Annotated in this window: 65 protein-coding genes and 2 tRNA genes (1 of these 67 running past the window's edge); 46 read left to right on the top strand and 21 right to left on the bottom strand. The window is 63.8% G+C overall.

From position 1 onward, the window contains the following. The 3 genes from IU452_RS28700 to IU452_RS28690 form a co-directional block, all read right to left on the bottom strand. Nucleotides 1–588: the 5' portion of a hypothetical protein gene (locus IU452_RS28700; protein WP_195112310.1), read on the bottom strand. 624 nt of this gene lie to the left of the window's left edge; 588 of the gene's 1,212 nt are visible here — the first part of the coding sequence; it begins with the start codon at nt 586–588; the stop codon falls past the left edge of the window. A 103-nt stretch (nt 589–691) separates the two neighbouring features. Continuing rightward, nucleotides 692–1,975, bottom strand: a complete 1,284-nt coding sequence (locus tag IU452_RS28695; RefSeq protein WP_195112309.1) for a diguanylate cyclase domain-containing protein — start codon at nt 1,973–1,975, stop codon at nt 692–694. A gap of 166 nt (nt 1,976–2,141) precedes the next feature. After that, nucleotides 2,142–2,513 (bottom strand): hypothetical protein, encoded by a 372-nt coding sequence (locus tag IU452_RS28690; protein ID WP_195112308.1) that lies wholly within the window; start codon nt 2,511–2,513, stop codon nt 2,142–2,144. A gap of 173 nt (nt 2,514–2,686) precedes the next feature. Between IU452_RS28690 and IU452_RS28685 the strand changes: the two genes are divergently transcribed. Then, on the top strand, nt 2,687–3,493 hold the full coding sequence (locus IU452_RS28685; RefSeq protein ID WP_324192871.1) for a helix-turn-helix domain-containing protein: 807 nt from the start codon (nt 2,687–2,689) through the stop codon (nt 3,491–3,493). On the opposite strand, the gene IU452_RS28680 is transcribed toward IU452_RS28685, so the two are convergent. Beyond that, nucleotides 3,466–4,851: a cytochrome P450 gene (locus IU452_RS28680; RefSeq protein WP_228818896.1), complete on the bottom strand. Its 1,386-nt coding sequence runs from the start codon at nt 4,849–4,851 to the stop codon at nt 3,466–3,468. The two genes, IU452_RS28685 and IU452_RS28680, sit on opposite strands and share 28 nt — an antisense overlap. A gap of 390 nt (nt 4,852–5,241) precedes the next feature. On the opposite strand from IU452_RS28680, the gene IU452_RS28675 reads away from it, so the two are divergent. Then, the gene (locus IU452_RS28675) at nt 5,242–5,454 is read left to right on the top strand and encodes a hypothetical protein (protein WP_195112305.1); all 213 of its coding nucleotides are present in this window, start codon (nt 5,242–5,244) and stop codon (nt 5,452–5,454) included. 84 nt (nt 5,455–5,538) lie between these two features. Here IU452_RS28675 and glpD read toward each other — a convergent pair whose 3' ends face one another. The 3 genes from glpD to IU452_RS28660 form a co-directional block, all read right to left on the bottom strand. Further along, a complete protein-coding gene (gene glpD / locus IU452_RS28670) occupies nt 5,539–7,260 on the bottom strand; it encodes a glycerol-3-phosphate dehydrogenase (protein ID WP_195112304.1) in 1,722 nt (573 codons plus the stop codon). 97 nt (nt 7,261–7,357) lie between these two features. Then, nucleotides 7,358–8,899 (bottom strand): glycerol kinase GlpK, encoded by a 1,542-nt coding sequence (gene glpK / locus IU452_RS28665; RefSeq protein WP_195112303.1) that lies wholly within the window; start codon nt 8,897–8,899, stop codon nt 7,358–7,360. A gap of 40 nt (nt 8,900–8,939) precedes the next feature. After that, nucleotides 8,940–9,752: an MIP/aquaporin family protein gene (locus IU452_RS28660; protein ID WP_195112302.1), complete on the bottom strand. Its 813-nt coding sequence runs from the start codon at nt 9,750–9,752 to the stop codon at nt 8,940–8,942. A 250-nt stretch (nt 9,753–10,002) separates the two neighbouring features. On the opposite strand from IU452_RS28660, the gene IU452_RS28655 reads away from it, so the two are divergent. Further along, a complete protein-coding gene (locus tag IU452_RS28655) occupies nt 10,003–10,806 on the top strand; it encodes an IclR family transcriptional regulator (protein ID WP_195112301.1) in 804 nt (267 codons plus the stop codon). Beyond that, nucleotides 10,803–12,317: a glycerol kinase GlpK gene (gene glpK / locus IU452_RS28650; RefSeq protein WP_195112300.1), complete on the top strand. Its 1,515-nt coding sequence runs from the start codon at nt 10,803–10,805 to the stop codon at nt 12,315–12,317. Before IU452_RS28655 ends, glpK (IU452_RS28650) begins: the two co-directional genes overlap by 4 nt. On the opposite strand, the gene IU452_RS28645 is transcribed toward glpK (IU452_RS28650), so the two are convergent. Continuing rightward, entirely contained in the window at nt 12,305–13,492 is a 1,188-nt protein-coding gene (locus IU452_RS28645; protein ID WP_195112299.1) for an MFS transporter, read from the bottom strand. The two genes, glpK (IU452_RS28650) and IU452_RS28645, sit on opposite strands and share 13 nt — an antisense overlap. Further along, nucleotides 13,492–14,133 (bottom strand): GntR family transcriptional regulator, encoded by a 642-nt coding sequence (locus IU452_RS28640; protein WP_324192870.1) that lies wholly within the window; start codon nt 14,131–14,133, stop codon nt 13,492–13,494. Before IU452_RS28640 ends, IU452_RS28645 begins: the two co-directional genes overlap by 1 nt. 183 nt (nt 14,134–14,316) lie before the next feature. Between IU452_RS28640 and IU452_RS28635 the strand changes: the two genes are divergently transcribed. The 6 genes from IU452_RS28635 to IU452_RS28610 all read left to right on the top strand — a co-directional run bounded on the left by IU452_RS28635 (nt 14,317) and on the right by IU452_RS28610 (nt 18,451). Further along, complete coding sequence (locus IU452_RS28635; protein ID WP_228818895.1) at nt 14,317–14,826, top strand: L,D-transpeptidase; 510 nt, start codon at nt 14,317–14,319, stop codon at nt 14,824–14,826. 206 nt (nt 14,827–15,032) lie between these two features. Further along, nucleotides 15,033–15,821, top strand: a complete 789-nt coding sequence (locus tag IU452_RS28630) for an acyl-[acyl-carrier-protein] thioesterase (RefSeq protein WP_195112297.1) — start codon at nt 15,033–15,035, stop codon at nt 15,819–15,821. Between the two features lie 89 nt (nt 15,822–15,910). Continuing rightward, nucleotides 15,911–15,987, top strand: a tRNA-Pro gene (locus IU452_RS28625). A 425-nt stretch (nt 15,988–16,412) separates the two neighbouring features. Next, nucleotides 16,413–16,637 carry a helix-turn-helix domain-containing protein gene (locus IU452_RS39310; RefSeq protein ID WP_324192869.1) on the top strand — a complete coding sequence of 75 codons (225 nt, stop codon included), beginning with the start codon at nt 16,413–16,415 and terminating at the stop codon, nt 16,635–16,637. Nucleotides 16,638–16,680: 43 nt separating this feature from the next. Beyond that, the gene (locus IU452_RS28615) at nt 16,681–18,000 is read left to right on the top strand and encodes a tyrosine-type recombinase/integrase (protein WP_195112296.1); all 1,320 of its coding nucleotides are present in this window, start codon (nt 16,681–16,683) and stop codon (nt 17,998–18,000) included. Nucleotides 18,001–18,118: 118 nt separating this feature from the next. Beyond that, nucleotides 18,119–18,451, top strand: a complete 333-nt coding sequence (locus tag IU452_RS28610) for a histone-like nucleoid-structuring protein Lsr2 (protein WP_195112295.1) — start codon at nt 18,119–18,121, stop codon at nt 18,449–18,451. 99 nt (nt 18,452–18,550) lie between these two features. Here IU452_RS28610 and IU452_RS28605 read toward each other — a convergent pair whose 3' ends face one another. Then, nucleotides 18,551–19,618 (bottom strand): GAF domain-containing protein, encoded by a 1,068-nt coding sequence (locus tag IU452_RS28605; RefSeq protein WP_195112294.1) that lies wholly within the window; start codon nt 19,616–19,618, stop codon nt 18,551–18,553. Nucleotides 19,619–19,778: 160 nt separating this feature from the next. Here IU452_RS28605 and IU452_RS28600 point away from each other — a divergent pair. After that, nucleotides 19,779–19,890: transfer RNA gene (locus IU452_RS28600), tRNA-Ala, on the top strand. A gap of 56 nt (nt 19,891–19,946) precedes the next feature. On the opposite strand, the gene IU452_RS28595 is transcribed toward IU452_RS28600, so the two are convergent. After that, the gene (locus IU452_RS28595; protein WP_195112293.1) at nt 19,947–21,191 is read right to left on the bottom strand and encodes a tyrosine-type recombinase/integrase; all 1,245 of its coding nucleotides are present in this window, start codon (nt 21,189–21,191) and stop codon (nt 19,947–19,949) included. A 272-nt stretch (nt 21,192–21,463) separates the two neighbouring features. Between IU452_RS28595 and IU452_RS28590 the strand changes: the two genes are divergently transcribed. The 23 genes from IU452_RS28590 to IU452_RS28480 all read left to right on the top strand — a co-directional run bounded on the left by IU452_RS28590 (nt 21,464) and on the right by IU452_RS28480 (nt 33,591). Then, nucleotides 21,464–21,649, top strand: coding sequence for a DNA-binding protein (locus tag IU452_RS28590; RefSeq protein WP_228818894.1), 186 nt, complete (start codon nt 21,464–21,466; stop codon nt 21,647–21,649). A 113-nt stretch (nt 21,650–21,762) separates the two neighbouring features. Next, nucleotides 21,763–21,975, top strand: coding sequence for a type II toxin-antitoxin system HicA family toxin (locus tag IU452_RS28585; protein ID WP_195112292.1), 213 nt, complete (start codon nt 21,763–21,765; stop codon nt 21,973–21,975). A gap of 85 nt (nt 21,976–22,060) precedes the next feature. Further along, nucleotides 22,061–22,516: a helix-turn-helix domain-containing protein gene (locus tag IU452_RS28580; protein WP_195112291.1), complete on the top strand. Its 456-nt coding sequence runs from the start codon at nt 22,061–22,063 to the stop codon at nt 22,514–22,516. 97 nt (nt 22,517–22,613) lie between these two features. Further along, complete coding sequence (locus tag IU452_RS28575; RefSeq protein WP_195112290.1) at nt 22,614–22,832, top strand: hypothetical protein; 219 nt, start codon at nt 22,614–22,616, stop codon at nt 22,830–22,832. A gap of 91 nt (nt 22,833–22,923) precedes the next feature. Then, on the top strand, nt 22,924–23,295 hold the full coding sequence (locus IU452_RS28570; protein ID WP_195112289.1) for a hypothetical protein: 372 nt from the start codon (nt 22,924–22,926) through the stop codon (nt 23,293–23,295). Between the two features lie 103 nt (nt 23,296–23,398). Beyond that, nucleotides 23,399–23,617 carry a transcriptional regulator gene (locus IU452_RS28565; protein ID WP_195112288.1) on the top strand — a complete coding sequence of 73 codons (219 nt, stop codon included), beginning with the start codon at nt 23,399–23,401 and terminating at the stop codon, nt 23,615–23,617. A 129-nt stretch (nt 23,618–23,746) separates the two neighbouring features. Beyond that, complete coding sequence (locus IU452_RS28560; RefSeq protein WP_195112287.1) at nt 23,747–24,139, top strand: hypothetical protein; 393 nt, start codon at nt 23,747–23,749, stop codon at nt 24,137–24,139. 61 nt (nt 24,140–24,200) lie between these two features. After that, nucleotides 24,201–24,512, top strand: a complete 312-nt coding sequence (locus IU452_RS28555) for a hypothetical protein (RefSeq protein WP_195112286.1) — start codon at nt 24,201–24,203, stop codon at nt 24,510–24,512. A gap of 114 nt (nt 24,513–24,626) precedes the next feature. Further along, nucleotides 24,627–24,893, top strand: a complete 267-nt coding sequence (locus IU452_RS28550; RefSeq protein ID WP_195112285.1) for a hypothetical protein — start codon at nt 24,627–24,629, stop codon at nt 24,891–24,893. A gap of 168 nt (nt 24,894–25,061) precedes the next feature. Continuing rightward, the gene (locus tag IU452_RS28545) at nt 25,062–25,367 is read left to right on the top strand and encodes a hypothetical protein (RefSeq protein ID WP_195112284.1); all 306 of its coding nucleotides are present in this window, start codon (nt 25,062–25,064) and stop codon (nt 25,365–25,367) included. Continuing rightward, the gene (locus IU452_RS28540) at nt 25,355–25,609 is read left to right on the top strand and encodes a hypothetical protein (RefSeq protein WP_195112283.1); all 255 of its coding nucleotides are present in this window, start codon (nt 25,355–25,357) and stop codon (nt 25,607–25,609) included. Before IU452_RS28545 ends, IU452_RS28540 begins: the two co-directional genes overlap by 13 nt. Then, nucleotides 25,606–26,745 carry a metallophosphoesterase family protein gene (locus IU452_RS28535; protein WP_195112282.1) on the top strand — a complete coding sequence of 380 codons (1,140 nt, stop codon included), beginning with the start codon at nt 25,606–25,608 and terminating at the stop codon, nt 26,743–26,745. The genes IU452_RS28540 and IU452_RS28535 overlap by 4 nt, the downstream gene beginning before the upstream one ends. Nucleotides 26,746–26,904: 159 nt before the next feature. Further along, nucleotides 26,905–27,324 carry a hypothetical protein gene (locus tag IU452_RS28530; RefSeq protein ID WP_195112281.1) on the top strand — a complete coding sequence of 140 codons (420 nt, stop codon included), beginning with the start codon at nt 26,905–26,907 and terminating at the stop codon, nt 27,322–27,324. Between the two features lie 41 nt (nt 27,325–27,365). After that, on the top strand, nt 27,366–27,638 hold the full coding sequence (locus IU452_RS28525) for a hypothetical protein (RefSeq protein WP_195112280.1): 273 nt from the start codon (nt 27,366–27,368) through the stop codon (nt 27,636–27,638). 82 nt (nt 27,639–27,720) lie between these two features. Beyond that, a complete protein-coding gene (locus IU452_RS28520) occupies nt 27,721–27,891 on the top strand; it encodes a hypothetical protein (RefSeq protein ID WP_195112279.1) in 171 nt (56 codons plus the stop codon). Between the two features lie 341 nt (nt 27,892–28,232). Then, the gene (locus IU452_RS28515; RefSeq protein ID WP_195112278.1) at nt 28,233–29,822 is read left to right on the top strand and encodes a TROVE domain-containing protein; all 1,590 of its coding nucleotides are present in this window, start codon (nt 28,233–28,235) and stop codon (nt 29,820–29,822) included. Nucleotides 29,823–29,903: 81 nt separating this feature from the next. After that, entirely contained in the window at nt 29,904–31,532 is a 1,629-nt protein-coding gene (locus IU452_RS28510) for a UvrD-helicase domain-containing protein (RefSeq protein WP_195112277.1), read from the top strand. Continuing rightward, nucleotides 31,529–31,807 (top strand): hypothetical protein, encoded by a 279-nt coding sequence (locus IU452_RS28505; RefSeq protein WP_195112276.1) that lies wholly within the window; start codon nt 31,529–31,531, stop codon nt 31,805–31,807. Before IU452_RS28510 ends, IU452_RS28505 begins: the two co-directional genes overlap by 4 nt. Before the next feature lie 29 nt (nt 31,808–31,836). Beyond that, the gene (locus IU452_RS28500) at nt 31,837–31,992 is read left to right on the top strand and encodes a hypothetical protein (RefSeq protein ID WP_195112275.1); all 156 of its coding nucleotides are present in this window, start codon (nt 31,837–31,839) and stop codon (nt 31,990–31,992) included. Continuing rightward, a complete protein-coding gene (locus IU452_RS28495) occupies nt 31,989–32,333 on the top strand; it encodes a hypothetical protein (protein ID WP_195112274.1) in 345 nt (114 codons plus the stop codon). The genes IU452_RS28500 and IU452_RS28495 overlap by 4 nt, the downstream gene beginning before the upstream one ends. After that, complete coding sequence (locus IU452_RS28490) at nt 32,330–32,659, top strand: hypothetical protein (protein ID WP_195112273.1); 330 nt, start codon at nt 32,330–32,332, stop codon at nt 32,657–32,659. The genes IU452_RS28495 and IU452_RS28490 overlap by 4 nt, the downstream gene beginning before the upstream one ends. 210 nt (nt 32,660–32,869) lie before the next feature. Then, nucleotides 32,870–33,265 carry a DUF6197 family protein gene (locus tag IU452_RS28485; RefSeq protein WP_195112272.1) on the top strand — a complete coding sequence of 132 codons (396 nt, stop codon included), beginning with the start codon at nt 32,870–32,872 and terminating at the stop codon, nt 33,263–33,265. Nucleotides 33,266–33,444: 179 nt separating this feature from the next. Beyond that, nucleotides 33,445–33,591 carry a hypothetical protein gene (locus IU452_RS28480; RefSeq protein ID WP_195112271.1) on the top strand — a complete coding sequence of 49 codons (147 nt, stop codon included), beginning with the start codon at nt 33,445–33,447 and terminating at the stop codon, nt 33,589–33,591. A gap of 369 nt (nt 33,592–33,960) precedes the next feature. Here IU452_RS28480 and IU452_RS28475 read toward each other — a convergent pair whose 3' ends face one another. The 4 genes from IU452_RS28475 to IU452_RS28460 form a co-directional block, all read right to left on the bottom strand. Next, a complete protein-coding gene (locus IU452_RS28475; protein ID WP_195112270.1) occupies nt 33,961–34,320 on the bottom strand; it encodes a hypothetical protein in 360 nt (119 codons plus the stop codon). Further along, on the bottom strand, nt 34,313–35,911 hold the full coding sequence (locus IU452_RS28470; protein WP_195112269.1) for an ATP-binding protein: 1,599 nt from the start codon (nt 35,909–35,911) through the stop codon (nt 34,313–34,315). Before IU452_RS28470 ends, IU452_RS28475 begins: the two co-directional genes overlap by 8 nt. Before the next feature lie 343 nt (nt 35,912–36,254). After that, on the bottom strand, nt 36,255–36,632 hold the full coding sequence (locus IU452_RS28465; RefSeq protein ID WP_195112268.1) for a hypothetical protein: 378 nt from the start codon (nt 36,630–36,632) through the stop codon (nt 36,255–36,257). Continuing rightward, complete coding sequence (locus tag IU452_RS28460; protein ID WP_195112267.1) at nt 36,632–37,012, bottom strand: hypothetical protein; 381 nt, start codon at nt 37,010–37,012, stop codon at nt 36,632–36,634. The genes IU452_RS28465 and IU452_RS28460 overlap by 1 nt, the downstream gene beginning before the upstream one ends. 298 nt (nt 37,013–37,310) lie before the next feature. Here IU452_RS28460 and IU452_RS28455 point away from each other — a divergent pair, with 298 nt between their 5' ends. After that, a complete protein-coding gene (locus tag IU452_RS28455) occupies nt 37,311–37,454 on the top strand; it encodes a hypothetical protein (protein ID WP_195112266.1) in 144 nt (47 codons plus the stop codon). 146 nt (nt 37,455–37,600) lie between these two features. Here the strand turns inward: IU452_RS28455 and IU452_RS28450 are convergent, their stop codons facing one another. Next, nucleotides 37,601–38,038, bottom strand: a complete 438-nt coding sequence (locus tag IU452_RS28450; protein WP_195112265.1) for a hypothetical protein — start codon at nt 38,036–38,038, stop codon at nt 37,601–37,603. A 32-nt stretch (nt 38,039–38,070) separates the two neighbouring features. On the opposite strand from IU452_RS28450, the gene IU452_RS39025 reads away from it, so the two are divergent. The 3 genes from IU452_RS39025 (at nt 38,071) to IU452_RS28440 (ending at nt 40,923) form a co-directional block, all read left to right on the top strand. After that, nucleotides 38,071–38,193, top strand: coding sequence for a hypothetical protein (locus IU452_RS39025; protein WP_267467664.1), 123 nt, complete (start codon nt 38,071–38,073; stop codon nt 38,191–38,193). Nucleotides 38,194–38,470: 277 nt separating this feature from the next. Next, nucleotides 38,471–39,865, top strand: a complete 1,395-nt coding sequence (locus tag IU452_RS28445; protein ID WP_195112264.1) for a cytochrome P450 — start codon at nt 38,471–38,473, stop codon at nt 39,863–39,865. Nucleotides 39,866–39,888: 23 nt separating this feature from the next. Next, nucleotides 39,889–40,923, top strand: coding sequence for a GAF domain-containing protein (locus IU452_RS28440; RefSeq protein ID WP_195112263.1), 1,035 nt, complete (start codon nt 39,889–39,891; stop codon nt 40,921–40,923). 16 nt (nt 40,924–40,939) lie between these two features. Here IU452_RS28440 and IU452_RS28435 read toward each other — a convergent pair whose 3' ends face one another. From IU452_RS28435 to IU452_RS28415, 5 genes are all read right to left on the bottom strand, one after another. After that, nucleotides 40,940–42,160, bottom strand: coding sequence for an FAD-dependent oxidoreductase (locus IU452_RS28435; RefSeq protein ID WP_195112262.1), 1,221 nt, complete (start codon nt 42,158–42,160; stop codon nt 40,940–40,942). A gap of 177 nt (nt 42,161–42,337) precedes the next feature. Then, nucleotides 42,338–42,805 carry a helix-turn-helix domain-containing protein gene (locus tag IU452_RS28430; RefSeq protein WP_195112261.1) on the bottom strand — a complete coding sequence of 156 codons (468 nt, stop codon included), beginning with the start codon at nt 42,803–42,805 and terminating at the stop codon, nt 42,338–42,340. A gap of 373 nt (nt 42,806–43,178) precedes the next feature. Then, a complete protein-coding gene (locus tag IU452_RS28425; RefSeq protein WP_195112260.1) occupies nt 43,179–44,336 on the bottom strand; it encodes an MAB_1171c family putative transporter in 1,158 nt (385 codons plus the stop codon). Beyond that, nucleotides 44,333–44,854, bottom strand: coding sequence for a hypothetical protein (locus IU452_RS28420; RefSeq protein WP_195112259.1), 522 nt, complete (start codon nt 44,852–44,854; stop codon nt 44,333–44,335). Before IU452_RS28420 ends, IU452_RS28425 begins: the two co-directional genes overlap by 4 nt. An 84-nt stretch (nt 44,855–44,938) precedes the next feature. Beyond that, nucleotides 44,939–45,388: a helix-turn-helix domain-containing protein gene (locus IU452_RS28415; RefSeq protein ID WP_195112258.1), complete on the bottom strand. Its 450-nt coding sequence runs from the start codon at nt 45,386–45,388 to the stop codon at nt 44,939–44,941. Nucleotides 45,389–46,132: 744 nt separating this feature from the next. Here IU452_RS28415 and IU452_RS28410 point away from each other — a divergent pair. From IU452_RS28410 to IU452_RS28375, 8 genes are all read left to right on the top strand, one after another. Next, nucleotides 46,133–47,179 carry a ParB/RepB/Spo0J family partition protein gene (locus IU452_RS28410; protein WP_228818892.1) on the top strand — a complete coding sequence of 349 codons (1,047 nt, stop codon included), beginning with the start codon at nt 46,133–46,135 and terminating at the stop codon, nt 47,177–47,179. 136 nt (nt 47,180–47,315) lie between these two features. Beyond that, entirely contained in the window at nt 47,316–47,771 is a 456-nt protein-coding gene (locus tag IU452_RS39020; RefSeq protein WP_195112256.1) for a GNAT family N-acetyltransferase, read from the top strand. A 72-nt stretch (nt 47,772–47,843) separates the two neighbouring features. Beyond that, nucleotides 47,844–49,316: an MFS transporter gene (locus IU452_RS28400; RefSeq protein WP_324192868.1), complete on the top strand. Its 1,473-nt coding sequence runs from the start codon at nt 47,844–47,846 to the stop codon at nt 49,314–49,316. 200 nt (nt 49,317–49,516) lie between these two features. Further along, a complete protein-coding gene (locus IU452_RS28395; RefSeq protein ID WP_195112254.1) occupies nt 49,517–50,878 on the top strand; it encodes a hypothetical protein in 1,362 nt (453 codons plus the stop codon). Nucleotides 50,879–51,810: 932 nt separating this feature from the next. Further along, a complete protein-coding gene (locus tag IU452_RS28390; RefSeq protein ID WP_195112253.1) occupies nt 51,811–52,830 on the top strand; it encodes a pyridoxal phosphate-dependent aminotransferase in 1,020 nt (339 codons plus the stop codon). Nucleotides 52,831–53,076: 246 nt separating this feature from the next. Continuing rightward, nucleotides 53,077–53,742 (top strand): SRPBCC family protein, encoded by a 666-nt coding sequence (locus tag IU452_RS28385; RefSeq protein ID WP_416382376.1) that lies wholly within the window; start codon nt 53,077–53,079, stop codon nt 53,740–53,742. After that, nucleotides 53,739–54,764 carry a 3-oxoacyl-ACP synthase III family protein gene (locus IU452_RS28380; protein ID WP_195112252.1) on the top strand — a complete coding sequence of 342 codons (1,026 nt, stop codon included), beginning with the start codon at nt 53,739–53,741 and terminating at the stop codon, nt 54,762–54,764. The genes IU452_RS28385 and IU452_RS28380 overlap by 4 nt, the downstream gene beginning before the upstream one ends. Before the next feature lie 251 nt (nt 54,765–55,015). Next, nucleotides 55,016–56,032, top strand: a complete 1,017-nt coding sequence (locus IU452_RS28375; protein ID WP_195112251.1) for a D-isomer specific 2-hydroxyacid dehydrogenase family protein — start codon at nt 55,016–55,018, stop codon at nt 56,030–56,032. The last annotated feature ends 133 nt before the right edge of the window (nt 56,033–56,165 follow it).

Below are 56,165 nucleotides of genomic sequence, written 5' to 3'. Positions count from 1 at the left end.
GGCCGCGCGGCGGGCCAGCACCCGCAGCACCGCACCGCCCGGGATCAGCATGCCGCCGTATTTCGTGGCATCCAGCAGATCCGCGCCCAGGCTCGGCGGGGTGAGATCGGGTACCGCGGCCGACGTATCGCCGCGCGCGGCGAGGTCGATCGCGGCGAACATGCCCTGTCCGTCGGTGATGGCGTGCGAAACCACCAGCGACGCCACCGATTCCCCGTTGTCGAGTTCGGTGGCCGCCAACGCCCAGCCACGCCCGGCACGCAGGTCCAGATCGGTGGTGGCCTGACGCTCCACCCACCGCAAGGCTTCGGCGGCGGCGATCGTGCCGGACTCGACGACCAGGGGATAGTCGTGATCACTGCGCGACCAGTACGGGCGAGCACCCGGCACCCGCGCCGACACCAACCGCCGCGACAGCGGCCCCTCGATCAGCCCACGCCGCAACCGGTCCAACCGCTCGGCATCCACCGGATGCCGCAACCACCACGCCACCTGAATCGGCGCCGACGTCATGAAGGGCATCGCGAACGCTTCCTCGGCCGCCAAGCGCCCCACCGCCACCGGAGCCTGCGCAACGGTCGTCGTCATCGAACCTTCAACCCTCCACATTTCCGACCATGAAGCCACACATCGCCGCCGGACCGTTCGGTTCGGCGGCCATGACAGTCTGGCACGGAGAAGCCGCCTCCGCTTACTTCGCGCTGCTACTCAGCGACCAACGCCCTCTGCCATTGGTTTTGGCGTCATAGAGCCCGGTATCGGCGGCGTCGAGCAGCGATTCGGCCTGCGCGCCCGCAACCGGGGTGAGCACCACCCCGATACTGGCCGACACCTGCAGCCGATGCTCCCCGACGGTGATCGGATCGGCCAGCGCCGACAGCAGCCGATTCGCGACGGTCACCACGCGCCGATCATCGGTCGGCGGCGGAATCAACGCGACGAACTCGTCCCCACCGATCCGCGCGACCAGGCAGTCGTGGTCGCTCACGCTGGCGTGAAAGCGGTCGGCGACCGCAGTCAGCACCTGATCCCCGGTGCCATGACCGTACCGATCGTTGACGTGCTTGAAGCGGTCGAGATCGGCAAAGCACAACCCGATCCGGTCGGCACCGGAGGCGGAGATGATGGCCGATTCGAGTCGCTCCAGTAGGTGGCGCCGGTTGGGCAGCCCGGTCAGCGGGTCGTGCCGGGCTTGACGTCGCAGTTCCTCCTGCAGTCGGTGCCGCTCGGTCACATCCTCGCCGACCGCGAGCAGATAATCGGCCTGGCCACCAACCCCTTTGACGAAGGTGATGGCGAACGCGGCCCATCCGAAGCTGCCGTCGGCACGCATCAGTCGTCGTTCCAGTTTCACCGTGCCCTCGCCGGCCGGGACCAATTTCTCGTAGACGAGAGTGCGGATCTCGTCCCGGTCGTCGGGGTGTGCGAAGTCGTAGACCGATGCTCCCCGCAAGGTTTCGGCCGGGACCCCGATCATCTCGGCCAGGCCTCGGTTGGCCTCGATCAGTGTGCCGTCGGTGTCGCCGATGGCGATGGCGACCGCCGCGTTGTCGAAGAGAATCCGGAATCTCTCGTCTGCCATGCGTCGCACCGCCTCCGGGCCGTTCTCGTCGCATTCCCGTGGGGGTCGGCACAATTCGTTCAACCCTGCCTGAAAACCCCGGCCCAGCTCGGTCAACAGCGCCGCTAGTCGTCCGGCCGCGTCCGGCCGGGTGCTGTGGGTGGCCAAGCGGCACAGCACCTGTGCGGAAATGCTCGGCACGGCCGAACCCGTCGGGTGCGCGGCCGCCAACGCCCATCCCACCCGAGCTCCCGCGGTCGCATCGAACGGGTCCGCATCCAGCGCGGTGGCGAGCTCGTCGAGCAGGCCCGAGAGCAGCTGTGGCGTCAAGCATTCCGATAGGGGGGAGTCGTCGCCGGATGTCAGTGCCTGCCGCCACGCCGACACCAGGATCGTACGTTCGATCTCGTTCACCGCTTACCCCCTGATCGTTGCGCTGTCGACAACCCCCCGTCGACAGCGCTGTGCCGGCTTGCATGTGATCATGAAAACCTACCGCACGGAATCACTTTCGGGGAATGGGGGTGGTGGCGTCGAGGCGGTTTTCCGCGAGGATCGACATCCCTCGCCTCGGGACGACTCAGTCGTCGGGCGGCCGGTGCGGTAGTTCGATCAGTCCGACACCGGGCTCGAGTGCGAAGAACTGGGTGCCGGGCGGGGCGAGGTGGGCGCTGGATCCCGAACCCGTCGATGCGGAGGAGCCGGGTGGGTTGAAGACGTCATCTCCGAAAATGGCAACGATGGCTTCCATTTTCATCCTTGCCGCCTGCTGCTCGGCGTCTATGAACGCAATCTCCAACTGTTGCTTCTGCTCGGGCGTCACCTCGATGTACGAGCCATCCCGGTGGGTCAAGCGCGCCGCGGGCCGCCCGTTGTCCGTGCCGGTCACCAGCCACAGCGGCGGGTGATTGTCGGCTCGGATCAACGTGGTCATCGTAGCTTCGAATGCCATGGCGCCCCCTGGACTTGGTCAGCTGATCAGTACCGTACAACGTTATGGTGCATGTTGCTCACATCGCGGCGGGTTTGTCGAGTTTAGTTGTCGTTCACCGGTGTTCACGGCCAGGGTCGCCCTAGTGGCACCGACATCTCGGTGGTGGGTGGAACTCGGTCAGGGAGGGACGGATGGGAAGATGTAGAAGTAGGGGACAAACCTTCTCCGGTGACTACATGCCCCCTGGTGCGATCTTGCGGCGCTACCGGAAGGACGCGGAGATGGAAGTGGAGGACCTCGCCTTGGCATCGGGCATATCCGCGTCGCTGTTGCAGAAGGCCGAAGCGGGGCATCGGAAAGTCACGAAACGAACCGTCGACGCGATCGCACCGATCGTCAACATGTCGCCGAGTGATCGACAGCAACTGCTGCGAATCGTCGAGCTCTGCGAGATGGATCCTGGGCGGGGCGGTGAGCCGGAGCCGACGCCGCACGACCTCCGGGTGCTGGATGCCAATCCCTTTCCTGCCTGCTACATGCGGCCTCCGTCGGGGCTGGAGGGTGCGCTCCACGTGATCGTCGCGACGAACGCCGCCTTCGACCGGTTCTTTCCCGGCCTGGTGCCCGGCGTCAGTACGGTCGATTATGAACTCTTGGATCCGGCGGCCAAGGATGTTTTCGTGCACTGGGGTGAAGACGCTCATCATCTCGTGAGAGCCTGCCGGTCGCAGTTGACCTTCGTTACGGAACACAGAATCGAAGAAATAAAGGCGAAGTTGCGTCAGAACCCCGATTTCGATGGCATGTGGGAGACTCCGTATCCCGCGCACCTGGAGTCGAGAGACACCGTGTGGGTTCGCGATATCGACGACGGCGCCGCTTTCGAGATGCATTTTCGCACTTCGTGGGACAAGAGTCCCTGGCTGCATTACGGCCTGACGCCGATGCAACTGGCCGACTACGTCAAACGCTACCCGATCGAGTTGCCTCGACAGTGAGTCCGGGCTCGGCTGTGGGCGGTCATCGGCAGTGCTGGTGGCCGCAGGCTGGCTGCCAATCGTGGTCGCGGCCGAGCGGTCGAGAGGCTCGATGACGGGCGTAGCTGCCATCGCGCCGCGATCGACGCCAGCGCGAGAGTGAGTTCGGTCTCGGCGAAATGTTCCCCGATGCATCGTCGAGAGCCGAGTCCGAACGGGAGATATGCGCCCGGTGGCACAGCACCGTTGTGCCATCGTTCAGGAGCGAACTGGCCCGGCGCCGGATAGACGTCGGCGCGGTGGTGGAGGATATACGGGCTGACGATCACCGTCGAACCGGCTGGGATGAGGACGGATTGCGTGATTCTCACATCGCTCATCGCGGTTCGGGTGACGATCCATACCGGTGGGAAGAGTCGCAACGTCTCCGCAACGATGTGCCTGGTATAGGTGAGTGCTCCCAAGTGCCGATGTGAGGCAACCGGCTCACCACCGAGTACGGAGTCGACCTCGGTGTGAAGTCGACGCTCGACGGCTGGGTGGGTGGATACCAGGTACAACGCCCATGCCAACGCCGTTGCGGTCGTGTCGATGCCGGCGATGAGTATCAGCGTCATCTGGTCGACGACCTCGCTATGGGACAACCCCTCGCCCTCGTCGTCGCTCTTCAGCAGCATCGACACCAGGTCGTCGTAGTCGCTGCCGCCGTCCGCGGCCGCGGCGACCCGCCCCATAAGACCCCGCAGTCGGCGCCTCGACGCTCGATAGCGGTGATTGTCACCCGTGGGAATTTTCGAGAACCAGTCGGGAAGGATCATCCGCTTGGCCGCAACTTCCACCAGGGTATCGATATCGCTCACCACTTGCGCGACCTCCGCGGTGGACAACGTCCCAGCGAAAAGCGTTCGAGCCAAGATGGTGGCCACCACGTCGTTGGTTTCGGCGGCGATATCCACCGGCTGCCCCTCGTGCCAACTTCGGGACATAGCGCCGATTTCCGCGCTCATTATGCTGGCGTAGGCGTGCATGCGGGATCTGTGAAAGGCGGGCTGGACAAGCCGTCGTTGCCGACGATGTTCCTCGCGATTGCAGGTTGTCAGGCTATTTCCCACCACCTCCTTCGCCCGCTCGAACAGCGGCCCTCCCTTATCGATATCCGTATGGCGCAGAACCTCGTTCGCCAGCTCCGGCGTGGACGCCATGAAGGTATTGTTCGCACCGAAACCGATCTGCAGGATATCGCGATCGGACAGCGAGGTGAGGAAGTCGAGGTGGTGCCGCGTTCGGAGTAGTCGACCGAATATCGAGAGAGCGTCCAACCGTCTCGGTGACAACCCCTGTGAGCCCGGTGTGGATTGGCCTGATTCTTGCGATTCCATCCCAGTGTCCATCATTCATCGAGGACTGCGGCCGCATCCTCGTCCACGTGGTTTGTACATCGAACCGTGTCGAAAGGCAAGCGGTGAATCGATTGCACAACGTGTGCAATTTGATCTGTTGTGCCAGGTAGGCCGGTGCGTTTCTCATTTGCACAACATGTGCATTGACACCGTCGAGTCGTCACGCGAGACTTACTGATCGAGATATGCATCGGCTCCTCGCCTCAATCGTCGTCGGCGAGACAGCATATCGATGGGGATGTACCGATCTCGTTATGGAGGGGAGAGATCGGTACATCCCCCAACCCACGTGTCGATCGCGGTTTGTTTTGCTAATTTGGACGACGTTATGCTTTGTCGTTCGTCAACTTGATCAGTAGGGGGAAGGATATGGGCGCCATTGCAGTTTCGGATTGCCTGAACGTGCAGATTCGAAAGCGCGCCGGATTGGCCGAAATTATTTCGACCCATGGCATCGATGCGGTCTTTGCGCGCATTGCCGAACTGCGTGCCAAAGGAAACAACATCGCCGCGCAAGCTATCGAAAGTGAGTACAACGAGCTTCGGGACTACCTGCGATTCCGGCTGCGCGGCCAGGCATAGATGGCGAGCGACAGGGGGATCGCGCAAAAGGCAGCGCCCGCGACCTGATCGGTCGCGGGCGCTGGGGACGTCGGCCTGGGGCCGTCAGGCGACGGCGACCAGGCGCGCGGCGTTGGCGGCCTCGTCGGTGGCGGCCTGGTTGGCGGCCAGTTCGGCGTGGACGCGGTCGCGGTAGCGGGTGATCTCGCGGTCGGTGGTGTCGGCGTCCCAGCCCAGCGGGGCGGCGATCAGGCGGGCGATGTGCTCGGCCGCCTCCAGGCCGCGGTCGGCCAGTTCGATGGAGATGCGGGTGCGGCGGGTCAGCACGTCGTCCAGGTGCAGGGCGCCCTCGTGGCTGGCGGCGTAGACGGCCTCGACGGCCAGGTACTCCTCGGCACCCGGAATCGGCTGGGCCAGTCGCGGATCGGCGGCGATCAGCTCGAACAGGTCGTGCACGCCCGAACCGTAGCGGCCGAGCAGATGCTCGACGGTGGTCGCGGACAGACCGGCGCGCTGGGCGACGCTGTGCAGGTCGGCGGTCAGCTCCTGGTATCCGACCGCGCCGATGATCGGCAGGTGCTCGGTCACCGACGGTGCCACCGCCTGACCGAATTCGGCGACCGCGGCGTCCACCACGTCCGCGGCCATCACCCGGTAGGTGGTGTACTTGCCACCGGCGATCACGAACAGGCCCGGAACCGGTTCGGCCACCGCGTGTTCGCGCGACAGCTTGGTGGTGTCGCTGGCGGTCGCGTCGGCCAGCAGCGGACGCAGGCCCGCGTAGGTGCCGACGATGTCGTCCTCGGTCAGCGGCTCGCGCAGCAGGGCGTTCACGTGATCGAGGATGTAGCGGATATCGGCGTGGCTGGCCGTCGGGTGGTCCTTGTCCAGATCCCAATCGGTGTCGGTGGTGCCGATGATCCAGTGCCGGTGCCACGGAATGACGAACAGGATGCTCTTCTCGGTGCGCACGGCGATGCCGGTGTTCAGGTTCAGCCGCTCGCGCGGAACCATAATGTGCACACCCTTGGACATGCGCACGTGGAACGGGAAGTCCACGCCGGTCATGCGGTTCATCTCATCGGTCCACACGCCGGTCGCGCTGATCACGCTGCGGGCGCGCACGGTGTATTCGCGGCCGGTCTCGAGATCGGTGACGTGCGCGCCGACGACGCGGTTGCCGTCGCGCAGGAGCCCGGTCACCTTGGTGCGGGTCAGCACGGTGGCGCCGTGCTGGGCGGCGGTGCGGGCGATCATCATGGTGTGGCGCGCATCGTCGACCTGCGCGTCGAAGTAGCGGATGGCGCCGATCATGGCGTCCTCACGCAGCGCGGGTCCCAATTCCAGTGCGCGCGTGCGGGAGACGTGCTTGTGCATGGGCAGTGCCCGGGCCCCGCCCATGGTGTCGTACAGGGCGACACCGGCGCCGATGTAGGCGCGCTCCCACACCCGGTGCTGCAGCGGCAGCAGGAACGACACCGGGCGCACCAGATGCGGCGCCAGCTTGTGCAGCAGCAGCTTGCGTTCCTTCAACGCCTCGCGCACCAGCCAGAAGTCGAGCTGCTCGAGGTAGCGCAGCCCGCCGTGGATGAGCTTGCTGGAACGGCTCGAGGTGCCGGCGGCGAAATCGCGCGCCTCCACCATGGTGACCGACAGGCCGCGCGCGGCGGCATCGAGCGCGGCGCCGGCGCCGACGACGCCACCGCCGATGACCAGAACGTCGATCTCCTGCTCGCCCAACGAATTCAGGGCATCGGCCCGGTAGGCGGGGTCCAAACGTACGGACACGGTCGATTCTCCTTTGTGATCCCCGTCGGGCCCCTCCATTGGTTCCCGGCGGCTTGGTTCTTTAGTTCCCAGCAGCCTGGGGTTTTAAGTTCCCGGCGGCTTCGTCCCTTGTTTCCCGGCGTGTTTTTCGCCGGAATCAGTCGTCCTCATCGATCCAATCGAGGGTGCGCGCGACGGCCTTCTGCCAGCGGGCGTAGCCGCGTTCGCGCTGCGGCTCGGCCAGGGTGGGGTGCCAGCGCTTGTCCTCGCGCCAGTTCTCCTCCAGCTCATCGGTGTTCTGCCAGAACCCGACGGCCAAACCCGCGGCGTAGGCGGCGCCGAGCGCGGTCGTCTCGGCGACCACCGGCCGCGACACCGGCACACCCAGGAAGTCGGCCTGCAGCTGCATGCACAGCTCGTTGGCGGTGACGCCGCCGTCGACCCGCAGCACGTCGAGCTTGACGCCGGAGTCGGCCTGCATGGCCTCCACCACATCGCGGGTCTGATAGCAGATCGACTCCAGCGTGGCCCGCGCCAGATGGGCGTTGGTGCTGAAGCGCGACAGCCCGACGATCACGCCGCGGGCATCCGAGCGCCAGTAGGGCGCGAACAGTCCGGAGAAGGCGGGCACGAAATACACCCCGCCGTTGTCGGCGGCCTGGCGGGCCAGCGATTCGCTTTGCGCCGCACCGGAAATGATGCCCAGCTGATCGCGCAGCCACTGCACCGCCGACCCGGTCACCGCGATCGAGCCCTCCAGGGCATAGACCGGTTTCTCCTCGCCGAACCGGTATGCCACCGTGGTGAGCAGCCCGTGCTGCGAGCGCACGATGTCGTTACCGGTGTTGAGCAGCAGGAAGTTTCCGGTGCCATAGGTGTTCTTGGCCTCGCCGGGCCGGAAGCACACCTGGCCGACGGTGGCGGCCTGCTGATCGCCGAGCACACCGGCCAGTGCCACCTCGCCGGCGAACGGGCCGTCGGCGCGGGTGGTGCCGAACAGTCCCGGATTCGACGACGGCGCGATGGTGGGCAGCATCCGGCGCGGAATCCCGAACAGCGACAACAGTTCGTCGTCCCAGTCGCAGGTCTCCAGATTCATCAGCATGGTGCGGCTGGCGTTGGTCGGATCGGTGACGTGCACGCCGCCGTCGATGCCGCCGGTGAGGTGCCACAGCAGCCAGGTGTCGGTGGTGCCGAAGATCGCCTCGCCGCGTTCGGCATCGGCGGCCACGCCGGGCACGTTGTCGAGGATCCAGCGCAGCTTGCCGCCGGAAAAGTAAGTGGCGGGCGGCAATCCGGCCTTGCGGCGGATGGTCTCACCGTGCCCGGCCCGCTCGAGGTCGGCGGCGATACGGTCGGTGCGGGTGTCCTGCCAGACGATGGCGTTGCAGTACGGCCGCCCGGTGCGGCGATTCCACACCACCGTGGTCTCGCGCTGATTGGTGACGCCGACCGCGGCCAGATCGTGGGCGTTGAGATTCGCCTTGGTGAGGGTGGTTTCGATGACGGCGCGAGTGCGCTCCCAGATCTCGGTCGGGTTGTGTTCGACCCAGCCGGCGCGCGGCAGAATCTGCTCGTGCTCGAGCTGATGGCGGGCAATTTCGTTGCCGCCGTGGTCGAACACCATGAATCGGGTGCTGGTGGTGCCCTGGTCGATCGCTCCGACGTATCGAGCGGTGGTAGTGCGTCGCTCGCTCACTGCTGTCCTTTCGAGAAAACGCTTGTGACAGAAGGGAAGTTCAGAACAGGAGCTGGGCGACCAGACCGGCCAGTGCGCCGCCCAGCAGGGGGCCGGCGACCGGGATCCAGGCGTAGGACCAGTCGGAGTTCTTACGCTGCGGTGCCGAACCGGCGGGCGGATCGGACGGACCGGGGGAGGTCGGCGCGCCCGTGGACACCGTAACCCGCGCGGGCGCCTGCCTGGTCACGGGCAGCACGGCGTGCGCGAGCCGGGGCGCGAGGTCGCGGGCGGGGTTGATGGCGTAGCCGGTGGGCCCGCCCAGGGAGGCGCCGATGCCGACGACCAGCAGACCCGCCGCCAGGGGGCCGAGCCCGCTGGGGGTGTGCCCGAAGCCCAGAATCACCAGTACCAGGACGAAGGTGGCGATCACCTCGGTCGCGAAATTCCAGGGGTAGGAACGGATCTCGGGGCCGGTGGCGAACACGGCCAGCTTCTTGGTCGGGTCGGTCTCGGCGTCGAAATGCCGCTTATAAGCCACATAGGCGACGACCGCGCCGAGGAAGCCGCCCACCATCTGCCCGGCGAAATAGGCGACCGCGTTGGCCGCGGTGATGTCGATCCCCGGGGCGAATTCGTCCGCGCCGCTGGTGAGCAGGCCGAGGGTGACGGCCGGGTTGAGGTGCCCGCCGGTCTTGTAGGCGACGTACACGCCCGCCATGACGCCCAGACCCCAGCCGAAATTGATCAGCAGCCACCCGCCATCGAATCCCTTGGACTTGGTCAGCAACACATTCGCAACCACGCCGACGCCGAGCAGCACCAGCACACCCGTGCCGAATGCCTCGCTCACGAAGATCGAGCCGAAGTTCACCGTTGAGCCTCCGTCTGCCGTGCGACCGCGGGCGCGGCCGTGTCAATCGTGACGTTACGAGCCCGGGGGCGACGCGGACACCGATTCCATTCGACATTGTCGAACGTTTGCGGTGGCTGGGCCGGATCGATGCGGCTACTGTCGGGTGAGCGGGCGAAATTGTGATGTGGCTCACATTTCCTATCGGAAGATGTTGCTTGTCGATCGCCAGGTGTTCGACATTGTCGAATCGGCGGGTAGGTTTACCGGCGTGCCCGGGCCTATCCAATCCATCGAGCGCGCCGCCGCCGTGTTGCGGCTGCTCGCCCGCGGTTCCGGCCCCCTGGGCGTCGGCGAGATCGCGGCCGCACTGGGTTTGGCCAAACCCACCGCGCACGGCATCCTGCGCACCCTGGCGGGAGTCGGGTTCGTGGATCAGGATCCCGCCAGCGGCAAGTACCGGCTGGGTGCCGCGCTGCTCGGGCTGGGCTCGGGCTATCTGGACACCAACGAGCTGCGGTCGCGGGCGATCAACTGGGCCGACGCGCTCGCCGCCCGCACCGGGGAGTCGGTGCGCATCGCCGCCCGGGTCGACGACGACGTCGTGGTGATCCACCACGTCTTCCGCCCCGACAACACCGAACAGGCCCTCGAGGTCGGTGAGCTGCTGCCGCCGCATGCGACGGCGCTGGGCAAGGTGCTGCTGGCCTACGACGCGGAGCTGGCGGCCGCGGTGCGTGCGCGGGCACCGGCCGCGCTGACCCGCCGCACCCTCGTCGATCCCGCCGAGCTCGGTCGCGACCTGGCGAAGGTGCGCCGCAGCGGGTGGGCGGGGGAGGCCGCGGAGTTCCGGCCGGGGGTGGCCGGTATCGCCGCGCCGATCCGGGCGCGCGGGGGTCTGGTGGTCGGCGCCATCGGCATCACCGGTCCGCTGGATCGGCTCTGTGACCCGCAACTGCGGCATCGCTCGGCTATGGTCGGGCAGGTGCGTGAAGCCGCCTCGGCCGTGTCCCGCGATCTCGGTGCCGGACAACGGCTTTCGACCGAACCGCAGACAGGAGGCGAACGCCGATGACGCAACGGTACGTGCTGGCCGTCGACCAGGGCACCACCTCCACCCGGTGCATCCTGTTCGATCAGCGGGCCCGCCTGGTGGGGGTCACCCAGCGCGAACACCGCCAGTACTACCCGCGCCCCGGCTGGGTGGAACAGGACGCCACCGAGATCTGGCGCAGCGTGGAGCGGATGTTGCCGCGGGTGTTGCGGGAGGCCGCCGTCACCGCGGATCAGGTTGCGGCCGTGGGGATTGCGAATCAGCGTGAATCCACCGTGGTGTGGGATCGCCACACCGGTGTCCCGGTGAGCCGGGCGGTGATCTGGCAGGACGTGCGCACCGAGGAGTTGGTGCGCGAGTTGGAGACCCGGCCCGGCGCCGAACGGATCCGGACCCTGTGCGGGCTGCCGCTGGCCACCTATTTCGCCGCACCCCGGTTGCGCTGGCTGCTGGACACCACCCCGGGCCTGCGGGAGCGGGCCGAACGCGGTGACGTGCTGTTCGGCACCATGGAGACCTGGCTGATCTGGAATCTGACCGGCGGCCCCGAGGGCGGCTCGCACGTCACCGATGTCACCAATGCCAGCCGGACGCTGCTGATGAATCTGGCCACCCTGACCTGGGATCCGGAACTGCTGGAGTTCTTCGGCATCCCGGCGGCGATGCTGCCGCGCATCCAGCCGTCGACGGCCCCCTTCGGCACCACCCGTGCCGTGGTGCCCGGCCTGCGGATCGCGGCCGCGCTCGGCGACCAGCATGCCGCGCTGTTCGGCCAAACCTGTTTTGCGCGTGGGGAAACCAAATGCACCTACGGCACCGGGGGGTTCCTGATGATGAACACCGGACGGGAGCTGGTGCAATCCACCCGCGGGCTGCTCACCACCATCGGCTATCAGATCGATGAGGACCCGGTCTACGCCCTGGAAGGGCCGATCGCGGTGACCGGCTCGCTGGTGCAATGGATTCGCGACAACATCGGCCTGGTGGCCAGCGCCCCGGAGATCGAAACCCTGGCCCGCACAGTCGAAGACAACGGCGGTTGCTATCTGGTGCCCGCCTTCTCCGGACTGTATGCGCCGCATTGGCGCGGCGATGCGCGGGGGCTGATCATCGGCCTGACCTCCTACATCACCAAGGGGCACCTGGCGCGAGCGGTGCTCGAGGCCACGGCCTGGCAGACCCGCGACGTCGTGGAGGCGATGAACGCCGACTCCGGATTGCAGGCCCGCGCCCTGCGCGTGGACGGCGGTATGACCTCCAACAACCTGCTCATGCAGATCGTCGCCGATGTGCTCGACATCCCCGTCATGCGGCCGTTCGTCGCCGAAACCGTCTCGCTGGGCGCGGCCTATGCGGCGGGCCTGTCGGTCGGTTACTGGCCGGATCTGGAAGGGCTGCGCCGCAATTGGCGCATCGCGGCGCAGTGGACGCCGCGCATGGATCCGCAGCTGCGCGAGGACGAGTACGACAACTGGCGCCGCGCTGTGGAACTCACCTTCGGCTGGCTGCGGCCGCGCAGTCACGCGCGGTAATTGCGCGCCACGACGGCCAGGCATCCCAGAGCCGCGACCGCCCCGGTGGCGAACATCGCCGGATAGCCGAAACCCGGGTACTCGTGCAGGAATGCCAGCACGACCGGTACACCGAAGCCGAGGTAGCTCACCGAGTAGAAGACCGCCGTGAGCCCGGCCAGATCGTCGGGCCGGGCGATACGCTCGATCTCCTGCAATCCGGCGACCAGGCCGATGCCGTACCCGGCGCCCAGCACGATGGCGGTGACGATCGCGGCGGGAACCAGGAGGGTGGCGGAGGTGTAAGCGGCGGTGGCCATTCCGCAGGCGGCCAGGATCAGTGCGACGGCGGCGGCGCGGGCGGTGCCGGGCTTATCGATTCGGCGTGCGACCGACTGGATGGCGAAACCGCAGCCCAGCGTGATCACGGTGACCAGCGCCGAGAAGGCGATCGGTGCACCGCGAACGCGGGTGGCCAGCAGGGTGGGCAGTACCGCGTAAGCCGTTGCGGCCGAGGTGAACAGCCACAGTGCCGCCGGGAGCGCGATCGTGCGGAAGCGATGGTGCCCGGCGGCAGGAACCTTCAGGTCGTCGCGCAGCCGACCCGGATTGCGTTGGGGGACGACCGTTTCAGGGCAGTTCCAGACGCAGCTCGCGGCGGCCAGGCAGAGGGCGACATTGATCAGATAGGGCAGGCTGTCCGGCCACGGCGCCCACTGGGCCAGCGTTCCGGCCAGGCCCGCTCCGAGCGCGAATCCGGCGGTGAGGCTCATCGCCGAACGCCGTGCACCCGTGCCCTGCGACAGTTCCTTCAGCCAGCTGCTGCCCACCGCCATCGCCAGGCCCAGGGCGGCCCCGCACAGCACCCGGCCCGCCGACAGCAGCGGCACCGAGCCGGACCCGAACGCCAGCAGCAACGATCCGGCCGCACCGATCAGCGGGGCGGGCCGCATGAGCCGGCGGCGGCCGTGGCGATCCGACAGCGGCCCGCCGATCAGCAGCGCGGGCACGATGCCGAGCACGTAGTCGAACAGCAGCAGATCGACGGTCGTGACCCCCAGTCCGTGCTGCTTGTACATCACCAGCAGCGGCGTGAATTCGTTACCGCCCCAGGCGATCGCGAACATGGCCGCCGCCACGCCCCACCAGGCCCGAGTGCCCGGACGGGTGCGGATCGGTGCGGTGATCGTCGCCATCACAGCCCCCGCAGTTCCAGCTGGTGCACGCCCGACAGGTGCTCGATCAGGGCGGCGGCGAAGCCGTCGGGGTCGCCCGCCTCGATCAGCTCGGCCAAGCGGGTGTGCTGCTGCAGGATTCGCGCGAAGTCTGTCGAACCACGGTGCAGCGCAACGCTGTTCATGCGGCGCTGGCGCTCGCGCAGCGAGTCGTAGAAGCCGGTGAGCAGCGGGTTCGCGGCGGCGGCGACGTAGGTGCGATGGAAGTCGGTGTCCACCACCGCCATCGTCTCGATATCGCCGGTCTCGGCCAGTTCGTGCTGGCGGGCCAGCGACGAGCGCAGCGCGGCGGTCAGCGCCGATCTGTCGCCCGCCGACACCGTGCGCACCGCGGCCGTTTCGACGACGTAGCGGGCGTGGGCGACATGTTCGGCCTCGTGCGGGGAGATGGGCGTCACCAGCGCCCCGCGCTTGGGGTAGAGCTTCATCCACCCTTCGGTTTCCAGCCGCAGAAACGCCTCCCGGACCGGAGTGCGGGAGGTGCCGAGTTCGGCGGCGATCTCACCCTCGCTGATCAGCTCGCCGCCGGAGAGTGCGCCGGTCAGGATGCGTTCCTTGACTTCCTGATAGGCGCGGTCGGCCGATGAATACGTCTTAGACACAAGTCGCATTCTAAGCAAATCATGGGATGAGTGGTTTACCGGGGCCGAAAAGGTCAATAGGCGAGGTGGTGGCGGTTCACAATGATCATGGATTCATCTCGAGTTTTGGCTTTCGATTCGTGCCGAAGAAGCGGACCTCGCGCCGGCTGGATCCGGGGCCGAGTCCGGGATTGAGAGGTTTGGATGAGCAGCATGCGATTACTCGGCCGCACGGCCCGTAGTGCGGTGTTGATCGGTATGGCAGCGGCCGGAGTGGCGGTGGCCGCACCCGCGCAGGCCGCACCGCTGTGGCCCGGCGGACCGGATATCCCCGGAGTTCCTCCCTTGATCGCACCCGCGGAGGTGGTGGCGCCGTGCTCGGCGGCGGCACGCGTCTGCATGCAGTTGTCGACCAACGAGGCGTGGTTGATGGACCGCGGCCGCGTCGTCTACGGCCCCACGCCGATCTCACACGGGCGGCCCGGCTTCGAAACCCCGCCGGGCGTCTTCCAGGCGGCGTTCAAGAAGCCGTATCACTGGAGCACCATGCACAATGCGGAAATGCGGTGGGCGGTCTTCTTCAACGGCGATATCGCCACCCATATCGGGCCCATCGAAGAACAGTCGCACGGGTGCATCCGGATGACTCCCGAAGGGGCGAAGGCGCTCTACGACCACGTCGAGACCGGCGACCGGTTCGAAGTCGTGCCCTGATCCGCCCCCACCGCACGGCGCTCGCGATGTCCGGGTCGTCGCGGGCGGCGAATCGTGCGGCGAGGGTTGGCGATTCAATCCTGCACTCCGCCGGAGCCTGCATTAGTCTCTGCACCGATCACCGCGGCCCGCTATCGCCGCGGTGCGATGACGACGTGCCCTGCCCGTCGATCCGTCCTATCGCAGATCCCCGGAGGTTATGTCTGATGACGCCCCTTGCCGGCCCGCCGATTCCGGCCGTCGCCGACCCGATCGTCCGACCCCTGGCTCCCGTCCCGGCGACGGGTCACATCTTCGACGTCGAACGGCGACTCGGCACCGCCGACATGGACGAACATCAGTATCTGCGCATCGACGGCATCGCCCGGCACCTGCAGGAGGCCGGGGTCGACCACCTCGTGCACGCCGGCGCCATGGACAGCCATCCGCATTGGATCGTGCGGCGCACCGTCATCGACGTGCTGCGCCCGGTCGAATGGCCCGCTCAGCTGCGCGTGCGCCGCTGGTGTTCGGGACTGTCCTCGCGCTGGCTGGCCATGCGGGTGCGGATCGACGCCGACAACGGCGGCCTCATCGAGACCGAGGGCTTCTGGATCCACATGAACAAGGACACCATGAGCCCTTCCCGCCTGGCCGACCAGTTCTTCGCACTGATGGCCACCACGGCCACCGACCAGCGCCTGCGCTGGAAACAGTGGCTCACCGACCCGTTGCCGACAACCCCCGCCACCCCGTTCCCATTGCGCCGCACCGACATCGACCACTTCCAACACGTCACCAACACCGCCTACTGGCACGCCGTCCACGAGCACGCGGCCACCGCCCCCGACCTCACCGCGGGCCCCCACCGCTACGTCCTCGAATACAACAAGCCCATCCGCTTCGGCGAACCCCTCACCCTCCACACCACCCGCACCCCCGACACCCTCACCCTCTGGTTCACCGTAGACACCGACATCCGAGCCCTGGCCCACCTCCGCCCCCTGACCCCCTAACCCGACACGAAACCCCTCCACCCTGCCGATTTGGCCCCAACCGGGGGTCCTGAGGTAATCTCTTCGAGCACCCGCGAAAGCGGGCGCAACGGGCTGTGGCGCAGCTTGGTAGCGCACCTGACTGGGGGTCAGGTGGTCGCAGGTTCAAATCCTGTCAGCCCGACCAGGTCAGAGGGGGTTTTCCCCCTCTGCTGGTCACGTTTTGTGAAATGTGGACCACGGACGAGAGCCCGGGTCTGACGGGTCCTTCAGGTAGGACGGTCCCAATCGGGTATGCCGGGCGATCGGCTCGACGAACTCTGCCTTCTTCTCTCCGTGCACTGGCGGTGCTGGCGCGCCTGTGCGGCGCGGGTCGATTCCCTCAGGGCATACCGGGCGGTTGCGGGCACGCTGGAATCGCGGTTACCGTGGGGGAGCGCCCGCTCGGTCGGGCATTCCCAGTAACCGCGACGGCGGAGCCGGATGACGCCGCAGTCGGCGAACAACAATCAAGTTCAGCCGCAGCGGATTTCGCACACATCCTCCCGTCCACATGGGCAGGCTCCTGTCGGCTCCCTTGGTGCGGTGGGTGTTCCGGACGGGAGGTCCGTCGTGCAACAGCCGGACAGCGCACGCCAGTTACTCGATCAACGCATGTACACCACCGGCGAGGTAGCGAAAATCCTCGGCGTCGACCCGTCGACGGTTCGGCGGTGGCGACGATCCACGCCGACGCGGGGACCGGGCTTCATTCGCTTGTCCGACCGTGTCGCGCTGTACCCGGAAAGCGACCTCGAGGCGTACCTGCAGGCGCGACGCGTGGTCCCCGTGGCCTGATCGCCACCACCATCTCGGTGCTTGCGGTTGTCCGGGAGGCGCGATGACCACGGCGCTCGAAATCCCGGTCGGGCTCAAGGTGAGCTTCGACATCGAGGAGATCCCACGGTGCCGATCGGGGAGACCTTTTCGTGCCCGCGCACGGTGGACCAACCCGCAGACGAAGAACCGGGACTCGAAGTCGGTCACGTTCGAGACGCGGGAACTGGCCAATGATTGGGTCGAGCGGCTGCGCAGACTTGCCGAGCGCGGAATCGACCCGGGCCGGGCAAATCTGAACCTGCTCGAATACGCGGAACTCATCCCGCTGGGTTCGGAGAAGTCCAACCTCGACCTCGCTCTACGCGGGCTCGAGGACAAGACCCGCGACCCGTATATGTGTGGCTGGCGCAAGCGGGTCGTCCCCACGCTGGGACACGTCCCGATCACGTCGATCACCTACGGAATGATCGACCGAGCCGTCGTGGAGTGGATCGAAGAGCCGGGCGGCCGCAGCAAATCGACGATCAAGAACACGATCGCCGTCCTGGTTCGGGTGATGGAGCAAGCCAAGCGGGACGGAGTGCGCGATGACAATCCGGCCCGTATCCGTGGTTGGCAGGAGCTGTATAAAGAGATCGAGGACGAGCTGAAAGACCCACGGGCGCTGGCTATCCCGGATTGGGCCTCGCTGGTCATCCTGTGCGACGCGTTGGTGGCGGCATCAGCGGACAACTATCGCACCTGGGGCGATGTCGTCATGTTCGCCGCGTGCACCGCCGCACGAATCGGGGAGGTATCGGGCTGCAGGCTCCGAGATATCGACACCGACGAGTGGATCTGGACTGTCCGTCGTCAGACCACCAGCGCACCGGGTGGCTACATCGATAAGGGCACGAAAGGAAACCGAGCACGTCGAATCCCGATCATCGAGGAGATCCGTCCGATGATTTCGGCGCGCATCGCGGCTTGTCGCGGAAACTCGGACGCCCGTCTGTTCATCGGTCCTCGCGGTGGACGGATCGCAACGGGCGTCCTTCGTCGCGCCACCGATTGGGACAAGGTCGTCCGAAATCTCGGCTACACCCACTTGGTGCGTCACACGTTGCGCCACACTGGCCTGACCTGGTTCGCCGATTCCGGTGTGCCGCTGCATCGGCTGCAGCAGATCGCGGGCCACGCCGATTCCCGGGTGACAGAGCTGTACATCCGGGTGGATACAACTCAACTCAGGAAGGATGGGGACCGCATTTCGAAGTACCTCAGGGCTTCTCCTCCCCGTGAGGCTATCGAAGTGGCGGCCGATCCCGCTCGCGAGGCGACCCCGGCCACGTCGGTCTCGTCGCGTCTGCTACTGACATCGGCAGACGGATTGGGATTTTGAGCGGTTGTGGGGTGTGTCGACGTCCTGGTGTCGACACACCCCACAGCGTGAAGTCCCGGGCAACAGTTGTTGGCTAGTATGCCTATTCGGCCTGCCGTACCGACCGAAGGGGATTCCCATGGCGCGCAAAGTCGTTGTCGAACTCGTCGACGACTTCGACGGCGTATCACCGGCCGAGGAGACGGTGTCGTTTGCGCTCGACGGTATCGAATACGAGATCGACCTCTCGGTGCTCAACGCGGGCAAACTTCGCGAAACCTTCGACCCATGGACCAAGCACGGTCGCAAGGTAAGCCGCGGCCCACGGCCCAGGACCTCGACCCGTCAGGCGCCCAAGTCGGATAAGACGGCCGTGATTCGGGCCTGGGCTCGCAAGAACGGCTTCCGTGTCTCGGCTCGTGGACGAGTCCAGGCCACTGTCGTTGCGGCGTACGAGAAGGCCATCGCTTAACTCTTTGCGCGATCCGTGCGGTCGGCACCCGGGTGCCGCAGTGGAGGCATCGGTGCTGGAGCATCGTGGACTCGTAACTGAACACGCCCCGGATACGCTCTACCCGTGCCGCAACGCGATGTCGATCAGGGCTTGGGGCCGCTGGCCGTGGCAGATCAGTGTCCACTGTGCCCGGACGGTGAGCCACTCTTCGTGAGCGAATCTGATCCGGAGTAGGCTCGTGGTTCTGGGATTTCGGTCCAAGAGTTGTCGACGAGACATTGCTATAGCCGACCCGTCATCCGGGTGTATTCGGGGTGGTTGGTGACGCTGCGAGGCGACGTTGTGACTGGGGGCGATCCACTCATGGATGAGTGAAGACTTCAGATCCACGATCCCGAACGCATGGCCGGGCAGGAGGGGGAGGGTTCGAAGAGCTGCAGAGATGTAGTCGGGCGCGGGAGCCGAGTCGACTTCGGGCAGGTTCGAGACGATGGCTCGTACGGTGGATTTGTCCGGAGCCGGCTTCGCGGCTATGTACAGATGCTGACGGGTGCTCGAGGGGAATTGTGTTGTGGCCGTGCCGACCCAGCTATCGGTCGGGTCGTCGGGATCGAACAGCGAGAGGAAGCCTTCCCGATCATCCCAGCGATCGAAGCAAGACATCAGCCTGGGAAGTGGGGTGGAGCGAGGATCCTCGGCCGGCCCCAGTTCGAGCTGTCGGCTCAGTTCGGAGGATAGGGCCGCTGTGCCGGTTCGACGGTTCCACTCGGCAGCTGCGACCGTCGGTAGCGGGAGCCTGTGCGTGTTCGGCGGGCCGGCCCAGAGGCCGACTCCGAAAACAGCGCCCGTGGGCCCGAATGCCGGTATTGCGCGGATCTCGACCGTTGCTCCGGAAGGAAGTCCGATCTCCTCGGACTGCGCGCTCGCGGAAGACGTGCAGCGCTCAATGAGCGGTCGCAGGCGTCGAGCGACCGCGGCGCTGGTGGCGATCGTGACACGGTTGAGGTTGGCAAAGTTTCGGCGATAGCTGCCATCGACAATCACCGCAGGGGGCTCGGTGCCTCGAAGTGTCTCCACTATTACCCAGCGACGGGATGCATGTCTGATCGGCGGCCGGAGTTTGCTATCGATGTGCCGTGGCATCGTGCTCGGCGTCGGCAGCGGCGGTGTGTCCGGCACGGTCATGGGTCGTCTTGGAATCTGGAACCGAAAGACGTTCCGGGCGTGGTGAGTCGTGGGAGGACCGAGTGAGCCACGTCGCCGGGTAGCACTCGGTCGAGCGTTGCGGTTTGATGTGCCGTCATGTTTTCGATGTTCGTCAGCGGATGCCGCGATCTCCACCGAGGGCGCTGTTGGAAAAGTCGAAGGAAACAAATCCAACACCCACTCAACCCGAGTTGGGGTGCTCCTCCACACGGGCAGTGTGGGGGTCAGGGGTTCGAGTCCCCTTAGCTCCACAGAAAAAGCAGGTGGGGCCCGGTAGCTACCGGGCCCCACCTGCTTTCATTTGATCCTACAGCACGCTTTCGGCACGCTTTCGACGACCGAGCTTATTGAGCGCCGCCGTGGAATCCGGCGCGAGTGCTGGGCGATCGACGTAATGGCGTTCGGTGGTTGTGGTGTGGGCGTGACCGGCCTGCAGGCTGGCGTTCACGGGTCCATGTTTTTCGAACACCGTCGTCACATTTTCCTTACGCAGCGTCCGCAGGGTCACCCACTTGAATTTCTCCCCACGCGCGGCCCGCCATGTGCGCCCGAAATTATGGGGATCACGCCAGCCGCCGCGCTGCGATGGAAACAACGGAGTCTCATCGTCGTCGTCCCAGTCGTCGGCACCCATCGCCTTCAGCGTCTGGACGGCAAACTCCGGCAGCAGCACCTCCCGGTAGCCGCTGGCGGACTTGGGCCACTCCTGCCGATACAGCGGCTCGCCGGTGACGCGGACGAGGGTTCCGCAGATCCGGATCCGCCACGGGCCGTCGGTGGATTTGATGACGTCGCAGCGCCGCAACGCCAGCGCTTCGTGTGGGCGGGTACCGGTCGCGAGAATGATGTCACTGATCTGCAGGATCGCCCGGTCGCGCCGGGGGCCGTAGGTGTAGGCCGGTGTACCGGGGATCTCCTCGCCAGCGACCCACTTCTCGAGCTGTGCCTGCAGGGCCTCACGGATCTCGTCGCCGAGTGCCTTCGGCTTGACGCGGCGGCGGCGCACCGTTTTGACCTCGCGCATCGGATTGTGCTCGATCGCTCCGTGACGGACGGCCAGGCCCATCATGTCGGTCAGGATCTGGGCGTGCAGTTCGGCCTTGCGGCGGTGCCCGTTGGCGCGGATTGTCTTGATGTGCATGTCCAGCCGGGGAGCATCGGCTTCCCAGATCCGCAGATTCCCCAGCGCTGTCTTGATCTTGATCGCCTTCGGGTCCGCCCGCTTGTCGTCGGAACGGTTGATCTCTTTGCGGTAGTTGTCGATCGTCTGCGGCAGCATCTTCTCCTCGGCCTCGAGTTCGGCGAGGTACATGTCGGCGAGCACGCACATCTTGGTGTCGCGGGTGATGACGGTGCCGCGGCTTGCGATGCGCTTCTGCAGGGCACGGCGCAGTTTGTCCTTCGCCTTTGCCGCGGTCGTGTCGTAGCGCTGGACGATGCGGGTGACACCATCGAAGTCGCGGTACCGGGTCCAGGCCCGCACACTGCCGTTGGGCTGCTTCTTGGTGTTCAGTGCTCCATAAGTGCCGAGTGAGAGCGGTTGGCGTGGCAACGCATTTCCTTTCGAACCTTTTCCTACTCGGCGGTGATTGTTTCCGGGTGTCGACTTGAACCACTGAATCCGGCGTGTAATTAGCGTGACTCGTGTCGCGCTGCGTAATTCTCGTAATTCTATTTCTCCGCGATGTGCGTAATTCTCGTGATTCTTTTCGTGTGATGGGGATTTCGAACACTGCTGTCGGCGCCGCCTCCTAGCCTGCGATTCGACGGCAGTTTCGAATCGAAGAGGAGGGCCGACTGGTGCCAGAACATGACGATGCTTTCTTGACCCGTGAGGAGCTGGCGGCGCGATGGAAGATCGAGAAGAAGACCCTCGACAACTGGGCCTCGGAGAGGCCGCCGTACGGTCCCCGTTTCCTCAAGCTACGCAAGCACTGCCGATACCCGATCGAGGAGGTGCTGGCGTGGGAACGCCGCCAGCTCGACGGCGATGAGTCCAAGGCCGCCTGACCGGCGGGTCCGTGTGCTTCTGGCTGCCGACATCGGACATGGCCGCGCCGATGTCGGCATCCTTGCCAGTTAACAAGCGTGAAGGCTAGTTTCCCTTGTCAATCAGTAAGGGGGTGATTACAACGAACAAGGACCTACGCAAGATCGTCAGGGAGCTCGCCCGGCAGGGCTTCGACGTGGCCGCCACCAAGCGCGGTCACCTACAGGTGACCAAGAACGGGCAGGTCATCGCCACTATGCCGGGGACTCCCAGCGATCCGAGGGCGTGGCGCAACGCGCTCGCGCCCGTCAAGCGCGCGGGCTTCGCGTGGCCGCCGCGCCGGTGAGCGGCAAGGGTTGGGGGCGTTCCTACCGCCCCCAACCCTTGCCAATCAACAATCATAAGTGTCATCGACTTGGAAGGAGTCAGCGTTGACTGCGCCTGCGGCCGAGTACAACGTCGTCGCCGAACTGGGGTTGCCCGAGCATGATCACGCCGACCTCGTCGCCGAGTTCGCCGACTTCCATCCCGTTGTCGGCCGCTCACTGCTCGGGCGCACGGAGCTCATCTTCACCGTCCACGCCGCCTCGGTCTGGGCGGCAACGCAAGTCGGGCATGCCCTGCTGGCGCGTCGTCACGCCGACGCCATCGTGTCCCTGCAGGTGCTGGCGACTGCCGACTTCGATCGACTCGTCGAGCTGGAGGTCCTGCCACCGCTGATGTCGGTCACCGAAGCCGCCGACCAACTCGGGGTGACGCGTACGCGAGTCCAGCAACTGCTCGACAGCGGCGCACTGGCAGGACGCAAGGCCGGCGCGACATGGGTCATCCTCGCCAGCAGCGTGCGCGCAGCGCGCGACACCGATGACGACGGTTCGGACGGTTGAGGGTGAAGCTCGGATGTGACTGCGCCCCTGTGTGATTGACGGCCCACTGCCGTCGGAGCCGTCGCCAAAGTACATACTCAATATGTACTTTGGTCTGGTGGAAAACAACACGGCACACAATCGCAAGCCCGTCGATGTCATCACGCATGTCGAGTACGAACACAAGCGCACGCACGGCTACGCCGGGCCGGTCTCCGCGATGGCCGACCCCCACAAGATGCGGACGTTGTGGTCGGCGGCTTGGCCCGACTGGGACGGCACGTACTGGCACATGAGCTACGGCCCGGCGCTCGGGCCGGTCAACGTGCGGGCCTGACGAGACGTCAGTGCCGAGCGAAATGTGCATACCCAGTATGTAACAAGCGTCAGTTCGAGGGGCTGCCACCCCACAACACCGAAGGAAACCCATGAAGAAACCCCCTGTCCCCACCATCACCGGTGACGACATCGTCGGCTCCGCCGAGCAGGTGAACACGGTCGTCGTCCTGACCGTGCGCTATGGCGTCAAGCTGCGCCTGAACCTGCGCGTCGACAGCCACATCGGGCAGTCGCAGTTCGCAGTAGACGTCTTCGATCACGTCGGACGTGTCTGGGCCCAGCTGTGGTCCATACCGCCGCACACCTACCGCATCGCACAGGATCAAGGCCCGGTCGCAGCAGTCGACCCCGCGACGAACCTGATCGCCACCCCGTACACCGAAGACGCCGACCTCAAGGCGGTGAGCTGGCAAAAGATCATCACCGCTCTCGTCGACAAGGCGGACGAAATCCTCGGCTGACCCGATGTGCCCGGCGCTGTACCCCTGTGCAGCGCCGGGCGCAGGGTTTCTGCATACTGAGTATGCAGGCCGGGTGTCGGTGTGCTGTCCGGGAGGTGGTGCTGTGACCAAGGGTGAGGCCGAAGAGTGGTCGGCTCAGGAGTGCGCGGACTACCTCGAGGTGAAACTTCGCACCTGGCACTCCTACGTCTATCGGCCAGCGAGGGATAACCCCGCGCCGCAACCGAAGCGGTGGGTCGGGCGTACCCCGGTCTGGGATGCCCATGAGGTGCGGGAGTGGAAGAAGGCGCGGCCCGGGCAAGGCAACCGGCAGCCGCGCTGATCGGCTCGGTCTGCACTCGGCGTTCGAAATCCGTTGCGCCTCAACGATCGACACTTTACATACTGAGTATGTACAGTGGTCACTGTAAGCAAACAGGGGCTGCCACCCCGAAACCCGAAGGAGCACACCGTGAATCAGGATCCGATCGTCGTTCCGATGATGACCGCACCCAAGGCGCAGGCCTGCGACAACTACGGCCACCAGTTCGAAAGCATCGTCGAACTGCGCGGGACCTTCCGTCACCAGGGTCGCCCCTGCCACTTCATGGTCGTCTACCTCGACGAAACCACCGTGTCGCGCAGGGAATTCCGCGGTCCGGTCGTTGCGGGGGAGCACGCCTACCTCGTTCCGCAGCCAGTTGTCATCGCAGCGTGGCCGCAGAATCGCCCGCTTGTCATCGATGTCGCGGACGGTGACGTGATCAGCATCCTGGGCCGGTGCTTCCGCATCCAGGACGACCGCGCGCTGTACGACCCGCGCCTGGTGCGCGTCGAGGACTGGCCGTCGCCATGTACATACTGAGTATGTAAAATGGCGTGTAAGAACAACGGGGCTGCCACCCCGAAAACCGAAGGAGCCCACTATGTCTCGCATTACAATCGCCGAAGACCAGATCGATGCAGCGGTCGACGTGGTACTCGACGTCGCGTCCGACTGCCGTATCCGGCCCTACCTCAACTACTCCGGCCGTGGCATGTTCGGTGCCACCTGCGTCGGGGTGGTCGTCGAACGCTCCGGGCACGCTGGACTGTTCGTGATGGCCTTGGCGGAGGCGCTCGCTGACGCCAACGACACCAGCGCGTTCGAAGAGGCCGCCGAGCTGTTTGCGAACCAGCGAGAAGACGCGATGGGCCTCGACACCATCGTCTACTGGCCCAACCTCACCACCGACTGACCGTGATCGGGGCTGCCGCACACCCGCGGCAGCCCCGCCCCGAACTGCGAGGTTCACCGGGTGCACGCCCGCCTCGTGTCGTCCGGCCCACCACGTCCGAACAGGAGAATCTCCATGACCACCACCGTCAACACCTACGCCACATTCATCGCAGTTGCCCGCACTCAGCCCACGGAGCAGTTGGTGGACATTATCCGTGCTCTCACCGCTCAGCCGGCGACGAGCAGGGGAGCGCGCATGTGCCGTGCCGCCTCCATCACAGCCTTGCGTGAGCGGCACTCCAGCGTCGAGGACGCCTTCACCGCATGTGTCCGCGCGGAGGCCGAGCCCGAAGTGGTGTGGGCGGCAGTGATCGCCGCAGCACCCACAGTCTCGTCCTAGTCAGTAGCGCGACTGTTCGCAGCAGCTTCTCCCCTGCTGCACGGTCTGCCCGGGAACCGTTGCTGCACAGCCGCGGTGGCGCACCTGCGCTCGGTCCGGCGCCGGAACAGCCGCGGGTGTTGGTCACAATCACCGGCGATGCCGCGTGCTGCCTTTACGTTCGCGATCGTGAAGCTGATCTCGATCGAAGGCGCCGGTGATGACACCGTCGTTGTCGTCATTGACGGTGAGCCTGCTGAATACCCCGCCTACGACGGTGCCCGATTCCACCTCATCTCCCGGCGCGGCCGCACTCACGTCGCAGTCACAGTCGATGACGACTCCGGATGCTGGACAATCACTGTCGGCCAGATCAGCGAGGTCCACCCGATTCCGGGCTGGCCGGTCAGGATCGAACAGTCCGCCGACCACGAGTACAGCGCCCGCCTGACGGTCGACGCGCCCGACGACACCGAGGTCGTATGTCTGGCCTGAGCATCGCGGACCACCTCGCCGCCGCCCGCACCACCAGCGCGACACCGTGCGCGGTGGGCCGCTGGATCAGCGAACAACCCGCCCGCGACCGCGACGCCATCAACGCTTGGCTGTCGAGCGGGGGAGTGCGCCGCCGCCTGTACCAAGTCCTCACCGAGGCCGGATTCCCGTACTCGGTCAGCGCGCTCAACGTCCACGCCCGGGAAGATTGCGGCTGCGCACGATCGGCGAGCACAGTATGAGCATCGCCGACCAGCTCGCGGCCGTACCGATCGTCACCGAGCCCGAGCATCGGCCCCGGGTCGTGTTCGATGGCGTCAGCGGCTATGTCCAGACCCCGGCACGCCCCGACGGCCAACCACCTCACGACTGGACCGAAATGCTGCGCGAGGCCGGCCTGGACCCGAACGCCGTTCGCGCCGTGGGGCATCCGCGAGTATCGCGGTGGCAGCGGTACGACGGGCAATGGCTGACCGCCTACCGGTTCCAGCTCGCACCCGCCACCGGCGCCGATCCCGACATCGACAGCCTGCTCGCCGAGATCCGCGACTACACCCCAGGCACACCCGCCGCCACCACCGGCGACGGCGTGTTCGTGTTTCAAGTGTCGGACCTGCAAGTCGGCAAGATCGACGGTGACGGACTCGACGGCACCCTTGGCCGCTTCTTCGCATCGGTCGACCGCGCCACCGCGGAGTTCGACGCCACCCGTGACCGTCACGGTATCGGGGCCGTCCATTTGATCTTCGCCGGGGACTGCCTCGAAAACGGGGCAGTAGTGCAGGACGGGCGGTTGGCTGCCCGCCAATCCCACACTGTCACAGAGCAATTCCGCATCTGGCGACGCACACTGCTGTCGACGATCAAAGTGTTCGCCCCACGCGCCGCCCGCGTGCACGTCAGCGTGGTCGGCGGCAATCACGACGACGCCACCCGCCATCCCGTGCACACACGCGCGGACGACAACTGGGCCACCGAAGGCGCGCACGCCGTACGCGACGCGCTGGCGGAGAACCCGGAGGCGTTCGGGCACATCACGATCCACACCCCGCCACCGGACCGTGGATACATGACAGTGAAGGTCGCCGACAGCATCTTCACCATCGCACACGGCCACCAGTGGCGACGCGGCAAAGCTGCCGAATGGTGGGCCAGCCAGGCGTTCTACGGTCAAAACCCCGCCGCGGCCCACTTCCTGTGCCACGGCCACTGGCACTCGACATCGATCACGCAGGACGGGCCGCGCACCATCGTGTGCTCGCCGACCTACGACGGTGGCTCAGCGTGGTACCACGAGCGGACCGGCGCGGTGTGCAGGCAGGGCGGGCTGGTCTACATCACCCACGCAGCCGAGTTCACCAACCTCACCCTCGTGTAACGAGACCAGGGTTACGCATCGATGCGGCCTGTTGCGTGTGTTCGAGAACCGGCTTGAACTCGGATTTCATCTTGAGAGCGAGATTCTCATGTCTCAATGGTTGCGCGTATCTGCGCGCAACCGAGAGACTGTTGGTAACACCGTGGAAGGAGGTTGGTGGTGCCTACGCCGTGTCAGGCGCACCCCCAGGCGTGGCTGCAACCAGGCGAGGATCCGTTCTGGCACCTGTCGAGCGTGACCCGCTGGGCCGCCGCCCAATGCCGCAATGCTTGCCCCGACCAAATCCCCTGCGCGAAGGCGGCGCTCACCGCGGGCAACCTCGACGGCGACGACACCCCTTACGTCGCTTCCGGAGTCGTCATGGGCGGGGTGATCTGCGACGGCGGCGCCAACACTCGCCGCCAACTCCTCGAGATCGCCGACCCCGCCAGTCTCACCCGGCCTGCGCGCCCACCCAACTGCGTTATCTGCCGCCGCCCCATGACCACCCGCCGCAAACCCTCACTCGGCGAAGTCCGCCACGAATCCAAAGGCCGCTGCGCCAGATGCGTCCGCACCCAGAAACGAGCCTCGGCATGAACTCCACCTTCATGCCACCCCGACCGAATCGGAACCTGCGCATGACACCAGCTTTCCCGCCGCCCGACGACGACGCAGCCCGCGCCGCCGCGCACGCCGCTCACCCTGCTGGCACCCGCCGCGCCCGCCGACTTGAGCATCGCGGACCCCGTCGCCACGAATGCCTCGCCTACCGTAACGCCATCGCACCGCTGACCACCGGCCCCTCGGGGCAGTTGGGGCGTCGCGAATCCTGGAAGATCTACTGCATTCTCCCCGCCGGACACATCGGAGTCCACACCGACGTATCCGGCCGCCGCTGGGAGAACATATGACGACCGCGACAACCCATCCGGCACCCTCTCGCCCGACGGTAGGCACCGGGCGTGACGCGGGCACCGATCACCGGCGGCGGAGGTGAAACGTCTGACGGCAGTGCGTCGTTGGTGGCGCCGCCGCGCACCAGCAGACACCGGACCACTGCCCACCAGGCCCGTGGTCATCGGTGGCGACCCGGTCGAGATCCATCCGTGGGACACCTGGGACCAGGTGCTGCAACGCATCGAGTACCGCGAGAGTTGCGCGTAACCCTGGATGGTCGACACGAGCTCAACGTATTACGCGATGCGTAACTATCGGCTTGCCATGCGCAACCGGTCGTCATAGGTTACTAGGAGAGGACAGCGAAGCGAAGCCAACCGCGGTTACTTCAACTCACCGGAACGAAACACCGCAACCGGCACCACATTCTCGCGGTCCTCACCCACCCTTCACCCCCGAAGCGAAGGGTTGCACGGTTACTTCAATGGCTGAAACACACCGTGCCCCAACCAGATTCTCGGGGCCTTGAAGATCCAGCGGGTCATGCCGTCCCCATGCGGCATGACCCGCTGGCGCGTTCATGGGCCCCGCACTCACCGGAGGAACCCATGGCGAAATTCAACACCGGCACCACCCGCACCGCCGGAATCTCCGCGCTGGCAACGGAATCCAACCCGACCATCACCACTCATGAAGGTGCACCGGGCTATCTGCCGCAGTCGCGTACCGAACTGTTCAAGCTTGCGGTCACCAACTTCGTCGCGGAGAACACCTTCTACGAAACCGCGGCCACGCGTGATGACCGGTTCATCGCCCTGGTGCGCGCCGAAGCCGTCACCCCTGTCGCAGACGACGACTGGCTCAACCGGTTCGCGGCCTGGCTGCGCGGCACCGCTGCGATGCGTTCGGCGAGCCTGATGCTGGCCGCCGAGGCGGCGCACGCCCGGTATGAAGCCGGAATCCATGGCAGCACACGCACACTCGTCGCCTCGGTCCTGCAGCGTGCGGATGAGCCGGGCGAGTTCGTCGGCTACTGGCTGTCCCGGTTCGGCCGCACAATTCCCGTTGCGGTCAAGCGCGGTGTCGCCGACGCCGTCTCGCGTCTCTACACCCAGCGCGCCACGATCCGGTGGGACAGTGCCGCTCGCTCGATCCGTTTCGCCGATGTGATCAGCCTCGTCGCGCCGACGCCAGCCGATGACCGGCAGTCGGCACTGTTTGCCTACTTGCGGGAAGCTCGGCGTACCAACACCATCGAGCCCGGGGCAGCGTTGCGGACGCTCGTCGCCAACAAGGCTTTGCTTGCCCGCGAACCAGAGGAGGTCCTCAGGCTCGCGCGGGCCGGTGAGCTGACTGCTGTGCTCGCTGAGGCGGGCGCTACCTGGGAGCAGGTGCCGCCGCTGGTGCGTGGCCCCATGACGGCGGAGTTGTGGGCGGCCGTCATCCCGACCATGGGTTACAAGGGGCTCATCCGCAACCTGCGCAACTTCGACAACGCCGGGGTACCCGACACCGTCGCTGCTGACGTGATCGCGGTGCTCACCGACCCCACCCGCATCGCCACTGCTGGGATGTTGCCGATGCAGTTCCTGTCGGCCTACCACGCGACCAAGGGGTCGCTGCGCTGGGCGCATCCGATTCAGCAAGCGCTCGAGGCGTCGTTGACCAACCTGCCCGCCCTCACTGGGAGCACCCTCATCCTCATCGACACCTCCGCGTCGATGTACGACACCTTCTCCAAAGACGGCACCCTGCACCGGTGGGACGCAGCAGTCATGTTCGGTCTCGCTTTGGCCCGTCGTTGCACCAAGGCCACCGTGGTCTCCTTCTCCAGCGGATACCCGGTCCCCAGCAGGGTGTTCGAACTCCGGCGCGGTGAAGCACTGCTGACCGCCATCGACCGCTGGCGCGGCGGCTACTTCCTCGGCGGCGGCACCGACACCGCAGGCGCGCTTCGGCAGCACTACCACGGCCACGACAGTGTCGTGATCCTCACCGACGAGCAAGCCACCCACAGCGGTGTCAGCGAAGCCGTCCCCGCGACCGTGCCGCTGCACACGTTCAACCTCGCCGGATACCGGCCCGGCCACGCCCCGGCGGGGAGCGCGCACCGCTACGTCTACGGCGGGCTCACCGACGCCTGCTTCGCCATGATCGCGCGCCTGGAAGCGGGACAGCGCGCCGACTGGCCGTTCTGACCCACTCGCGTCCTTCCTCGACGGGCCTGCCAGCCCGCATCCCGAAAGAACCCGCCCACCATTGTCGAACGGAGACCTTCTGTGAGCACGTTCGCGCCCACACTCGAACAGCGCCACATTCACCAGCTGTTCCGCACCGGTGAGAACATCCGTGTCCGCGCCGGCGCAGGGACCGGCAAGACCACCACCTTGCTGCAGCTGGCCGACATCCTCGCCGCCGCCGACCGCGATGGCCTGTACGTGGCGTTCAACAAAGCCATCGCCGACGAAGCCGGAGCCAAGTTCGGCGGCCACGTCACCGCCTCCACCGCCCACTCGCTGGCCTACCGGGGGATCGCCACCACTCGGCACGCGCCGCTGCTAGAACGCATGCGCCGTGGCACCCGCATCCCGATCCGCGAAACCGGCACCCGGTTGAAAGTCCGCGAGTTCGCCACCAGCAGCGGCGGCGGAGCCGCGTTGACCGCCTACAACGTCACCCGCGCGGCATTGTCGGCGGTCGACCGGTTCTGCCGCAGCGCCGATACCGAACTGTGCGCCGCCCACATCGCTCGCATTCCCGGCCTGGACCACCGGGACGTTCACGCCGAGCTCGTCGCGTTCGTATTACCCTACGCGCAGCGCATCTGGGACGACCTGCGCAACCCGCGCGGCAACGCCGTCGCCTTCGGACATTCCCACTATCTGAAGCTGTGGGCCTTGGAACGCCCGCGCCTGGGAAACGACGGCGGCGCACTGTTTTTGGATGAAGCCCAGGACACTTCTCCCGTGCTGGCAGGCATCATCGCCGACCAGACCCACCTGCAGCGCGTCTACGTCGGCGACGACGCCCAGTCCATCTACGGGTTCACCGGAGCCATCAACGCCATGGCAGGGTTGACCGCCACCGCCGAAGGACGGCTCACCCAGTCATGGCGGTTCGGGCCCGCTGTCGCCGAAGCCGCCAACACGCTGCTGGCGCGTCTCGGCGACGACATGCGCCTGACCGGCAACCCCGGCCGCGACAGCATCGTCGATCGCGCCGTCACCGGTTCGGCGATCCTAGCCCGCACCAACGCCACCGCCATCGAACACGTCATGGCCGCCCAGCGGGCAGGCAAACGCGTGCACCTGATGGGCGAAAACCGTTACGCCGTCCAGTTCTGCGACGACGCGGACGCGCTCAGGAAAGGCGCCAGACCTCGCCTGGCCGATCTGGCTGCCTTCACCAGCTGGGACCAGGTGGTCCAGCACGCCGAAGACTCCGAAGACTCCGCCGACTGGAAAGTGCTCGTCGCCCTGATCGAGAAATACAGCACCGGCGAGGTACGCCGCGCCCTGTCCGGCGTGGTCACCGAAACCGACGCCGACACCATCGTCGCCACCGCCCACAAATCCAAAGGCCGCGAATGGGATTCGGTCGTGCCCGCTGACGACCTCGCCGAAGCCGTTGCCACAGCGCAGGAATCAGTGCGGCAAGCTCGCGCGTGGATCGCCGACGAGGGACGGCTGGGCCTGGACATCAACGGCGACCCGCTGCCCGAGGACGTCAAAACCTGGCGGATCCGCCGCAGCAACGCTGGTCAGACCCCACATCAGGCACTGGACCGCTCACAGCGCCGGTTGCGTGACGAACTGATGCTCGCCTACGTCGCCGTCACCCGCGCCCGCCTGGTCCTCAACCCCGCGGGCCTGCTCGCACTCCCCGCGATGTCGGTGGTGGCCGGGTGAGCGCCGTGCACTTCGCCAACCTCACCCGTGGGCTGCTGTGCCCGCATCTGGTCGGCTACGAGGTGCGCTACACGCGCATCCAGTCCACCAGCTGCGAGCAGAAACGCTGGCACGACGTAATTTTCGGCGCCGGACCCGACCTGCTGATGACGATGGCGCTGGGACGGCTGGCCATCGTGCACGACCAGTCGGAAAGACCCCGCGAAACCCGTGCGATGTGGCAGGGCCTGGTGTTCGTGCGCCGTGCCTGCGAACACCTGTGGGGCTGCCGCTGACACCGATCACCGGACGCGGTGGCGCGTCGATGGGCCAGTACATGGACCACCAGATCCGCACCCTGCCCGAACCAGCCCGCAACCTGATCCGCTACTTCCGCACCTATCACACCGGCACCGTAATCACCGTGCACTCGTGCTGGAGACTGCACCGCACCGACCAGACACCCACGGAGGCACCGTGACCGACGACACCACCAGCCGGGTCTCCGACGACACGCCCACCGTCGCCGAACTGTACCGCTACCGGATGCTCTACAACGCGTTGCTGTTCAACGAGTGGGCGCAAGCCCACCGCTACGACGTGCACAAGTCCCGCCGCCACCACGACGGCCAACCCTGCTTCGGCGGACAGTGGTTCATCGTGGTCGCCCAGCTCCCGGCCGGCCAGATCAGCAACCACTACCCCCTCGAACACTGGGCCAAATTCCGCGTGCCCGAACGCGAGACCGCCGCCGCCTGGGACGGGCACACGCCCCGCCAGGCAGCCGACCGACTGGCCGCACTGCTGGAGCCGGAACAGTGACTACCGAGGTCGATCCAGTAGACGACGTCGACCCGGCAGACGAGGACACCGATCTGCTGGCCGAGGTGAAACGGCGCTTGATGGGCAAAGGCCCCGCACGGTTCGGCAAGGTCGAAACCATCGCCACCACAGCGCATCTGGTCACCCTGGCCATTCGCGACATCGCGCCGCAGGACCTGTACACGGTTCTCGTCACCGTCGCGGGCAAACGGCCCGAACGCCTCGTGCAGGTGATGATGGCCCTCGCCGCCTGGGTCGACCCCGACGAGCCGATCACCGTGCGGCACAACCGCGTCTACCGGATCACCACCTCCCGCGTGGCCTGACCGTAACCAGCGAGTCAACCAACCGGTCGACTCCTGGCCCGGCTACCTCGAACGTGGCCGGTGTGCCGCGTAGCTACCCCGGCACACCGGCCACAGACGGCCTCGAACAACCCTCGCCAGTTTCGCATAGTTGCGCGTAACCTTTGGTGTGCCCGTTGCGGGGCTGCCACCCCGGAAACAGAGTAAATAGCCACTCCCGGAAGGAAACTCATGAGCATCACCGTAGACCAGATCCTCGACCAGGCTGCGCAGCTGATCGACCGCGCTCCCGGACTGGCGAAAGGCACCTTCCGCACCGGTGACGGCGACCAGGTGTGCTACTGCATACTCGGAGCCATCCACGCCGCAGCCTGCGAGGCTTTACCACACATTTCCTATCCCCAGCCAGGCTGGGAGGAGCGGGAAATCGCCCGGCTCCAAGTGGAATCCAATGCGGTGCGCGCCACAGCAGCACAACTCGTCAGCATCGACTACCCCGACACGAAAAACTCGGAGAGCGGTCGGGTTTCGGCATGGAATGACCGCCTCAGCACTACCAAACAGGATGCGGTCGCCATTCTGCGTGCCGCAGCCCTCGCCCGGCGCGGAGACAGGGGATCGAAGTGACCGCCCCATCCGATCCGACGGTGCGGACTGTCGTCTTCGAAGTGTGCTGTCTTCCTGAAACTCACCCTGAGGCACGGTATTTCGCCGTCCGCGTTGAATCACGCGGACAGGACCGGTGGGCGGTCACCGATAGCTTCGGGAACTGTTACGACGCTTCCGGCAAACGCAGCATTGAACCGGTGTCGTCGGTGCGCACCCTGAAGTGGCTGAGGGAGCATCGGTTCGACCTGGATACCGCGATCAAGCTGGCGGGAACCGTCTCGCTGACCCGCACTGTCGACGGTCTCACCGGGGCCGACATTCTGGCTCGCCTCCAGGAGACGTGACATGTTCGCTCTACTGATCTGCCTGTGCGTCCTCGGGTACTTCGGTCTCGCGATCATGGCCCTCAGTCTTCCAAAAGGGATCGAACCGACACGCGGCGAGCCGGGAACGAGAACCGGTACGGCGAAATCCGGATGCCGAGGGTGCAAGAGTCGATCTCGCCAGCCCCATTAACCGGTATCCCTTATAGCTGACCGCGGCCGCCTGGGATCGCTGGTGCGGTGAGTGCTACGCGCCTTGTCGCGCTCGTCCGCAATGGCGCCGACTTCCGCTAGGGCAAGCTGCTCGAACGCTCCTGGACCTCACCCAGCCCGGCATGCTGTCGAATCACCCGGACAGGAGGCCGAGAACTGTTTGTGAGAAACAACCGATTACAGTGGCTTTCCTGCTAGGGTGAGCGCCTCGGCCAGCACTCGTGCAAGTCCTCGGGCGCCGGCGGTGTTCATCTCGCAGTCGCCGGCAAGGCCTGTGTCGATGACGAAATTGATCGGGTCACGCTGCACCACGGCACCGTGCAGACACTCGGCGACGCTCACCATGACGGTGCCGTGATCGGTGTCGGGTATCGGGAAAATGCGCCAGTGCACGCGTATCAGGTCGCCACTGTCAGCGACGTCCTCCCAGCCGTGTCCGGCGGGTCGTTCGCACCAGTGGGGACAGGGCTCTAATCGTGCCGCCACAGCCAGCCTGTTCGGGGCAACAATTCCAGGGTCGATCGGCCGGTCAGTCATGACTGTTGTCTTGACCCTCTAGGTGTTTGACCGCTTGTGCATCGAGTTCTACTCGCGCGGAAGCGCGCAGGAAATCGGTGCCGATCACGCTCATCGCAGGGTCGGAATTGCGGACTGCTGTGCTCAGGCGAATACCTCGATACAGCATGTCGGGATCGCGGTCGGCGGCCGCCCACTCGGCGGCATCGGCTTCGATCCGTTGGCGCCAGGCCAGTGCTGATCGGTTCTCCGTTATCCAACTTTTGAGCTGGTCCCAGTCGAGTACAGCATCGTGGATCAGGTAGGCGCACTTCTGGTCCACGGTAATGAGACGGCCTCGCACGAGCCTGTTCACCAGGTCCATGCCACCGGCGAGTTGTACGGCAACACGCCGCAGCTCACTACACGGTAATCGTCGGCGGACGATGCTGCCATCGCGGTGGACAGTCACCAGGGCGAGGAGGATCTGTCGCGCATCTAGTTGCTGGGCGGCGGTCAAGTTGGCCCACGTCTTTTCGGCCATTCTGCGGACGACCGTATGGACGCCGCCGACACGACGATAGGCGGTGATATCCAGCTTGTTCCCGACGTGTGCGGACCACAGTGACCGCATTGCGGCGGACAGGATAGAAAGGCTGCCCGAATCTCCGTGGGATCGATCGATGCGATACGGGTACTCGTGGACCGAGGAGATCAGCAGTTCGATCACACCAGCTTCGACCGTCACCTCTTGGGTCCGAGGTGGGCCGGAGATTGCTGATACGAGTTCATTGCGGGACATAGGATTCAGCGTGAAACTGTTGTGGCGCAATGCGTGTGCCAGCCACGGATGCTGGGCGCACTCGGTGATGTGATCGGAACGTACCGAGATCAGAATCGAGCCCAGCAAGCTCAGCCGTTGCAGCAGGGTTAGAAACAACTCGCGCGTCGGCTGCGGGAGGCTGTCGCCGAACAACTCCTCGAACTGGTCCACGATCAGTAGCATCCGCCGACCACGGCACCATCGGTGGACTACGTCGCACAGCGTGTCCGTGTCTACGAAGCAATCCGTGTCGCCTGCCGAACCACCAGCGCTGCCGAATATTTGCGTCATTGCATGAACCGGATCCGTACCGGGTATCATGATCGCAGCTGCCCACGGCTCGGCCTGCGTGGTTAACGCGGGGACCAGACCAGCTTGTAATAGCGACGTCTTGCCGACACCAGATGCGCCAGCCAAGACCATGACATTGGCGAGTCGATTCGGTGTCGTCGACATCCGGACCATGTCGAGCAGCGATGCGAGCGCGCGTCGGCGCCCGAAGAAGATGTCTTCATCTTCCTCGGTAAGAGGCCCCTCCGGGTACAACTGTCGTGCCGCGGGTTCGGATCGATTGGACGGTGCATTTCGTGCTGCGGCCCATAGTTCCCGCCACGCACGCAAATTCACTGCCTCCCTGGACGTTCCGGCTCTGTGTTTGGCCTTCGCGATCAGCACCTGCAGCACCGGCCACAACGATTCGAAACGACCAGGAACATTGCGTCCGTTCATCCAGTCGCTGATCCGCTGCGCGGAGGCGACGGCCGACCTGTCTTCCTCGCCTGCTCCCCGAGCACGTTGCTGCGCGAGCATTGCAACATTGCGTAGGGAGGGATCACCCGCAGCCCGATACAGGGCACGCAACCTCCGCGTGAACTCGTGTCGCTCCGAGCCACCGTGGTTGCTTCTATATGCATTGTTAGACGACTCCGACGCCATGTATATCCCCCTGCATTTTCGTCCGGACCTCATCATCACCCCGGCGATGAGGTCATAGTCTGTTCATTTCACGGTTAGACACACCTCCCCTCGGTTCGGTTCCGTTGGTGTACAGCTATTTCCGAACACCCACGGCGGTCGAGCCGACTCGTCGTGGCGGCCGGCCACGGACATGGTGCAATGTCGCCTCCATGGTATTTGGTAACTGTAACCACATTCATGAAACCTCGTTTTCGCCTGTCGTGGTCACCTGTCGGTCACAACTGTCGCCTGGACGCATGCGCATGTCGTGTGCCAGCTTGCTCAGAGCATCGAGAACCTCTTGAAATGTCATGTCTTCGGGCCTACTTCCGGGAGCCAACTCGTGGTCTACGTCGTCGGCAGCGAAGTTGATGCCGCGCATTTGTGCACGTTCGCGTAAGGTCATCTTCTGCGGTGTGAGCCGATTGTGATGTACGAGTGTGTGGTAGGCGACCCACTTCCACGCGCATCGATCGGTCCGGCATGCGCGATGCCGCTGCATCTGCGTATGCGCCAACTCGATCTCAGTGAGGCCGCAGATGTTCGGCGGGGTAACGATCGTGTTCTCCTTCATCACACACCCCTTGCCTCGACCTTGGGTGTGGGCGGCGTGCAATGCGTCCATGTGCTGTTCGGGCAGACGACTTCTAGGTCGAAACCCTCATCGCAGATCAACGCAGGCTGGTTGTCCACCTGCCCGAGGTCGTAGACCACAATGACGTCGGCGTCGAGCCCGGCCGCCATTCCGAGCGCGTATCCGATTGGCTCATCGACGTCGACGGGGGGCCGCGCGGTGTACACATACCGGTAGCCGAGCGAGTGTGCGTGGCGCTGTACATCGATGGCGTGGCGCGCCGCTCTTAGTCCAGAAACGTCGCTGCGCACGAACCCGATGGCTTTCGGCGGATCCGCAATGACCGCCTTTGGCGGCTCGACCATTTGCATGTGGGTCATTGATACCCCCAGAAATAGAGATGTATAAGGCTATTTCGCTACTGCGAAGCCGCGCACTCGCGGCGTTTGGGCAGTTGGCTTCGAAAGCCTGCCATGCCTCGGCGAATCCCTGCGGCTCGTGTATTCGGGTCGATGCGGTGCGGTGGAAGGCTAACGATGAGTCGCTGCCGTGTATCCGCGTCTTATTGGCCGCACGTTCAAAGTCGAAGCAACGATATGCCGACCTCGTTGAATCGCGGCGATGGGTCGCGTTCGAGCGTGTACAGGAGGGCTTTCAGCTCTTCAGGGGGCACCCCGGATGCGCTACCTGAAGGTGTTCGAGTCCGCCCAGGTGCGGACGTTCTCGGCTGTACCGGAGGGCTCGCCTCGGTCGAAGCCGGTCTCGCACATCACCACGGTGGTTGGTGAGATCTCCTCCCGCTATCGCCACTTCCCGCAGTGAAGCATTCGGGTGGTCGGTGATCATCCCTTGTGCATCGCGACCTCCACGCTGCTCGTTCTTTTACTCTAATCAACGAATCCAAAACCATACACATCGATAACAGTTAAGGTGTTGTGGTCTGAGAGTAGGCGTCGTCAGGAACAGAGTCAACCCACATCGAGATGTTTACGGTGCACATTTTTCGATACCAGTGCGCCGGCGTCGCAGATGATCATCGACGTGGGCGGCTCACAGACACCGTGGAAGCCTGGGTCCACAATCGCCGGGCCGGTGCCCAGATGGACGAATTCCCATCCGAGGCAACTGGCGGCGTGGTGGTATCCGTCAGTGTGTAACTGGGTGATCCGCTCGACGATGGCGTCGACCCCATGCGTCTCGGCGATTTTCTGAAGGTTGTGAGGGTCTGGTCGTGATCCCTCGCTGTGCCCGAATGTTGGCGGTGACGCCTGGTGCAAGATCGTGTGAGCAGTGGCGGCATGCGTGATCGACGTGAGAAGTTCTGCCGGGCTCAAACTGCTCGCGGGCTCGGTCCCTTGATCGGTGGGTGCAGCGCTGCTGTGTGTATGTGGTTCCGAGGTTGTCATCGGTAGCCCCTACCCTTGTTCGGGCACTGGACATGCCGGTCACCGAGGTCTACTTCGCCTATGACCGCGGCCGCCACCGCCCCGCCGACGAGCCGCAGCCCGGTGCCCGTTGGGTGGCACCAACCTTGCCCGGCGCACCCGCGACCGGCACTTGACATCACGGGGGCGAGGTGGTGGTGCAGTGCAATAGCGACAACAGTGATGGCAGCCTCCGGTGGCGGTCGTTTCGCATTCCGATCACGCGCACAGCACGGGAAATGCACCCGCACTGGGGATCTGTGGAATTAGCGACGCCGCTGGGGGAAGCCGCCCAGCGCACGAACAGTGAACCATGGCCATCGTATGACGTCAATCACCCAGAGCCGTAAGCTCCTTGGTCATGTAATGCATGTAGACGTGGGAATCTGATTGCGAAAGTGAGAGCTTTAGAGCATGACTTCAGCTCCTCCTCTGGGTAGGCTGCCGCACCCGCGCGGGCGCCTACCATTCCTCGGTGATCTCGGTTCCGTGGACCGGCGTCGCACCACCCAGAACGAACTCGTCCTGGCTCAGCGTGGGCTCGGCCCGATTTTCGAGCGGAAGGTGCTGCGCAACCGGGTGATCATTGTGTCCGGTGCGCGGCTGGCGGCCGAGTGCTGCGATGAAACGTCGTGGGCTCGGTGCCTTGCCGGGCCCGTCAAAATGCTGCGCGAGATTGTGCCCGAGGGCTTGTTCACCGCCCGGACGTCGAATCCGTTGTGGGGGCAGGCCCGTCGCATCCTCACTCCGGGGTTCAGCCAGACGGCCATGCGGGTCTACCACGAGGCGATGACAAGCGTCGCCGATGACCTGGTCGCGGAGTGGTCGACCGCGGAGGGCGGCGTGATCGACGTGCACGAGTCGATGACGGCCGCGACGCTGGAGGTGATCGGCCGCGCCGGATTCTCCCGCCGGCTCGGGCTTCTCGATGCCGGCGATGTCGACGGCGGCGATTCCCGACGGTTCGCCCAGGCGTTCGCCGAGATTCTCGGCTGGATGAGTGGGCGGGCCAACGATCTGCCGGTGGTCGGCACGGTGCGAACGCTGTTGCGGGCGCGTCACATTCAGGCTCAGGTCGCTGCCATCCGCCGTTACGTCGACACCATGGTGGCCGAGCGCAAGCAGCAGGACACCGGTTCGAATGATTTGCTCGGCTTGATGCTGACCACCGCCGATCCCGAGACCGGTGCATTCCTGCCTGCGGACAATGTTCGCGACCAGGTGCTCACCTTCCTCGTGGCTGGTCACGAAACAACTGCCGCGATGCTGGAAACCGCGCTGCACTACATCGCTTCCGTCCCCGATCTGCAGGATGAGCTGCGGGCTGAGGTCGAAGCTCACGGCGGGTTCGGGTACGACTCGGTGATCCGGATGCGCCGTATTCGCAACGTGCTCAACGAGACGTTGCGGTTGTGGCCGCCGGTGTCGGGGTTCTTCCGCGTCGCCCGCGCCGACCAGGTCCTCGGCGGCTACAAGATTCCGGCCGGGCAATCGGTGTTCGTGCTCGCCCTGGCGGCGCAGCGTGATCGCGAGGTGTGGGGTCCGCAGGCGGAGGATTTCGACCCGGAGCGTTTCGAACCCGACCGGTTGCGGGAGTTCCCGGACCGGTTTCTCCATCCGTTCGGCACCGGGCCGCGGTCGTGTATCGGCCGTGCTTTCGCGCTGCACGAGGCGACGCTGTTGCTGGCCCGGATCCTCGACAGCTACACGGTGAGCGGCGTCGGGCCGCTTCGCATGTACGAGCGGGGCACATTGCGGCCCGAGCCCTACCAGCTCACAGTCCGACCTCGCCATCACTATCAATCCTGAACCGAAGCGGAAAGAAATCTGCGGTGACTTGGTTTGTCGTGGAATGTCTTGCGCCCCTGCCGGAACCGATGACAATCGTCTGCAAGGACGGATCGGCGCGGGCATGGACGTCGTTGCGGATGTTGCGTCGCCACGAATTCGTCGATATCGAGGACCTGCTGGAATCGGTGCGGCGCACCGGAAATCCGATTCAGCGGGTCATCCGTGCCCGGGACGCAGGCATGCGGCTGATCGACATTGTGCCCGTGCTGGGTCCATCAGGTGACGCTCACGGCATGCACCTGTGGATCGGTCCCGACACCGAAGAGCCGACCCCACATCGACCCGCAAACGGCATGTCGTGGTATCTCGATGACCTCCAGGTCCAGGTAACCGCCGAATGGTGGCGGATGTGGCGGGGGCCAGACGGGGCGGCAAACACCTCACTCACGCTCTCGCCGGGCGAGTTCCTCCAGAATGCGGTCCGATTCGACCACATCGATGATCTGGTGGTGACGGCCACCGATCCGGATTCGACTGCTACTCACCTCTCCTGCAGCGTCGTACTCCACGATCAGGGATACCTGATGAACTGGTACAACGTCGCCCGCGGCCGACAAGACGAGCGGCACGTCGGAATGCGCGGTCTCGCCATAGATGTCACCGATACCAAGCCGCCGGCGATCAGCCCTGTCGACGTACTCGGTCTCACCTCCAATACGTACAGCGCGCGCGGCGAGGGCTGGTCGACGAAGCCACCCCGCGACGACGAGCCCGTGGCTGCCCTGCTCGCATACTCTCCGAGCATTCCTATGCCCGTCGTCGCCGCATGGATCAACCGGCCCAGCTGGATCGACTGGGAGCGCGAAGGCGATCCTGTGCTCTTCCATCCCGACGACTGCGAGCCGCTGCGCCGCACATTCGAAACCCTCATCGACGGCGAAGTCGTCACCACCGCACGTATCCGTGCGTTCACCGACACCGGATGGCAGCCCGTCACCGTCACCTCCCGCCGCTACCCCGGCGACCTCGGCGACCGCCTCCACTTCATCCGGATCGCGAAAACCGGCGATTTATAGGGCGATTAATAGTTAGCTATGGTGTGCCCGACTTGTGGTCGTGCTGGTGTTCGCTCTGTGTGATGGAAGCGTTCCAGTCGATGTGGTGGTCGGTGAGCCAGTCGGCGGTGTTGGCGGTGCGACCCTGGAGTCGTTTGAGAATCACACGATCTCGGATCATGCGCTGCAGGCGGCTGGCGGGCGTGGCGGCTTTGCTCATGCGTGCACTGGTGGCCATCACGCGTGCCACGCGGGGGCGACGCAGCCGATCGTAAGCGGTGAAAGCGTCCTCGATGGTCGGCAGATCGCGCAGGCATTGGGCCAGTACGATGCTGTCTTCCATCGCCATCGACGCACCGTGGCCGGCTTGAGGTATCGCCGCATGGGCCGCGTCACCCACGACGATCATGTTGTGCGTGTGCCACGTGGGGAGGGCGGGTAAGTGATAGGCCGGGACCGCGACAACGTCGTCGGTGGACCGGATGAAGTCCGCGACGGGGGTGTTGTCGCCGGCCACGAGATCGACCGCTTGGTGTTTCCAGTGTTCTGCCGTGGTGATGACGTTTTCCGTGTTGTCCGGTTGTGGCCCAGGGATGTTGGTGAACCACCAGGTTTTCCCGTCCGGGGCGGTGATGTAGACGAACGTGACGCGGCGGCCGTAGAAGATGCGGTAGGTCGCCGACGTAGCCGGGACCGGTGTATCGCGGGTGTATCCACAGACCGTGGTGGTCCCGGTGTACTGAGCTTCGGGTGCGGTGGGGTCGATGAGGTTACGGACCGTAGAGTGCACGCCATCCGCGCCGATCAGCAGGTCGCCCTCGCTGCGGCTGCCGTCGTCGAAGCAGGCCACCACGCCACCGTCGGGGGCGTCGGTGGTCATGGTCAGACGTTTCCCGTATTCGATGCGCAGACCACGCCGGATGGCCTCGTCCCGCAGGACCCGATACAACTGTGCGCGTGTGAGTGTGCGAGGGCCGCCGCCGTTTCGGCCGCTCATGGTGCCCTGTCCCAGGAGGCGTCCGTTGCTGTCGAATGCCTCGGATCGTTCGGCTGGGAATGAGCAGTCGAGTACGGGCTGGTCGGCCTCAAGCGTGCGGAGGGCGTTCATGCCGTTGGCGAAGATGGCGAGGAAGGCCCCCACGGTGTCGGCGCCGTGCGGATAGGCTTCGTAGACCACGGACTCGATGCCGGCTTTCTGGAGGGCCATCGCGGTGACCGGACCGGCGATGCCACCGCCGATGATGAGTGCGTTGGTCATGATCTGTCTCTATCTATCTGCTGTGGCGTGAAGTGCGCGGAGAGCGCGACGAGTTCGGTGGTATCGGTCTGCAGCCCTCGCTGTGACCGGTGCTGTGGCAATCGCGGTGGCCTCCACCATGTGTCGGTAGTGGGGGTGTGCAGACGCGATGGAGGGTGGAGAACACTCGGCGTTGATTCACCCGTATGCGTCGCCGCGTTCGGCTTGTTCCAACCGGTAGACCACATCTAGCAGATCCATGACCTGCCGGCGGCGTTTGCGGGATAACTCCCCGGCCCGAAGGGCCATCATCTGCGCCTCGCTGCTTTCGGCGATCTCGGTAAGGCGTTGCTGCTCGGCTTTCAGCTCTGCCAAGCGTTGGCCTACCTGGTCGGTGACCGCCTCATCGAAGAAGTAGGCGGGCGGCACCCCGAAGGAATCCGCCAGGGCCTGCACATGTTTCAAGGTCGGGTTGTCTTTGATTCCCTTGCGCAGCTGCCAGATATAGCTTTGCGAGATCGGAACCCCGTCTGCAGTGATCGCCGAGGCCACGTGCTCGTTGCTGTACTCGCGGCCCTCGGCCGAGGTCACCGTCGCGAACAGGTTGTTCAGCTTCTCAGCGAAACTACCGCCCCCACACGGGCCCCCACCGGCACCCTTCCTCATCATGACCTCCGTACAGCCAGTTTCTCGACTATCGTCGACAGCCAAATCGAGACTGTTGGACTGCTGACGACGGTTGAAAAACTGTCACATCGAGATTAGGTGGCCTCCTCCTACGCAGTCTACCAACATCAACACAACGGTGACTCATAATTATCGACATCAGTGCAAATCACCGATAGGGATCATCGCTGCCAGCACCTCGTCAGCCAGCTAGGCCGCGCGCTACCGATGATCAACGCGGGTGGGTCGTCGGACTCCGTTCATCGTGGTTCACGGGTGAGGGGGAGGGGGAGTTCCTCGGCGCGGCTTCGAATCCGAATGCGGACGGACGGAAGAGAAACAGCGCACCTCGTGTCGGTGCCTTCCCGGAAGTTCAGCGTGAGGAGGCGCTCACGGGATGCAGCGCACTGGCGAGAGTGAGGAGTTCGCCGACGTCGGCGTCGAGTCCGTCGGTTACCGGGCTGGCGATCGGCACGGCAGGACCCTCGACATCGATGCCAGCCGCGCGGGCATGCAGCGCTCGCCTCAGCTGGTGTGCCAGCTCGACGGGTGTGACAGCGTCTCGAGGGTCGTTGCCGCGGATGTGGGCGACGTAGGGACTGATGCGGACCAGGCCGTCCCGGCATTCGATGACCCGGCGGTAGAAGCGGCGATGCACGCCTGTGAGGCGGAACCTGTCCAGCCGCGGGTTGCTAGGCATGCGGGTCAGCGCATCTTCCGGGAATTCGGCATGTAGCAGCGTCCACAGCGGGGCGAGGGCGTGGTATGCGCGAAGGTGGCGCCACCAGATACGTGCGGCAGTCACCCTGGTGACCGCGGCTGGCAGGGCGATCCCAATGAGGAACAACCCACAACCGGGTAGCAGCAACATGACTGCGGTCATGTGGACGGGGTTGGGTAGGTTGACGTTCGCGAAGAGGACGGCGCCATCGAGCATGAAGATGAGGCAAACCGGCACCAGCGTCGTCGCTCCCGCCGTGGTGATCAACAGTGCGCGGCGGAACCAACCCACGGCGTGGCGTGCAGCGCGGCCGGTTGACACCGCCGCAGTCACCATCGCGTAGGTCATGAAGGCGTTCGCGGTGGTGTAGAACAACGCGATGCTGGCCACGCCACGAGCGGCCGGATCCTGGTGCGATGCCAGTCTCGCCCCGATGAGCCGCATGTCTGCGGGCATGATCACGGTCGCCACGAACAGCACGATCACAACGGTGACCAGCACAAGAGCGTTCCACTTGGCGCGAACGGCCGCCCGCTGATCATCGAGCAGGGTGAATGAAAAAAAGCACACCATGCAGTACGCACCGGTCAGCACTAGAACCTGGCCGAACAACTGCCACCACATCGCATCCAAGCCCAGGAACCCCCCGCCCTCGATGGCCTGGATTATGCAGGGGAGGTTTCCACTCCAGCACGCAACCATGGCGGTGATCCAGCGCAGCCCTACATCGTGTGGTCGGCGCACCACTAGCGACAGCATCCACACCAAGGCGGCCGCCTCCACCCACGCCACGATCGGTAACGCGATCACAGCCACCCCAACCTGTCATCCAAGGAGGACCCTAGACGCCGTACGGATTCGTCCGACACCAGCTGCGGTGTGACGCGGTCCAGCACCGATGCCCATTCCAGGATGATCGTGGCCACCGTCTCCGCTTCGCGTTCCTGAGCGGTGTCATATGAGGTGCGGCGTAGCGCGCGGCGCACCGCGTCGGGCGGCAGGTCGCTACCGCGGTACAGCTGCGCTATCAGCGACTCGTTCTCTTGATCGCTGCGGTGACCGGCGAGCAGATGCCCGAGCTCATGCAAAATGATGTGATCTTGGTGAGCCTTGGTGGTTTCCTGCTGATAGAGGATGTAGTCAGCTCGTTTGGTGGCGATCCATGCACCGAACGGCCCCGGTACCGTGATTGGGTGCGATACCAGCCGGATCGGTCTCCCCCGCTGCTCGCCGACCCGCTGGCACAGGGCGGCCACATCCAGCGGGGGCCGGATATTCAACTCGTTGAGTAGCCGGCGACAGCGCCGACGTAACTCGCGCTCGGTCATCCCGCGCCCCCTTGGTCTCAGATCAATCCCCCGCGGTATAGGTATTGTGTTGACACACTCGATGGCCGAACACGCAGCGCTGGCTCAGCCGGGCATCTCGCCGCGTTCGGCCTGTTCCAGGCGGTAAACCACATCCAGCAGTTCCATCACCTGCCGACGCCTTTTGCGGGACAACTCTTCGGCCCGGAGAGCCATCATTTGCGCCTCGCTGCTTTCGGCAATCTCGGCCAGGCGGCCCCGCTCGGCCCTCAACTCCGCCAACCGCTCGCCCACCTGGTCGGTGACGGCTTCATCGAAGAAGTAGGCAGGAGGCACACCGAAGAAATCCGCAAGCGCCTGCACGTGTCTCAACGTCGGGTTGACCTTGATGCCTTTGCGTAGCTGCCAGATATAGCTCTGCGAGATCGGCACCCCGTCTGCAGTGATTGCCGAGGCCACCTGTTCGTTGCTGTACTCGCGGCCCTCGGTCGAGGTCACTGTCGCGAACAGGTAGTTCAACTTCCTGGCGAAGCCACCACCTCGATCCCTGTGCATCACACCCTCCTGAGCCGAGCATCCGGCCTCAACCCTTATCGATACAGTCAAATTGCATACCGTTGATAATGGTTGAAGCGCCCCTCGAAGCTAGGCTATGCCCTCTCCCTAATGTGGGTCAACCCACATCAAGGCTCCATTGCTCATAGAGATCGACATTGGTTGTCACACATCGGTGTGTCCGATCCACCGGTGATAGCCAGCAGCCGAGTCCGCGTGAGTGCACCCTCTCGATGTATCGGCACAGATGGCCGTCATTCGAACGCCAATCCATGCTGAGACGCGCGCTGACTCCTGCTCTGGTCACGGCATCCGACGCGTACCGGCGTCGATGTTGATGCGGTGTCCGGACCCGTACAGCAGTATCCCACTGTGACCTGCGATTTCCTTGCGCGGCAGTCGATTTGGGGCCATTTGGCTAGCCTCATCAGCCTATGGTGTGCGCGTACTCCGAGAGGGTGCCGAGCAATCGAGTCGATCCGACCCTATGGCGAGTGCTGATTTGTATCAAGGACCGTTCTGCGGGCGGGCGACGTTGGATTCCGAGATGTGCGTAGAGAGGATGCGCGTAGCGGGTAGAGAGGGAAGCCAAATGAGGTTGAAAACGCTGGCGGGGCGCACGACGCCGTCTTCGCACGCAACGGTCCTCACGCTGCTAGCTAGAGCGATTGATCACGTACTGCACCAACGTGGCCTTTCGCAGCCGAAATCTCTCCGCGTGGATTCGAAGGGCGATTTTGATCCATGAGTAGCGTTACCGATGTTGGTTCTTGTACAGAGAGAACCCTTCCCGTTGTTGGTTCCGTCGGAGAACGGCAGTTCTGTTTGGATGTCGTAGACCTTCCGATCTCCGATCTGCTGCCCCCTGATTCATCACCACGATCAGCAGGTGAGGACGCGAGCCACGTACGAAAGCTGGCCGAATCAACGACTGCGTTGCCCCCGATTGTTGTCCACCGGTCTACGATGCGAATCATCGATGGTCTACATCGACTGCGTGCGGCTCAGCTACGTGGAGAGTCGACCATCGCGGCGGCATTCTTCGACGGCAGCACTAACGAGGCATTCGTTCTGGCGGTAAAACTGAATACGGCACACGGCTTGCCGTTGTCACTGGCGGATCGAAAGGCCGCCGCTCTACGCATCCTGTCGTCGTATCCGGAATGGTCTGACCGGGCAATTGCTGCCATCGCCGGAGTCTCGCCCAAGACCGTTTCCGTGATCCGGCGCCGGTCGACTGTGGAATCTCCACAGTCGACCGGCCGGATAGCACGGAATGGTGTGCTGCATCGGTCCATCGGTCGGCAGGGGCGGCAACGCGCCGCTGAACTGTTCACTGCCGACCCAACCGCCTCCACACGGAAGGTGGCTATGGAAGCTGGCATCTCAGTCACCACGGCCAAGGACGTACGTAGACGCCTGATCCGCGGGGAGACGCCGGCGTCACCCTGCGGCCCTCGTACTGGATCTGCCTCCACTCCCGAAGTGACAGGCAAGCCTGATCCGAACGTGGTTCTCGTCCCCGCCGCTGAGCAGGTGGACACGACACGGGTGTTGCAGCAGTTGCGTCGAGACCCGTCGCTACGATTCACGGAAACTGGTCGTAAACTGCTGCGTTGGTTGGAGATCCCGTTTGGCGATGACGCCGATTGGGACGCCATAATTAGGAGCATCCCGAGCCACTGCGTGCCCGGCCTCGCCGAACTTGCCCGGCAACGCTCACGAGCCTGGCAACAGCTAGCACATCTGCTCTACCAACGCACACAAACCGATTCCTCAACCAAGTGCTGATGGACGATGCTGGCTGGTCCTGTCGCGCTCTGTTGTAACGCCTGCGCACCTACCAACACCTACTCACCAGTACCTACTTGGGCGGTACCACGCAGAGCCATACGGCAGAATCGCTGAAATCAAGAGGGAGATTATAGTGGAAACTAGTGACGTTCCACAACCGGTATATCGGCATACCCGTCTTGCAGACCTTGAAGCTATTTCAGTCATCGAAGTAGAGCTCTTTACCGAGCCATATCCTTTCTCGGTGCTGCGTCAATTGTTTGACTTCCATGGTGACGATTGGTTAGTCGCCGAGTTGGACGGCCAGGTAGTCGGCTATAACCTTACTTTGGAGAAGGGTGGCAGAGCCTTGTTGTCTACTTGCGCGGTGGCCAAAGACTTTCAACACCGCGGTTACGGTCGTATGTTGATGGACTATACGGTGCGGCGACTCCGGGCGCGTGGTGTGCAAACACTTGCTATTACCACATCCCGGGAAAATATCCCTGCAACCAACCTGATCAAGCATGTTGGCTTCGTATTCGTAGAGCACGACGATCAATATTTCGGCCCTGACGAGGCGCGAGATATATATGAATACCGGCTGTGATTCTAGTTCCGAATCGGCGGCGGTATGAATTACCATAATTTCCGCCATCGGAGAGGCTGGTGAGCTTTCTCGATGAGTCTGGCGAGGTATGTGATCGAAAGATATCGCGGATCTCGCTTAGCTTCGACCATCGTGCTGCACCGATTGTCCAGCAGGCAAAGTCGAAAGCGAGGTCGGGTGACGGATCAATCGGCGTCTGACTCTATGATCGGTGCCTTCAGAGGACTAGCGCCAAATCGACATAGTACCAGCGCGTGGCGTGACAGCAATTTCCTCAAGCTGTGGATCGGCGAGGCGCTATCCCAGACCGGAAGTCAGGTCAGCATAGTTGCATTTCCTCTTGTCGCTGTGCTTGTGTTGCATTCTAACCCTAGTGTCGTAGCACTACTGACTACCGCGCAGTACTTGCCGATTCTCATCTTCTCGTTGTTCGCGGGTAGCTGGATCGATCGGTATTCGATGCGGTCGGTGTTGCTTGTCTGTCACCTGCCACGTGCAGTCCTTATTGGGTGTGTTCCTCTTGCGTACGCCGCCGGTATCCTGAATATCCAGTTGCTGTTTGCTGTCGCCTTCGCGGTCGGATGCTTCAGCGCTGTCGGTGAAGTCGCCTTTTTGTCGTATACGCCGCGGCTCGTCGCGCGCAACCAGATCCAGAATGCCAATGTCAAACTGGAATGGATGTACTCAATTGCCGAGACGGCCGGTCCGGGAATTGGCGGCTTGCTTGTGCATGCAATCGGTGCACCGCTGGCGCCACTGGCCAACGCCGCAACCTACATCGCCGCTGGCTGGCTGGGTTGGAAAATTCGACCTCCGCAAGAGTCCGCGTGCTCTAGCCCACCTGGAACGCAGGGTTGGCGCGCCGCGGCTGCCGATGCCCTAGTCGGACTCAAGATGATCTGGCGACACCCCGTTCTGCGTCGGTTGGGAGTGCAATCCGCAACGTTCAATCTGCTAGGACTCGTCGCCGCCAACACGTTGTTCCTTGTCTTTGGCGTCGAGATATTGCATCTTCCCGTTGCAGCGCTGGGCTGGATTATGGCATCAGCCAGCATCGGTGGGTTCCTGGGCGCGGGCGCCGCAACGGCTCTGGGGAGCAGGTTCGGCGTCGGACGCACGCTCGTATGGACGATGACGGTCGGATCTATGTCGCTTGCGTTGATCCCGGTGGCCATGGGCCCCAGCGCATTCGCCGTGATTTTGTTGGCCACAGGCTTCATCGTTTACGGCGCCTGCATGGGCGTGTACAACGTTCATTTGCTCAACGTTCGCGTCGAATGCGTCCCGACCGAATACCTGGGGCGTGTCAACGGCGGGTGGAGGCTGGTGTCCTGGGGTGCTATTCCCTTGAACGGAGTGTTGGCGTCGGGCCTGGCATTACTAGTCGGGACACGTTCGGCTATCGCTATCGTTGTCGCCCTGTTGTTATTGACTTGTCTAACGCATTTCCGAAGCTGCCTGATGAGCTATTCCGGCGGCGGATCAACTGCGCATGAGATTGCCACGAGAACGACGCCTACCCCTGGAGAGGAACGGGCAGACTGATGGACAATGTGTTTGCCGGAGTCGACCAGGAACCGAGCCTCTGTGGGCCCGACGCGTCGGCGTTGCTTAGTCGTGTAGTCGAGTCGGCGCCAGCGTTCGTTGCTGTCGCCCACCAGTTCGGGAGGCTCACAGTTGCCGAGTATCTCGATCGACTCGCAGTGCCGACCGCGCCTAGCGATGGCGGGTGTGGGGTCGCAGAGGTGGCCGACATCGTCCGTACGCTAGCGACTCCACTCTACGGCGCAGCCACAGCGCGTCAGGCTGCCGCCGAGATGCTGATCGACCCTGTGGTCACTACCGCGAACCATGCCGGCCTGGACACAATGGCGGATTCATTCCACGGCACGCTTCTGCACTGCCTTCGCGGACAGCAACACAGATCGGATCGTCGAACGGCCGTTGTGCTGAGCTGTGGCTCAGTGAGCCTGAACAACCCAACGTTCCCAATGGGGCTTCTGTATTACGAGCCAAGCAGACCTGGCTCGGTGACTCGTCGGCTGGCGTTGCTACCCACTCGGCGTCCGAACCGGATTGTCCGCACGGCTCCCCTTCTGACCCGTGAGCACATCACCCGTGCACGTGCCCGCCTGACTGCCGCCGGAACATGGGACGGCGAAGTCTCCGCGCGAAGCAGGCACCACCTGTTACGGACACTCGACGAGGACGTGGACATTCCCGACGTACTGGGTGCAGCGTCGTTCGATGACCAGAGTCGACTGATCAACGCGCGGCTGTGGGACCGTTCGGTGCCGTCAACCCATGCCCGCCCTGTCTACGTTGAACTCGAACGGGTCGCAGCTGTCTTGCTGACACGCGACCTAGAAGATACCTCCAGTCTGATCTATCCACTGATGTTCGATTCTGAGACCCGTGATTTGTTTTTGCGCGCCTTAGACGGCGTGCGCACGTGTTGGCGGACGGCATTGCTAGAGCAGGGAGATGCGCGCGGTGGTACTCATCTGTTCTGGGCCCTCTCACCCCACGGAACCAGACGGCCGGTTGTAGTACGCACCCAGGAGGGCTCAGGCTGGTTGGTCGAGCTGTCTGACACAGCGGAACCGAGGTCCTGGGAGTTGGCGCCGGAACCACTGACCGCGGCCATCGCGACCGGTGAACTGATCCCCGCGGTGCCTGTCTGCTTTATTGTTGTGTCGTTCGCGCGCGGGCTCGGATGTATAGGCGCTTATTACCAGGCTGGCTTCCTGCCCAGGATGTATGCGGCCGTGCGCACCACACTCCACCAATGTGGCATCAACCCCAATCTCGCAGACGTACCGTTGAATCTGAACCTCGGTGGAGTTCAGGGGATACTCAGTCGCGACGCGGACGGGAATTACATTCCCCTCGGCCCAGTCGCGTTGGCATCCGAAGGCGGTCTGTCCAAGACAGAACTCGACTGCATGCTGCGGACTCCGATGGTGGAGGCACAGATAGCAGCGTTGCCCGAAATTCTCCCTGACCTCCTCCCGGTCGGAGGGATAACAGCCTCGGATGCAGATCTCCTCCTCAACGCTCTGTCCGCGACTCAACATCTTTCATTTCGTGCGTTGCACCGAACATGACCGATGCCGATCGAACAGGAGCTTCTGTCGAGACGTTCCCCGACATGTGCAATTGATCGTCTTGAGCCCGCAGCCGTTGGGGACCGACTCGCTTGCGAAGATCGGCCGTCCCATTCTCCGACGGCTACTCGACGAGTCTTTCCGCTTGAACCACTCGCAGATGGCTGGTCGGTCTACAGAGAATGTTTGCGTTTTCATCAGACTAGGGTTATGTCGCTGATGACTCCGGCGCGGTGACGTAGACCAGCGCGCCGCGCCTCTGCGCCCCGCAATTCCAGGCAGTGCGTTGGTCAGATCCTTCGCCTGTCAAGCCATCGGTCAACTCTAATCCGCAGTACATGGAGGGTGAATCCGAATCCGGGGACTATTGTTCTAGTTGGACGTAACAGGTAACCTGGCCACACAAGCAGGTGAAATGCCAGCCGGGGTGGAAAGCATGGTAAGACCGACTGTGGGCCAATATCTCTAGCTATAACCGACGACGTCAACTCTTTGAATATCTATTTGTCGTGTTTGTTTAATGAAATGCCGCCGGAGTTCGGGTGAATGCGCCGTAAGCGGTGGTGGCGTGACGCGACAAACGAAGGTGCAACACTTTCTTCTGAGTAAGCCCTCCTGGGAAGCCCTTACTCCCTGGAGGTGACAAAGCAATGTTCGAGTAAAGATCTGCCATAAGCTGGGTGTTACTTATTCCGGCCTGCTTCTGAAAACCTTTAGTTCGACGGTGACGCCGTCTGGAAGGAACTGACAATCCGATGACGCGAGAGATGGGCAAGCCTGCCCACTGCGGCATTCAGGAGTGGATGCCGCATCAGCCTGCACGCATAAGTACCACGACATATCAGAGGTTAAGCCTTAAGGGGGCAATAAATTTTTCCGACGCTCATTGTCGCCAACCCCTAACTAGGTCACAGAGTAAGATCATCGGGCGATTGCCAGAACTGTTCCATGATGCCTGTCGGAAATCGCAACCCGAACTGGAGGAGGCATTCTTGGTATCTTTTCTCGACCTCGCTGGCGAGCCGATGCTGCCCGATACCGACCGGTACTTGCTCTCTTATTCGGCATCCTGTGCGATAACAATGGTTGCTAGCCACTGTGTCCGAACGGGCAAGCGAGTCGCTTTGATTGAGCCAGCTCTCGACAATATTCCGTCGATCTTGCGCCGGGAGAATGTCGAGCTTGTTCCGCTGCCGGAGCGCGATTGCACTATAGAACGGCTGCCTGATGCCATCGCCCGGCTTGAGCCTGCGGTGGTATGGCTCGTGTCTCCGAATAATCCGACCGGTCGGACATTATCAGAACAGGAGTTCAGGACCGTTGTACAATGCTGCGCAGACAGTCACTGCACCTTGGTTCTCGACTCGTCATTCCGTTTCTTTGTCCCCGCGCTGACCGGCTGGTCGCAATACGAGATTCTGGAAGATTCGGGGATCTCTTATATTATGCTCGAGGATACAGGTAAGACCTGGTCCATTAACCAGATGAAGGTAGGGTTAACGGTATGCAGCAGAGATCTGTTCCCTGATATTTACCGCCTGCACGACGATCTACTGCAGAATGTCTCACCTTTTCACCTACGACTGTTGACCGAATTCATTGTAGATAGCAAGAGAAATGGGATCGAGGATAGTGTCCTGTCATTTGTGCAACAGAATCGAACGATCCTTCGATCGATATTATCGGACGGGTCGTTCAAGTTCGCCACCGAACCGCAGAATTCCGTCTCGGTAGAGTGGCTGCGTATCCAGGGCGGATTTGATTGCGAAGCTTTCGTCCAAGAGGCGATTCGACAAGGCGTGCATGTCCTTCCTGGCACTAACTTCTTCTGGGATCAACCAGAACACGGTCGAATGTTCATTCGCATTCCTTTGGCTCGCGATCCTGAACTGATATTAGAAGGGGCTCGACTTCTGCGAGAGATCGCTATACGCCTGGCCCAGGAGGACTAACTTGCAAGTCTTGGATAGGATTGACACGACTGGCGTCCTCGTCATCAGCGCCAAGGACACACCTCAAACCGTGTGGCGCTCGCCTAGTCTGCGGTCGCGACAACTTTGAACCCGCTCCAATCAACTGCCGAGGTTTCCGTGCGAGAGCCGATTTGCGAGGTGCATCAGAAAAAGAGTCAGTGCTCATCGAGGTGGTTTGCCTCCAGTCATAATGCTACGGTTTACCCGATTTTAAGGAGTCGCCTTATGGATTCCGATACAAGGTTTGAGTTGCTTCAGGTGTCAGAAATGGATATTCCTGACGTATACCGGATCGAGAATATCAGCCTGAAGGAGTGTTGGTCGACCCTCCTGGACATGACTCACGCGGTATATGCACACGAAAAGATATATGGGCAGTACTTCTCCGTCAACGACTACATCGCTGCACCGCCCGACGAGGTATATTCCTATCTCGCCGATACCCGCAGCTTGTGTGAATGGACATACAGTCTGCGAGGGTTTCGATGCACCGAGCAGCCCGGGTTGTGGGTAGCCGACGACCTTTTCGCCCAGAATACCCAAATCTACATCCGCACTGTCGTTAACCTGCAGGGACGTACCGTCGACTATCACTGCGCATGGGATCAGGGTGAGCATCTGTGGATGATTTACCTGATGCGGGTGGTAGACGCACAATTAGTGTTGAACAAGTCCGGATCGGTTGTGCTGTGCACCAGCTGCCGACACCCATTCTATGGCGAGAACGGATACCCCGACACCGCGCCGCCGGATCGCCCAGTCTGGGTCGGCGATTACTGGCACCTATTCCCCGCTAAACATATGTTGGAACTGCGCAACCTTAAGGCGATCTGCGAATACCGTCGCGCTAACGGTTTGCCTGTGAAACCGGAATGGATGAGCCAAGCATGAATGATTATGCGTCAGGAGTCGTCAGTCTCGTCGATGTAGCGAGCTATCTTCCTGAAAAAGTGATCCCTGCAGACTATTTTATGCAATATGCCGATCCTAGAGACGTGACGTCGAACCATCTGTTCAAGGCTCCGAAATTCCGCCACTACATCGTGGCAGGGGAGACCCCCGCCGACATGGCGGAGCAGGCGGTGGCCCCGATCCTTGCGCGCCGCGGCGCCGAGGTGTTGCGTGATATCGATATTCTCATCGTGCACACGCTCCTGCCCGAGGAGCCTTTCGTAGGCAGTGGTGGTGAAATTGCTGCCCGCCTGGACATCGTCCCAGAGTGGTTGATCGATCTGCATAACGGCGGCTGCGCAGCGTTCGTGTATGCGATGAAGCTCGCCGGTCAGCTGCTGCTCGGCACCGACGCACGGGCGGCGCTGATCGTCGCCATATCGAATGTCGCCGGGCAGATCTACACCCAGGAGCAGGTTCGATGCAAGCCGCAGGCTCCGGTGCATGGCGACGGTGCCGGCGCAGGACTGCTCGTAAAGTCCACGCAGTCACCGATTCTCGGAATCGAGGCCCGGCACCGGCCCGAATTCGCTGGGCAGATGACGCTGGTCGCCGACCCGCCGCGCAAGTATTGGGAAGCTGGGCCCGGCCAGGTGTACACCGGCTACCCCGAATCGATGATCGCCGAAGTGCTCGCGCGCGGTGATCGGCTGGTGCCAGAGGTTGCTCATGCAGTCTGTGAACGCATCGGAATCTCACCGCAGCAGTTGGATCTGCTGGTGACGAGTCAGCCGAACCGCCTATACCTACGGAACTGGCGCGAGGCGCTATTGCTGCCTCCGGAGCGGCATATGGACACCTACGAGGATTGCGGAAACCTGTTCGCTGCAAGCATTCCCATCACCTTCGATCAAGCCTTGACCCAGGGCCGCGTGCCCGCTGGATCGCTCGTCCTGTTCGCTGGATTCGGTCATTATGGTGACTTGACCGCAGCCGCGGCCGTGCGCTGGGGTGGCCGGTGAACGCTAGGGTCGCAATATTGCCTATCTTTCCACCCGGGGTTCGGGGCTGCTGGTATTGCTGACTCCGGGTGATCGCCTAGATCTGGCGGCCGCGTCTAGGGCGACCGAACAGCTGCACCCCGGCTCGGCTGCGCGCTGTGCCCGCAATATCTCGATCCCGAGCCGATATTGGAGGGCGTCGAACTTTCTGCGAAAGACCGCTATTCAAGTAGCCTGAAGGGCAAACATTCACTGGGGCGGAGAGGATTAACATGAACCATCATCGTGTTTTGTTTACCGGCGCCATGTTGACGCCTAGCTGTATTGAATGGATGCAGCAGCACAAACTCGATGTCGAGGTATGCCGCAGCGACTTATCTGAAACCGAGCTGGCATGCGCTCTGGTCGACAAGGATGCCTACATCCTGGGTGGTGTGGAGCATGCTTCGGCTGCCGTTTTGTCCACTGCAGCTACTCGGCTCAAGGTTGTCGCCTTTCTTGGTGTCGGTTATCACGCATTCATCGATACCGAAGCGGCGACCGCGGCCGGGATTGCGATAACCAACGCGCCGGGAGCTAATGCACGCGCCGTCGCGGAGTTCACGATCGGTCTCATGCTCGATGCGTGGCGCAAGGTGACGTACCTGGCCCAGCAGACCAAGGCCGGTCGATGGTGTGAGGTCAAGGGGCGCAATCTCGATGGAAAGACCCTGGGCATCGTGGGCATGGGGACCATCGGCTCGATGGTCGCACGTATCGCGGCCAAGGGGCTGGGGATGCGAGTGCTCTACATGAGTCGAACGCCGAAACTGGACTTGGAGGAAGACATCGCGGCTTGCCAGGTCGGGCTGTCCGAGTTGCTTGCCGAGTCCGACGTCGTTAGCCTGCATGCCGCGTATGGGCCTCAGACAGACCGAATAATCGGCGAAGCACAGCTGGCTACAGTCAAACCCGGCGCGATCCTGATCAACACCTCTGAAGCGGAGCTTGTGGACGCGGCAGCTCTGCGGATGGCACTGGTCGAGGGGCGCCTCGCGGCCGCTGCCATGGACGGTTATTACATTGAGCCGGTTCCCTCTATCCAGGCTGACCCTTACGGTTTGCTTGCATTGGGTAATGACCGATTACTAATCACGCCCCACACGGCAAACGCCACCGAAGAATCTTTCCTGGCAATGCTCACAGCCAATGTGGAATCTATTACAAACATTCTTGAGACAGGAGACGACTCGCGAATAGTAAACCCCGGCTTCCGCAATCATGCGAGCTGGTTACCGCTTGTCCGCTGATCGCGGACAACTATCACGTTGAACGTCACGTCCACGCCGGATGCGGAATCTTCTGTGTGAGCTTTTGTCGGTCACCGTCATGGTGGCACGGCCAGGGAGATCTGGATGGCCAGCTGGCATGCGCGGTCGCACT

This window comes from Nocardia transvalensis (assembly GCF_015477765.1).
Lineage (GTDB): Bacteria > Actinomycetota > Actinomycetes > Mycobacteriales > Mycobacteriaceae > Nocardia > Nocardia transvalensis_A.
This window is presented reverse-complemented; position numbering and strand designations above follow the sequence as displayed.

Excerpts from the sequence above, each read along its gene's own strand:
- IU452_RS28690 (WP_195112308.1), bottom strand. The coding sequence starts at position 2,513 with ATGGCATTCGAAGCTACGATGACCACGTTGATCCGAGCCGACAATCAC.
- IU452_RS28685 (WP_324192871.1), top strand. The coding sequence starts at position 2,687 with ATGGGAAGATGTAGAAGTAGGGGACAAACCTTCTCCGGTGACTACATG.
- IU452_RS28680 (WP_228818896.1), bottom strand. The coding sequence starts at position 4,851 with ATGGAATCGCAAGAATCAGGCCAATCCACACCGGGCTCACAGGGGTTG.
- IU452_RS28675 (WP_195112305.1), top strand. The coding sequence starts at position 5,242 with ATGGGCGCCATTGCAGTTTCGGATTGCCTGAACGTGCAGATTCGAAAG.
- glpD (WP_195112304.1), bottom strand. The coding sequence starts at position 7,260 with ATGGAGGGGCCCGACGGGGATCACAAAGGAGAATCGACCGTGTCCGTA.
- glpK (WP_195112300.1), top strand. The coding sequence starts at position 10,803 with ATGACGCAACGGTACGTGCTGGCCGTCGACCAGGGCACCACCTCCACC.
- IU452_RS28645 (WP_195112299.1), bottom strand. The coding sequence starts at position 13,492 with ATGGCGACGATCACCGCACCGATCCGCACCCGTCCGGGCACTCGGGCC.
- IU452_RS28635 (WP_228818895.1), top strand. The coding sequence starts at position 14,317 with ATGAGCAGCATGCGATTACTCGGCCGCACGGCCCGTAGTGCGGTGTTG.
- IU452_RS28630 (WP_195112297.1), top strand. The coding sequence starts at position 15,033 with ATGACGCCCCTTGCCGGCCCGCCGATTCCGGCCGTCGCCGACCCGATC.
- IU452_RS28615 (WP_195112296.1), top strand. The coding sequence starts at position 16,681 with ATGACCACGGCGCTCGAAATCCCGGTCGGGCTCAAGGTGAGCTTCGAC.
- IU452_RS28610 (WP_195112295.1), top strand. The coding sequence starts at position 18,119 with ATGGCGCGCAAAGTCGTTGTCGAACTCGTCGACGACTTCGACGGCGTA.
- IU452_RS28605 (WP_195112294.1), bottom strand. The coding sequence starts at position 19,618 with ATGACCGTGCCGGACACACCGCCGCTGCCGACGCCGAGCACGATGCCA.
- IU452_RS28570 (WP_195112289.1), top strand. The coding sequence starts at position 22,924 with ATGAAGAAACCCCCTGTCCCCACCATCACCGGTGACGACATCGTCGGC.
- IU452_RS28555 (WP_195112286.1), top strand. The coding sequence starts at position 24,201 with ATGTCTCGCATTACAATCGCCGAAGACCAGATCGATGCAGCGGTCGAC.
- IU452_RS28550 (WP_195112285.1), top strand. The coding sequence starts at position 24,627 with ATGACCACCACCGTCAACACCTACGCCACATTCATCGCAGTTGCCCGC.
- IU452_RS28540 (WP_195112283.1), top strand. The coding sequence starts at position 25,355 with ATGTCTGGCCTGAGCATCGCGGACCACCTCGCCGCCGCCCGCACCACC.
- IU452_RS28535 (WP_195112282.1), top strand. The coding sequence starts at position 25,606 with ATGAGCATCGCCGACCAGCTCGCGGCCGTACCGATCGTCACCGAGCCC.
- IU452_RS28525 (WP_195112280.1), top strand. The coding sequence starts at position 27,366 with ATGACACCAGCTTTCCCGCCGCCCGACGACGACGCAGCCCGCGCCGCC.
- IU452_RS28515 (WP_195112278.1), top strand. The coding sequence starts at position 28,233 with ATGGCGAAATTCAACACCGGCACCACCCGCACCGCCGGAATCTCCGCG.
- IU452_RS28500 (WP_195112275.1), top strand. The coding sequence starts at position 31,837 with ATGGGCCAGTACATGGACCACCAGATCCGCACCCTGCCCGAACCAGCC.
- IU452_RS28485 (WP_195112272.1), top strand. The coding sequence starts at position 32,870 with ATGAGCATCACCGTAGACCAGATCCTCGACCAGGCTGCGCAGCTGATC.
- IU452_RS28475 (WP_195112270.1), bottom strand. The coding sequence starts at position 34,320 with ATGACTGACCGGCCGATCGACCCTGGAATTGTTGCCCCGAACAGGCTG.
- IU452_RS28470 (WP_195112269.1), bottom strand. The coding sequence starts at position 35,911 with ATGCTCGCGCAGCAACGTGCTCGGGGAGCAGGCGAGGAAGACAGGTCG.
- IU452_RS28465 (WP_195112268.1), bottom strand. The coding sequence starts at position 36,632 with ATGAAGGAGAACACGATCGTTACCCCGCCGAACATCTGCGGCCTCACT.
- IU452_RS28460 (WP_195112267.1), bottom strand. The coding sequence starts at position 37,012 with ATGACCCACATGCAAATGGTCGAGCCGCCAAAGGCGGTCATTGCGGAT.
- IU452_RS28455 (WP_195112266.1), top strand. The coding sequence starts at position 37,311 with ATGCGCTACCTGAAGGTGTTCGAGTCCGCCCAGGTGCGGACGTTCTCG.
- IU452_RS28450 (WP_195112265.1), bottom strand. The coding sequence starts at position 38,038 with ATGACAACCTCGGAACCACATACACACAGCAGCGCTGCACCCACCGAT.
- IU452_RS39025 (WP_267467664.1), top strand. The coding sequence starts at position 38,071 with ATGCCGGTCACCGAGGTCTACTTCGCCTATGACCGCGGCCGCCACCGC.
- IU452_RS28445 (WP_195112264.1), top strand. The coding sequence starts at position 38,471 with ATGACTTCAGCTCCTCCTCTGGGTAGGCTGCCGCACCCGCGCGGGCGC.
- IU452_RS28435 (WP_195112262.1), bottom strand. The coding sequence starts at position 42,160 with ATGACCAACGCACTCATCATCGGCGGTGGCATCGCCGGTCCGGTCACC.
- IU452_RS28430 (WP_195112261.1), bottom strand. The coding sequence starts at position 42,805 with ATGAGGAAGGGTGCCGGTGGGGGCCCGTGTGGGGGCGGTAGTTTCGCT.
- IU452_RS28420 (WP_195112259.1), bottom strand. The coding sequence starts at position 44,854 with ATGACCGAGCGCGAGTTACGTCGGCGCTGTCGCCGGCTACTCAACGAG.
- IU452_RS28415 (WP_195112258.1), bottom strand. The coding sequence starts at position 45,388 with ATGCACAGGGATCGAGGTGGTGGCTTCGCCAGGAAGTTGAACTACCTG.
- IU452_RS28410 (WP_228818892.1), top strand. The coding sequence starts at position 46,133 with ATGAGTAGCGTTACCGATGTTGGTTCTTGTACAGAGAGAACCCTTCCC.
- IU452_RS28400 (WP_324192868.1), top strand. The coding sequence starts at position 47,844 with ATGAGTCTGGCGAGGTATGTGATCGAAAGATATCGCGGATCTCGCTTA.
- IU452_RS28385 (WP_416382376.1), top strand. The coding sequence starts at position 53,077 with ATGGATTCCGATACAAGGTTTGAGTTGCTTCAGGTGTCAGAAATGGAT.
- IU452_RS28380 (WP_195112252.1), top strand. The coding sequence starts at position 53,739 with ATGAATGATTATGCGTCAGGAGTCGTCAGTCTCGTCGATGTAGCGAGC.
- IU452_RS28375 (WP_195112251.1), top strand. The coding sequence starts at position 55,016 with ATGAACCATCATCGTGTTTTGTTTACCGGCGCCATGTTGACGCCTAGC.